This window comes from Citromicrobium bathyomarinum (assembly GCF_021021475.1).
Lineage (GTDB): Bacteria > Pseudomonadota > Alphaproteobacteria > Sphingomonadales > Sphingomonadaceae > Alteriqipengyuania > Alteriqipengyuania bathyomarina.
This window is the reverse complement of sequence record NZ_JAINWL010000003.1, coordinates 337,563-393,062: the sequence shown is the minus strand read 5'-3', so window position 1 is coordinate 393,062 and position 55,500 is coordinate 337,563. Positions and strand designations below refer to the sequence as shown.

Annotated in this window: 55 protein-coding genes and 1 tRNA gene (2 of these 56 running past the window's edge); 37 read left to right on the top strand and 19 right to left on the bottom strand. The window is 65.5% G+C overall.

Going from position 1 to position 55,500, the window contains the following annotated elements; genetic code table 11:
* Positions 1-946 carry the 5' portion of a cobaltochelatase subunit CobS gene (gene cobS, locus K7H93_RS13570; protein WP_230784062.1) on the bottom strand. It extends 38 nt beyond the left edge of the window, so only the first 946 of its 984 coding nucleotides appear in the window; it begins with the start codon at positions 944-946; its stop codon lies beyond the left edge, outside the window.
* Between the two features lie 94 nt (positions 947-1,040).
* On the opposite strand from cobS, the gene K7H93_RS13565 reads away from it, so the two are divergent.
* Both K7H93_RS13565 and K7H93_RS13560 read left to right on the top strand, forming a co-directional pair.
* Positions 1,041-1,889 (top strand): oxygenase MpaB family protein, encoded by an 849-nt coding sequence (locus K7H93_RS13565; RefSeq protein ID WP_230784061.1) that lies wholly within the window; start codon positions 1,041-1,043, stop codon positions 1,887-1,889.
* A 45-nt stretch (positions 1,890-1,934) separates the two neighbouring features.
* Entirely contained in the window at positions 1,935-2,579 is a 645-nt protein-coding gene (locus K7H93_RS13560; RefSeq protein ID WP_230784060.1) for a glutathione S-transferase family protein, read from the top strand.
* Here K7H93_RS13560 and K7H93_RS13555 read toward each other — a convergent pair.
* On the bottom strand, positions 2,576-3,169 hold the full coding sequence (locus K7H93_RS13555) for a J domain-containing protein (RefSeq protein ID WP_010238526.1): 594 nt from the start codon (positions 3,167-3,169) through the stop codon (positions 2,576-2,578). The two genes, K7H93_RS13560 and K7H93_RS13555, sit on opposite strands and share 4 nt — an antisense overlap.
* 54 nt (positions 3,170-3,223) lie before the next feature.
* Here K7H93_RS13555 and K7H93_RS13550 point away from each other — a divergent pair, with 54 nt between their 5' ends.
* From K7H93_RS13550 to K7H93_RS13530, 5 genes are read left to right on the top strand one after another with little or no spacing between them, the layout of a single operon-like run.
* Positions 3,224-3,502: a BolA family protein gene (locus K7H93_RS13550; protein ID WP_054524691.1), complete on the top strand. Its 279-nt coding sequence runs from the start codon at positions 3,224-3,226 to the stop codon at positions 3,500-3,502.
* 5 nt (positions 3,503-3,507) lie between these two features.
* Positions 3,508-4,215: a glutathione S-transferase gene (locus K7H93_RS13545; RefSeq protein ID WP_230784059.1), complete on the top strand. Its 708-nt coding sequence runs from the start codon at positions 3,508-3,510 to the stop codon at positions 4,213-4,215.
* Complete coding sequence (locus K7H93_RS13540; protein WP_230784058.1) at positions 4,212-5,105, top strand: pirin family protein; 894 nt, start codon at positions 4,212-4,214, stop codon at positions 5,103-5,105. Before K7H93_RS13545 ends, K7H93_RS13540 begins: the two co-directional genes overlap by 4 nt.
* 10 nt (positions 5,106-5,115) lie before the next feature.
* Positions 5,116-5,937 (top strand): SDR family NAD(P)-dependent oxidoreductase, encoded by an 822-nt coding sequence (locus K7H93_RS13535; protein WP_230784057.1) that lies wholly within the window; start codon positions 5,116-5,118, stop codon positions 5,935-5,937.
* The gene (locus K7H93_RS13530; RefSeq protein ID WP_230784056.1) at positions 5,934-6,836 is read left to right on the top strand and encodes an alpha/beta fold hydrolase; all 903 of its coding nucleotides are present in this window, start codon (positions 5,934-5,936) and stop codon (positions 6,834-6,836) included. Before K7H93_RS13535 ends, K7H93_RS13530 begins: the two co-directional genes overlap by 4 nt.
* On the opposite strand, the gene K7H93_RS13525 is transcribed toward K7H93_RS13530, so the two are convergent.
* A complete protein-coding gene (locus K7H93_RS13525) occupies positions 6,833-7,939 on the bottom strand; it encodes a DUF2332 domain-containing protein (protein WP_230784055.1) in 1,107 nt (368 codons plus the stop codon). The genes K7H93_RS13530 and K7H93_RS13525 overlap by 4 nt on opposite strands.
* A gap of 49 nt (positions 7,940-7,988) precedes the next feature.
* Between K7H93_RS13525 and hisG the strand changes: the two genes are divergently transcribed.
* The 13 genes from hisG to K7H93_RS13460 all read left to right on the top strand — a co-directional run bounded on the left by hisG (position 7,989) and on the right by K7H93_RS13460 (position 23,380).
* Positions 7,989-8,657 carry an ATP phosphoribosyltransferase gene (gene hisG / locus K7H93_RS13520; protein ID WP_230784054.1) on the top strand — a complete coding sequence of 223 codons (669 nt, stop codon included), beginning with the start codon at positions 7,989-7,991 and terminating at the stop codon, positions 8,655-8,657.
* Positions 8,657-9,946, top strand: coding sequence for a histidinol dehydrogenase (gene hisD / locus K7H93_RS13515; protein WP_230784053.1), 1,290 nt, complete (start codon positions 8,657-8,659; stop codon positions 9,944-9,946). The genes hisG and hisD overlap by 1 nt, the downstream gene beginning before the upstream one ends.
* A complete protein-coding gene (gene nusB, locus K7H93_RS13510; RefSeq protein WP_230784052.1) occupies positions 9,946-10,407 on the top strand; it encodes a transcription antitermination factor NusB in 462 nt (153 codons plus the stop codon). The genes hisD and nusB overlap by 1 nt, the downstream gene beginning before the upstream one ends.
* A 55-nt stretch (positions 10,408-10,462) precedes the next feature.
* Positions 10,463-10,987 carry a tetratricopeptide repeat protein gene (locus tag K7H93_RS13505; RefSeq protein WP_230784051.1) on the top strand — a complete coding sequence of 175 codons (525 nt, stop codon included), beginning with the start codon at positions 10,463-10,465 and terminating at the stop codon, positions 10,985-10,987.
* A gap of 43 nt (positions 10,988-11,030) precedes the next feature.
* On the top strand, positions 11,031-11,906 hold the full coding sequence (gene thiL / locus K7H93_RS13500) for a thiamine-phosphate kinase (RefSeq protein WP_230784050.1): 876 nt from the start codon (positions 11,031-11,033) through the stop codon (positions 11,904-11,906).
* 150 nt (positions 11,907-12,056) lie between these two features.
* Positions 12,057-14,228: a sodium-translocating pyrophosphatase gene (locus K7H93_RS13495; protein ID WP_230784049.1), complete on the top strand. Its 2,172-nt coding sequence runs from the start codon at positions 12,057-12,059 to the stop codon at positions 14,226-14,228.
* A 253-nt stretch (positions 14,229-14,481) separates the two neighbouring features.
* The gene (locus K7H93_RS13490) at positions 14,482-16,566 is read left to right on the top strand and encodes an alpha/beta hydrolase family protein (RefSeq protein ID WP_230784048.1); all 2,085 of its coding nucleotides are present in this window, start codon (positions 14,482-14,484) and stop codon (positions 16,564-16,566) included.
* Between the two features lie 158 nt (positions 16,567-16,724).
* A complete protein-coding gene (locus tag K7H93_RS13485) occupies positions 16,725-17,876 on the top strand; it encodes a GNAT family N-acetyltransferase (RefSeq protein ID WP_230784047.1) in 1,152 nt (383 codons plus the stop codon).
* On the top strand, positions 17,873-18,775 hold the full coding sequence (locus K7H93_RS13480) for a cupin-like domain-containing protein (protein WP_230784046.1): 903 nt from the start codon (positions 17,873-17,875) through the stop codon (positions 18,773-18,775). Before K7H93_RS13485 ends, K7H93_RS13480 begins: the two co-directional genes overlap by 4 nt.
* A complete protein-coding gene (locus K7H93_RS13475) occupies positions 18,772-19,812 on the top strand; it encodes a GNAT family N-acetyltransferase (RefSeq protein ID WP_230784045.1) in 1,041 nt (346 codons plus the stop codon). The genes K7H93_RS13480 and K7H93_RS13475 overlap by 4 nt, the downstream gene beginning before the upstream one ends.
* 154 nt (positions 19,813-19,966) lie before the next feature.
* Positions 19,967-20,899, top strand: coding sequence for an acyl-CoA thioesterase (locus K7H93_RS13470; protein WP_230784044.1), 933 nt, complete (start codon positions 19,967-19,969; stop codon positions 20,897-20,899).
* 49 nt (positions 20,900-20,948) lie between these two features.
* A complete protein-coding gene (locus tag K7H93_RS13465) occupies positions 20,949-21,674 on the top strand; it encodes an EcsC family protein (protein WP_222823963.1) in 726 nt (241 codons plus the stop codon).
* A gap of 77 nt (positions 21,675-21,751) precedes the next feature.
* Positions 21,752-23,380 (top strand): serine hydrolase, encoded by a 1,629-nt coding sequence (locus K7H93_RS13460; protein WP_230784043.1) that lies wholly within the window; start codon positions 21,752-21,754, stop codon positions 23,378-23,380.
* A 12-nt stretch (positions 23,381-23,392) separates the two neighbouring features.
* On the opposite strand, the gene uvrC is transcribed toward K7H93_RS13460, so the two are convergent.
* From uvrC to K7H93_RS13445, 3 genes are all read right to left on the bottom strand, one after another.
* Positions 23,393-25,348: an excinuclease ABC subunit UvrC gene (uvrC, locus tag K7H93_RS13455; protein WP_230784042.1), complete on the bottom strand. Its 1,956-nt coding sequence runs from the start codon at positions 25,346-25,348 to the stop codon at positions 23,393-23,395.
* A 58-nt stretch (positions 25,349-25,406) separates the two neighbouring features.
* A complete protein-coding gene (locus K7H93_RS13450; RefSeq protein ID WP_230784041.1) occupies positions 25,407-26,474 on the bottom strand; it encodes a hypothetical protein in 1,068 nt (355 codons plus the stop codon).
* Positions 26,475-26,553: 79 nt separating this feature from the next.
* Positions 26,554-29,490, bottom strand: coding sequence for a TonB-dependent receptor (locus K7H93_RS13445; RefSeq protein WP_230784040.1), 2,937 nt, complete (start codon positions 29,488-29,490; stop codon positions 26,554-26,556).
* A gap of 195 nt (positions 29,491-29,685) precedes the next feature.
* On the opposite strand from K7H93_RS13445, the gene infA reads away from it, so the two are divergent.
* The 13 genes from infA to purQ all read left to right on the top strand — a co-directional run bounded on the left by infA (position 29,686) and on the right by purQ (position 37,629).
* On the top strand, positions 29,686-29,943 hold the full coding sequence (infA, locus tag K7H93_RS13440) for a translation initiation factor IF-1 (protein WP_010238572.1): 258 nt from the start codon (positions 29,686-29,688) through the stop codon (positions 29,941-29,943).
* Positions 29,944-29,965: 22 nt separating this feature from the next.
* Complete coding sequence (locus tag K7H93_RS13435) at positions 29,966-30,541, top strand: Maf family protein (protein WP_230784039.1); 576 nt, start codon at positions 29,966-29,968, stop codon at positions 30,539-30,541.
* Positions 30,534-31,496: an Rne/Rng family ribonuclease gene (locus K7H93_RS13430; RefSeq protein ID WP_230784038.1), complete on the top strand. Its 963-nt coding sequence runs from the start codon at positions 30,534-30,536 to the stop codon at positions 31,494-31,496. The genes K7H93_RS13435 and K7H93_RS13430 overlap by 8 nt, the downstream gene beginning before the upstream one ends.
* The gene (locus tag K7H93_RS13425) at positions 31,493-31,669 is read left to right on the top strand and encodes a DNA gyrase inhibitor YacG (RefSeq protein WP_010238579.1); all 177 of its coding nucleotides are present in this window, start codon (positions 31,493-31,495) and stop codon (positions 31,667-31,669) included. Before K7H93_RS13430 ends, K7H93_RS13425 begins: the two co-directional genes overlap by 4 nt.
* A gap of 93 nt (positions 31,670-31,762) precedes the next feature.
* Positions 31,763-31,837 (top strand) — tRNA-Phe (locus K7H93_RS13420).
* Between the two features lie 216 nt (positions 31,838-32,053).
* Positions 32,054-32,656 (top strand): NAD(P)H:quinone oxidoreductase, encoded by a 603-nt coding sequence (wrbA, locus tag K7H93_RS13415; protein WP_230784037.1) that lies wholly within the window; start codon positions 32,054-32,056, stop codon positions 32,654-32,656.
* Positions 32,657-32,935: 279 nt separating this feature from the next.
* Complete coding sequence (locus K7H93_RS13410; protein WP_010238582.1) at positions 32,936-33,370, top strand: DUF2141 domain-containing protein; 435 nt, start codon at positions 32,936-32,938, stop codon at positions 33,368-33,370.
* A complete protein-coding gene (locus tag K7H93_RS13405) occupies positions 33,367-34,020 on the top strand; it encodes a hypothetical protein (protein ID WP_230784036.1) in 654 nt (217 codons plus the stop codon). Before K7H93_RS13410 ends, K7H93_RS13405 begins: the two co-directional genes overlap by 4 nt.
* Entirely contained in the window at positions 34,013-34,327 is a 315-nt protein-coding gene (locus K7H93_RS13400; RefSeq protein WP_230784035.1) for a winged helix-turn-helix domain-containing protein, read from the top strand. Before K7H93_RS13405 ends, K7H93_RS13400 begins: the two co-directional genes overlap by 8 nt.
* A 53-nt stretch (positions 34,328-34,380) precedes the next feature.
* Positions 34,381-35,697, top strand: coding sequence for a cation:proton antiporter (locus K7H93_RS13395; RefSeq protein WP_230784034.1), 1,317 nt, complete (start codon positions 34,381-34,383; stop codon positions 35,695-35,697).
* A gap of 132 nt (positions 35,698-35,829) precedes the next feature.
* Positions 35,830-36,633: a phosphoribosylaminoimidazolesuccinocarboxamide synthase gene (gene purC, locus K7H93_RS13390; protein WP_010238586.1), complete on the top strand. Its 804-nt coding sequence runs from the start codon at positions 35,830-35,832 to the stop codon at positions 36,631-36,633.
* An 88-nt stretch (positions 36,634-36,721) separates the two neighbouring features.
* A complete protein-coding gene (gene purS, locus K7H93_RS13385; RefSeq protein WP_197636562.1) occupies positions 36,722-36,955 on the top strand; it encodes a phosphoribosylformylglycinamidine synthase subunit PurS in 234 nt (77 codons plus the stop codon).
* A complete protein-coding gene (purQ, locus tag K7H93_RS13380; protein ID WP_230784033.1) occupies positions 36,955-37,629 on the top strand; it encodes a phosphoribosylformylglycinamidine synthase subunit PurQ in 675 nt (224 codons plus the stop codon). Before purS ends, purQ begins: the two co-directional genes overlap by 1 nt.
* A 119-nt stretch (positions 37,630-37,748) precedes the next feature.
* On the opposite strand, the gene K7H93_RS13375 is transcribed toward purQ, so the two are convergent.
* From K7H93_RS13375 to K7H93_RS13365, 3 genes are all read right to left on the bottom strand, one after another.
* Positions 37,749-40,106 carry a putative bifunctional diguanylate cyclase/phosphodiesterase gene (locus tag K7H93_RS13375; RefSeq protein ID WP_230784032.1) on the bottom strand — a complete coding sequence of 786 codons (2,358 nt, stop codon included), beginning with the start codon at positions 40,104-40,106 and terminating at the stop codon, positions 37,749-37,751.
* A 77-nt stretch (positions 40,107-40,183) separates the two neighbouring features.
* Positions 40,184-42,019, bottom strand: a complete 1,836-nt coding sequence (gene glmS, locus K7H93_RS13370) for a glutamine--fructose-6-phosphate transaminase (isomerizing) (RefSeq protein ID WP_230784031.1) — start codon at positions 42,017-42,019, stop codon at positions 40,184-40,186.
* Positions 42,020-42,119: 100 nt separating this feature from the next.
* Positions 42,120-43,424: an O-antigen ligase family protein gene (locus K7H93_RS13365; protein WP_230784030.1), complete on the bottom strand. Its 1,305-nt coding sequence runs from the start codon at positions 43,422-43,424 to the stop codon at positions 42,120-42,122.
* 242 nt (positions 43,425-43,666) lie between these two features.
* Here K7H93_RS13365 and K7H93_RS13360 point away from each other — a divergent pair, with 242 nt between their 5' ends.
* Entirely contained in the window at positions 43,667-45,181 is a 1,515-nt protein-coding gene (locus tag K7H93_RS13360; RefSeq protein ID WP_010238598.1) for a TadA family conjugal transfer-associated ATPase, read from the top strand.
* A 201-nt stretch (positions 45,182-45,382) separates the two neighbouring features.
* On the opposite strand, the gene K7H93_RS13355 is transcribed toward K7H93_RS13360, so the two are convergent.
* Entirely contained in the window at positions 45,383-45,613 is a 231-nt protein-coding gene (locus tag K7H93_RS13355; protein ID WP_054524721.1) for a hypothetical protein, read from the bottom strand.
* Between the two features lie 84 nt (positions 45,614-45,697).
* On the opposite strand from K7H93_RS13355, the gene K7H93_RS13350 reads away from it, so the two are divergent.
* The 3 genes from K7H93_RS13350 to K7H93_RS13340 all read left to right on the top strand — a co-directional run bounded on the left by K7H93_RS13350 (position 45,698) and on the right by K7H93_RS13340 (position 48,160).
* Complete coding sequence (locus K7H93_RS13350) at positions 45,698-46,642, top strand: DMT family transporter (protein ID WP_230784029.1); 945 nt, start codon at positions 45,698-45,700, stop codon at positions 46,640-46,642.
* A 48-nt stretch (positions 46,643-46,690) separates the two neighbouring features.
* Complete coding sequence (locus tag K7H93_RS13345) at positions 46,691-46,822, top strand: entericidin A/B family lipoprotein (protein ID WP_010238604.1); 132 nt, start codon at positions 46,691-46,693, stop codon at positions 46,820-46,822.
* Between the two features lie 126 nt (positions 46,823-46,948).
* Positions 46,949-48,160, top strand: coding sequence for an energy transducer TonB (locus tag K7H93_RS13340; RefSeq protein WP_226664346.1), 1,212 nt, complete (start codon positions 46,949-46,951; stop codon positions 48,158-48,160).
* Positions 48,161-48,194: 34 nt separating this feature from the next.
* On the opposite strand, the gene K7H93_RS13335 is transcribed toward K7H93_RS13340, so the two are convergent.
* From K7H93_RS13335 to K7H93_RS13295, 9 genes are all read right to left on the bottom strand, one after another.
* Positions 48,195-48,797, bottom strand: a complete 603-nt coding sequence (locus K7H93_RS13335) for a DUF938 domain-containing protein (protein ID WP_230784028.1) — start codon at positions 48,795-48,797, stop codon at positions 48,195-48,197.
* The gene (locus K7H93_RS13330) at positions 48,794-49,264 is read right to left on the bottom strand and encodes a methyltransferase family protein (RefSeq protein WP_230784027.1); all 471 of its coding nucleotides are present in this window, start codon (positions 49,262-49,264) and stop codon (positions 48,794-48,796) included. The genes K7H93_RS13335 and K7H93_RS13330 overlap by 4 nt, the downstream gene beginning before the upstream one ends.
* On the bottom strand, positions 49,264-49,722 hold the full coding sequence (locus K7H93_RS13325; protein ID WP_054524725.1) for an abscisic acid-deficient protein Aba4 family protein: 459 nt from the start codon (positions 49,720-49,722) through the stop codon (positions 49,264-49,266). The genes K7H93_RS13330 and K7H93_RS13325 overlap by 1 nt, the downstream gene beginning before the upstream one ends.
* Before the next feature lie 5 nt (positions 49,723-49,727).
* The gene (locus K7H93_RS13320; protein ID WP_230784026.1) at positions 49,728-50,462 is read right to left on the bottom strand and encodes an NAD(P)H-binding protein; all 735 of its coding nucleotides are present in this window, start codon (positions 50,460-50,462) and stop codon (positions 49,728-49,730) included.
* A gap of 9 nt (positions 50,463-50,471) precedes the next feature.
* Complete coding sequence (locus K7H93_RS13315; RefSeq protein WP_230784025.1) at positions 50,472-51,662, bottom strand: deoxyguanosinetriphosphate triphosphohydrolase; 1,191 nt, start codon at positions 51,660-51,662, stop codon at positions 50,472-50,474.
* A 42-nt stretch (positions 51,663-51,704) separates the two neighbouring features.
* Positions 51,705-52,397, bottom strand: coding sequence for an aspartate/glutamate racemase family protein (locus tag K7H93_RS13310; RefSeq protein ID WP_269060290.1), 693 nt, complete (start codon positions 52,395-52,397; stop codon positions 51,705-51,707).
* Between the two features lie 89 nt (positions 52,398-52,486).
* Positions 52,487-53,476, bottom strand: a complete 990-nt coding sequence (locus K7H93_RS13305; RefSeq protein WP_230784023.1) for an alpha/beta fold hydrolase — start codon at positions 53,474-53,476, stop codon at positions 52,487-52,489.
* Positions 53,473-54,474 carry an SO2930 family diheme c-type cytochrome gene (locus tag K7H93_RS13300; protein WP_230784022.1) on the bottom strand — a complete coding sequence of 334 codons (1,002 nt, stop codon included), beginning with the start codon at positions 54,472-54,474 and terminating at the stop codon, positions 53,473-53,475. The genes K7H93_RS13305 and K7H93_RS13300 overlap by 4 nt, the downstream gene beginning before the upstream one ends.
* On the bottom strand, positions 54,471-55,500 hold the 3' portion of the coding sequence (locus tag K7H93_RS13295; protein WP_230784021.1) for a parallel beta-helix domain-containing protein. 176 nt of this gene lie beyond the right edge of the window; the window shows 1,030 of its 1,206 coding nt (coding positions 177-1,206); the start codon falls outside the window, past its right edge; its stop codon occupies positions 54,471-54,473. Before K7H93_RS13295 ends, K7H93_RS13300 begins: the two co-directional genes overlap by 4 nt.

Here is a 55,500-nt window from a genome sequence, read left to right as displayed (position 1 = left end):
ACACGCGCTGGTAATATTCGGCCACCAGCATCCGCTCAGCCTCGTCGCACTTGTTGAGGAAGCTCACCCGGAAGGCGAAGCCGATATCCTTGAAGATCGCCGTGTTCTGCGCCCAGGTGATGACCGTACGCGGGCTCATCACGGTGGAGATATCGCCGTTCATGAAGCCCTGACGGCTCAGATCCGCGACCTTGACCATGTCGGCGATGGTTTTCTTCTCCATCTCCGGCACCTTGGCAGAGACGATCGTCTGCTCGGTCTCGGCGGGCAGGTAGTTGAGGCCCACGACCACGTTCCAGCGGTCCATCTGGCCCTGGTTGATCTGCTGCGTGCCGTGATACAGCCCGCTGGTATCGCCGAGGCCGACCGTATTCGCGGTCGCGAACAGGCGGAAACCGGGGTTCGGACGGATCACGCGGTTCTGGTCGAGCAGGGTCAGCTTGCCCTCCGCCTCCAGCACGCGCTGGATCACGAACATCACGTCGGGGCGGCCCGCGTCATATTCGTCGAACACCAGCGCGACCGGGTGCTGCAGCGCCCAGGGCAACAGGCCTTCGCGAAATTCGGTGACCTGAAGGCCGTCCCGCAGCACGATCGCGTCGCGTCCAACCAGGTCGATACGGCTGATATGCGCATCGAGGTTGATCCGTACGCACGGCCAGTTCAGCCGCGCGGCGACCTGTTCGATATGGGTCGATTTGCCGGTGCCGTGATAGCCCTGCACCATCACGCGGCGGTTGAACGCGAAGCCTGCGAGGATCGCCATTGTCGTGTCCGGATCGAAGACATAGGTCTCGTCCAGATCGGGCACGCGGTCGTCCGCCTTGCTGAAGGCAGGCACCTGCCAGTCAATGTCGATCCCGAAGGTCTCGCGCACGTCGACCGTGGTGTCGGTCGCGGCGAGGATGGTGCTTTCGGTCGGATTGAAGGTCTTGTCGTCGCTCATCACCCGCGGACCTAGAGGTGTTGCGCGGGCCTAGCAAGCGGGCTTTGCGCGATGGATTTCCAATCCCCGGTCACGCGGTATAGTCTGCGACGAGATGGCAACACCCCGCCCCGATCCGCTCGATCCGCTTCGCAATGCGATTGTCCAGCAGGTGCGCGCGGCGTTCAACCAGGGCAAGGTGCCAGAAACCCGCGATCCGCCGTCGGACGATGCGCTGTTCGCGAAAGATTCGCCGATCCGGATGGTCCACGCGGATGTGATGGGGATGATGATCGGCGGCATTCGCGGGCTGTTCCTGCAGATGCTGCACCCCGCCGCGTTGCAAGGCGTGCTCGACTATTCGAACTTCCGCGAGGATGCGCAGGGGCGATTCCACCGCACCGCGCAGTTCATCTCCGTGACGACCTTCGGCCATCGCGACCGCGCGCAAGAGGCGATTGCCCGGGTCAACCAGATCCATCGCAAGATCACCGGCACGCTGCCCGATGGCACGCCCTATTCCGCAGGCGACCCGCGCACGCTGGCCTGGGTCCACATCGCGGAAGCCTCCAGCTTCCTGCAAGGATACCTGCGCCATGCCCGGCCCGACATGCCGCGTGCCGATCAGGACGAGTATTACGCGCAGATGGCGGTAATCGGCCGCGCGCTCCACGCCGATCCTGTGCCAACCAGTGTGGCCGAGGCGGAGGCGATCATGCTCGAGTTCCGGCAGGAACTGACCACCTCGAAGGAAGCGCGCGAGATCGCGCAGTTCGTCCTCGCGATTCGCCCGCAGGGCTTTCCGGCGGCGTTGCAGCAGGCGATTGCAGCGGAGGCGGTGATGCTGCTGCCGCCCTTCGCCCGTTCGATGCTGGGGCTGCACCGCCCCGGCCTCACCGCCCTGCCCGCGCGTGCGACCACCCGCGCATTGGGCAGAACCCTGCGCTGGGCGATGCGGCAGTAGCTGGTATAGCCGTCTTCGAAAGCGACCGACCTACGGAGAGATTTCGTGGCTGATTACACGCTCTACACCAATCCGATGAGCCGGGGGCGGATTGCCCGCTGGGCGCTGCACGAGGTGGATGCGCGCTACGATCAGGTGATTGTCGAATACGGCCCGCGCGAGAGCAAGCCTGCGGCATTCCTGAAAGCCAATCCGATGGCCAAGGTGCCCACGCTGGTTCACCACTATGCTGGCCACGACCACGTGGTCACCGAGTGCGCCGCGATCTGCCACTATCTGGCCGAGATGCACCCGGAGGCCGGGCTGCTGCCCGAAGCCCACGAGAAAGCGGACTATTTCCGTTACCTGTTTTTCGTCGCCGGGCCGCTGGAGCAGGCGAGCATCTCCCAGCGGATGGGATGGTCCAGTGATGATCCGCAAGCCCGGCGCATGCTCGGGTTCGGCAGCTTCGAGCTTGCGGTCGATGCGCTGGAAGCAATGCTGGCAGGCCGCGACTATGTGTGCGGCGAGCGGTTCACCGCAGCGGATATCTATGTCGGCGCGCAGGTCGTCTGGGGCGTCGATTTCGACACGCTGCCCAGACGCGACACCTTCGTGGCCTATGCAGAGCGCGTCAAACAACGCGTCGCGTACCGAATAGCGGACACGATCGACGAAGAGCTGATCGCCGAACGCGGCCCCCAGGGCTAGGCGATCGCTGCGCTTTTTCTCAGCAGCTGGTAAGCCTCCACCACCCGCCTCAGGCGCGTTTCGTGGGTCCGGTCGCCGCCGTTGCGATCGGGGTGATAGCGGCGGACGAGTTCGGAATAGCGCTGGCGCAACCGCTTGCGATCGGCCTCTATGCCCAGCCCCAGAACCTCCAGCGCTTTCGCTTCCTCCTTCGAGAAGCGCCCATCCATCGCCATTTCCGCCTCTCGACGCGCGCGGCTCTTGATCCCGCCTGCGCGGGCGGAAATCGCATCGAGCGGATCGTCGAACTCGCCCCAGCGCGGCATACCGTCGACCGGCCCGCTTGCCCGAAAGGCAGGCGTCTCGGTCTGCCAGCCGGCGGACGGGGATTGCGCGCGCAGGATTTCTTCCGCGCTCATCCCTTCGAACCAGTCGTACCCGGCATTGAACTCGCGTATGTGATCGAGGCAGAACCAGCGCCACTGGCCCGGCCCGTCGAAGCTGTTGCCATAGGCGCCGGGCGCGCGAAACTCGCCCGGCTCTTCGCATGTCGGGTGGGCACAAAGCCTGCCTTGCGCCTCGTGGCGGCCATGGAACCGGGTCTGTCGCATAGCGCTTTAGGATGGGCAGCGCAGAGCAAAATTGCAAAGGGATCGAACGACAAAATGGCACAATCCGTAGCTGAAGAGATGGAACAGCTGCTGCGCGAGGCGTTCTCGCCCACCCAGCTGGAGATTCTCAACGACAGCGCCAAGCACCGCGGTCACACGGGCGACGACGGCACCGGTGAATCGCATTTCACGATTGTGATCGAGGCACCGGCTTTCGTCGACAAGTCGCGGCTCGAACGCCAGCGGATGGTCAACGCCGCGCTGGGCGATATTCCCGGCGACCGGGTCCACGCGCTGGCGATCAAGGCCACCGCGCCGAGCCATCCGGGCTGATCGCGATGACCTATGATCTTTGGTACTGGACCGGTGCCCCGGGGCGCGGCGAATTCGTGCGTGTTGCGCTGGAGGCAGCAAGAGTGGCCTATCGTGACAGGGCTCGGGAGGACGGGGTCGATGCTCTGGTCGAGGATATGGACCAGCGCAGTGGCATCCGCCCCTTTGCCCCGCCCTATCTCGTCCACGACGATGTCTGCATCGCCCAAGTCGCGCATATCGTGACCTGGCTGGCCGAGCGGCATGGTTTCAACGCACAGGACGAACGCGGGAATCTGGAGCTGATCATGCTCCAGCTGACCGTCACCGACATCACCGCCGAAGCGCACGACGTGCACCACCCGATTGCAGATGCGCTCTATTACGAAGACCAGAAGGATGCGGCCGGCCGCGTGGCGGAGGATTTCCGTGAAAAGCGGATGCCGAAGTTCTTCCGCTATTTCGAAGACGCGCTCGGCGCCCACAAAGGCCCCTTCGTGCTCGGCGACAGGTGGAGCCATGTCGATACCTCGCTGTTCCAGCTGATCGAGGGCCTGCGCTATGCGTTTCCCAAGCGCATGAAGGCGATCGAGGGCGATTATCCGAAACTGATCGCCTGCCGCGACGCGGTGGCCGAGCTTGATGGCATCAAGGACTATCTTGCATCCGAGCGCCGGCTGGCGTTCAATGAAGACGGCATCTTCCGCCACTATCCGGAGCTCGACGCAGCATGATCGGCGGCCCCATCGAAGCGACCATCACCCCGACCAATCACGACCTCGGCGATTTCGAGGTGCGGCGCGCGCTGCCATCGAAGCAGCGCCGGATGGTCGGCCCGTTCATCTTCGTCGACGAGTTCGGCCCGGCGCATCTGCCGCCGGGCGGCGGGATGGACGTGCGCCCGCATCCGCATATCAACCTCGCCACGGTGACCTGGCTGTTCGAGGGCGCGATCGACCATCGCGACAGCATCGGCACTTTCTCCACCATCCGTCCCGGCACGGTCAACCTGATGACCGCAGGCAGCGGGATCGTCCATTCGGAACGTTCGCCGCCGAGCGAGCGCAAGGGCGGCCCACGCATGTTCGGAATGCAGACCTGGCTCGCCCTGCCCGACGGCCGCGAGGAGATCGACCCCGCATTCGAGGCGGTCGAGGACCTGCCGGTGATCGAGGATGCGGGCGCGCGCGCGATCGTCATCATGGGCGACCTCTGGGGCGAACGCGCCTCCACCACGACCTATGCCGACACGATCTATGCCGAGATCGTGCTCGCTCCCGGAGGCCAAATTCCGATCGAAACCCCGGCGGACGAGCGCGCGCTGATGGTGGTCGATGGTGAGGCGAGCATCGATGGCGAAGAACTGCCACTCTACACGCTGGTCGTGCTTAAACCGGGCGATGCGCCGCTCCTCAGGTCGGAGAAAGGCGCGCGGGTGATGCTGCTGGGAGGGGAGAGCTTTGCGACCAAGCGGCACGTGTTCTGGAACTTCGTCAGTTCGGATCGCGAGCGGATCAACCAGGCCAAGGAAGACTGGCGCGAAGGCCGCTTCGCCAAGGTGCCCGGCGACGATCAGGAGTGGATTCCCCTGCCGGACAAGCCCAAGACCGTGACCTATCCCTGAAGGAAAAATCATGAGCGACGTTTACGCCGACAAGGTCGGCTGGATCACCGGTGCATCCTCCGGTATCGGCGCGGCGCTGGCGCGGGCCTTGTCGGGCGAAGGGATGCACGTGATCCTGTCGGGCCGTGACGAAGCGCGGCTGGCCGAGGTGGCGCAGGATTGCGAGACCGAGACGCTGGTCCTGCCCTTCGACGTGCGTGACGAGGATGCGATGCACGCCGCCACCGCCAAAGCGATCGGCTGGCGCGGCGGGGTCGACCTGTTCGTAGCCAATGCGGGCATCTCGCAGCGCAGCCGCGCGACGCAGACCGCGATGCAGGTCTATCGCGACATCATAGATATCGATCTGACCGCGCAGATCGCCGCCACGCAGGCACTGCTGCCGCACTTTGCCGATCGCGGGAGCGGGCATCTGGTGTTCGTGTCGTCCGTCGCGGGGAAGATCGGGATTCCGTTGCGGACCGCCTATTGCGCGGCCAAGCATGGCCTGGTCGGCTATGCCGACGCGCTGCGGGCCGAGCTTTCGCAGACGGGCGTTGCAGTGCACGTCATCTGCCCCGGATCGGTAGCGACCAATGTCAGCCGCAACGCGCTGAGTGCCGACGGATCGGCGCGTGGGCGCAGCGACAGCGTTATCGACAACGGCATGCCGCCAGAAGAGGCGGCCCGGCGGATCGTCGAGGGCGTCGCCTCGGGCAAGCGTGAAATCATTGTTGCGCGCGGCGGGGAAGATAGCTGGGGCGAACAGCGCCGGACGCCAGACGCGCTGTTCGATCAGGTCGCGGCGATGGTCGCCAATGGTTACATGGACAAGATCGAGGGTGAAGGATGACGATGGAACAGACACGGGTAAGGCTCGCCAGCGGAATCGAGCTGGATGTGGTCGATGAAGGACCCAAGGACGCGCCCGCGCTCATCTTCCTTCACGGCTTTCCCGAAAGCCACCGGACCTGGCGCCACCAGATCCCCCATTTCTCCGACCGGTTCCGTTGCATCGCCCCAGACCAGCGCGGCTACTGCGGATCGTCCAAGCCGCAGGATGTGGATGCCTACAGCCCGGACAAGCTGATCGGCGATATTTTCCAGCTGGCCGATGCGCTGGGCGTGGAGATATTCACCATTGTCGGCCACGACTGGGGCGGCGCGATCGCCTGGGGGGTTGCGCTGGGCGGGCAGATGAATGGCCGTGTCACGCGCTGCGTCATCGCCAATGCGCCGCACCCCGCGATCTTCCAGAAGCTGCTGTTCACCGATCCGAACCAGCGCGAGAGCAGCCAGTATATCCGCGGCTTCCGCGACACCGCGAACGACGATCTGGTGCGCGAGCACGGGCTCGTCGGCATTCTGATGAAAGAGGTACGGTGGGACCGGCCCGATGCGATGGAGGCAGAGGAGCGTGAGGCGCTGCTGAAGGACTGGCAGGACCGCGACGCCGCCTTCGGCATGCTCAACTGGTACCGCGCGAGCCCGATGATCGTGCCGCCGATGGATGCGCCGTTCGAGGTTCCCGCAGACTACCAGCCGCCACAGCTGCCCAATCTTTCAATCCCCACGCTGGTGATCTGGGCGATGGACGACCTCGCGCTGCCACCGGGCAACATGGTCGGCATGGACGAGATCATCGACGATCTGACGATCGAGAAAGTGACCGGCTGTGGCCACTTCGTCCCTTGGGAATCGCCGGCCAAGGTCAACGCGGCGATGGATGCGTTTCTGGGGCGGACGGCCTAGGCCGCCTCCCACTCGACCCAGGCACCGTGAGGATGCGCAACGCCGAGGCGCTGCCATTCCTCACCGCCCCCTTCACTATCGGGCCAGTAGCGCACCGACAGTTCGTGGCGGTGGGTGTCGCGGTTGGCCTCCAGCGAAATCCACGCGAGCGGTGCGTCCTGCGTGGCCTTTGCGCCGGCTGCCTCGATTGCCTCGATCACCTTCTCGCGCTGATACTCGGGCACATATTGCCATACGACCGAGTGCATGATGACGCGCGTCATGCCCGCCTCGGCAGGCTCGGCCAGCACCTTCTCCACGAAGACATCCGCGCTCTCCCGCGCGATCTCCGGCGGCATCGTATTGGCCGCCGCGATGGCCGCATCCATCCGCGCGAATCGCTCGGTAAATTCAGGCCAGATATAAGCCTTGAGCCGCAACGCCTGCGCCGGATCGGTCAGGTCGACCGGCGCGATGTCGCATCCGCGCGCACCGACGATGTCGTACGCCGTGTCGGGAGGCGGAGAGCCAAGCCACTCGGGCACCAGCCGCATCTGCGCGCCGCCTGGCCCGGCGGTCACCCCGCCCAGATTGAAGAAATAGCGCCGCATCATCAGGTTGATCCCGGCGCTCGACCCGATCTCGTTCAGCGCGAATTGCGCCGGAAGCCCCTTGTCGGATAGCCACAGCATCGCAGCGGCATAGGCCCAGCTACGCCCCGCCTCGTTGGTCTGCGGGGGCCCGTCGAGCCATGGCATCAGGAACGCCTCATGCCGCTCGATCGCGTCCGCGACGACGTCCTGCGGATTGCTGACCCGCTGGCGGAGATAGATTGCCGACAGCGCAGCATCCTGGTCGCCCAGATGCAGCGCGTGCAGCCCGCCCGCGATTCTGAGCGGCAGCGCATCGGCCAGCGGCGCGCCCGCCCATTTGCGCACCCGGCGCATCACCGCCCCGCCCCGCTCCGTATCGAGCAGGCCCAGCAGCGCGTCGCATATTTCCGCCGTCACCGGCGCGCCATTGTCGCGGCAATAGGCGACCTGGTTGGCGAAGGCGCGCTTCACCGCCTCGAAGCCTTTTGCCTGTGGATCGACCGTTTCGTATTTCGCTTCGCCGCCTGACATAACTCGCGCGCAATTGCCCTTTCGTCTCGCTGGCCCTATCTGGCGCTCCATGCCGCAAAGCGACCTCACTTTCGCCGTGCCCAAGGGCCGACTGCTCGACGATGCCCTGCCCGTGATGGAGCGCGCGGGCGTGGTGCCCGAGGCGGGCTTTCACGACAAGGCCAACCGTGCACTGTGCTTCGCCACGACACGCGATGACCTGCGCCTGATCCGCGTGCGCGCGTTCGACGTGGCGACCTTCGTCGCGCATGGCGCGGCGCAGATCGGGATCGTCGGATCGGACGTGATCGAGGAGTTCGACTATTCGGACCTCTACGCGCCGGTCGACCTCGACATCGGCCATTGCCACCTCGCGGTGGCGCAGGCGGTCGATGGCACGGATACCAATGGCGCGAGCCATGTGCGCGTTGCGACCAAATACCCCAACATCACCCGCCGTTTCTACGAGCGCGCGGGCGTGCAGGCCGAATGCGTAAAACTGAACGGCGCGATGGAGCTTGCCCCCTCGCTGGGCCTTGCGGGGCGGATCGTCGATCTTGTCTCCACCGGGCGCACGCTCAAGCAGAACGGGCTGGTGGAAACGCAGCGCATTCTCGACATTACCGCACGCCTGATCGTCAACCGTGCCGCGCTCAAGACCGATGCCCGCGTGGCCGAGCTGGTCGAGACCTTCCGCCGCGAGGCAGAGGCGCGCGCCGATGAGAAGGCAGCCGCGTAATGGAGATCCTCAACGCCAGCGCGCCTGATTTTGCCGACCGGTTCGACCGGGTGGTCAATTCGCGCCGCGAGAGCGCCGATGACGTCAGCCGCGATGTCGCGGAAATCATCGCCAAGGTGCGCGCGCACGGCGACCGCGCGCTGTCCGACCTGACCATCCGGCTCGACGGGCATACGCTCTCGTCCGAAGACGACTGGCGCATCCCCTCGTGGAAGTGCGAGCAGGCCTATCAGGCACTGGCCGCAGAGCTTCGCGATGCGCTCAACCTCGCAGCCGATCGCATCCGTGCCTATCACGAGGCGCAAAAGCCCAATCCGCGCGACTACACCGACGATGTCGGTATGCGGCTGGGTCATCGCTGGACCGCGGTCGATGCTGCGGGAATCTACGTCCCCGGCGGGCGGGCGGCCTACCCCTCATCGCTGCTGATGAACGCGATCCCCGCGCGGGTCGCGGGGGTCGAGCGGCTGGTAGCGGTCACGCCCACGCCCAAGGGCGAAGCCAATCCGCTGGTACTCGCCGCCGCGCATATCGCCGGGCTGGACGAGATCTGGCGCGTCGGCGGGGCTCAGGCGATCGCCGCGCTCGCCTATGGCACCGATCGGATTGCGCCGGTCGACGTGGTCACCGGGCCCGGCAATGCCTGGGTCGCGGAAGCCAAGCGGCAGGTCTTCGGCACGGTCGGCATCGACATGATCGCCGGGCCGAGCGAGATTCTGGTAATTGCGGACGATCGGAACGATCCCGCATGGATCGCCGCGGACCTGCTCAGCCAGGCCGAGCATGATCCCAGCTCGCAGAGCATCCTCATTACCGACAGCGCCGATTTCGCCGCGCAGGTGGAAGACCAGGTCGATGTGCAGGCCGCCATGCTCGCCACCGGCAAGACCGCGCGCGCTGCGTGGGATGCGCACGGCGCGATCATCGTCGTGCCCACGCTCGACGATGCCATGCCGCTCGCCAATCGGATCGCCGCCGAGCATGTCGAGCTGGCGGTCGACGATCCCGAAGCGCTGTTTGCAAAGCTGCGCCACGCGGGCAGCGTGTTCCTGGGGCGGATGGTGCCCGAGGCGGTCGGCGATTATGTCGCCGGGCCCAACCACGTCCTGCCGACCGGTCGCCGCGCGCGCTTCGCCAGCGGGCTCTCGGTGCTCGACTTCATGAAGCGCACCAGCTTTATCGAGGCGAATGCCGATGCGCTTGGCGCAGTCGGCCCCGCCGCCATCGCCCTTGCCGAGGCCGAAGGCCTGCCGGCCCATGCCCAGTCCATCAGATTGCGATTGAAATAATGTCCGGAAACAACACCCGTTCGACCGCGCGCTCCGCCGCGCGCCTCGCTGCCGTCCAGGCGCTCTACCAGCAGGACATGGAGGGCACGAAGCTGCCCAAGCTGCTGGACGAATTTCATCAGCACCGGCTGGGCCGCGAAATCGAAGGCGACACCTACGCCGACGCCGAAGTGCCCTTCTTCGACGATATCGTACGCGGGGTGGATGCCCGGCGCGAGGAAATCGATGTACAGCTGAGCGAGAAGCTGGCGCAAGGGTGGAGCCTCAAGCGGCTCGACAAGACCATGCTCCAGGTGCTGCGCTGCGGCACCTACGAATTGATTGCCCGCGCGGACATTCCGACCGGCGCGGTGATCAGCGAATATGTCGACGTGGCCAAGGCCTTCTTCGACGACCGCGAGGCGAAGTTCGCCAATGGCGTGCTCGATGCGGTGGCGAAGGCGGTAAGGCCCTCGACTTGACTGTTTGGTGATTTCGGGCGATCCTCTTGAAATTCCATCGCACTGGAGGTTCGTCATGTTGAAATTTTCTGTCGCATCGGCATTGGCTGCATCACTGCTTGCCTCATCTGCCTCGGCCCAGAGCCAGCAGAACGTAACCTATTCGGCAAACGCGACCGAAGCGCCGCAGCGCAATCTGGTGCAACCGATCCGGCCCGGCGACTCGACGCAGCCCAGAGGGGCCCAGGACAGCGCCCTGTCGGACGCTCTCAGGTTGCTGGCCAAGCGTGACTACTCCGCCGCTTACGAGGGTCTGATCACGCTCGCCCAGCAGGGTGACGGGCGCGCGATGCGCGAGATCGGATGGATGTACGCCAATGGTCGCGGCCTCACGGCAGATCCCGCGGCTGCGCTCGGCTGGTTCCAGGAAGCGGCGATCGCGGGAGACGAGCGTGCCATGCTCATTTTGGGCACCGCGCTGGCGCGGGGCCTGAATATCGAGAAGCAGCCCGAAGCGGCACGGTACTGGCTCCAGCGGGCCCGTGCGTCTGACGAGCGGAGAATCGCCGGCTCCGCAGCGGACGAATTGCGCAAGCTCTGATCGGTCCTTGGCTTGAAGCCTCACCTTCGCCTATCGGCGGAGGATGAGTTCGGGCGAAATCGCTTTCATCGACGGTCTCCGCGAGTTGGCGGCCCATCCCGCCGCGCGCGGGCTGACAGACGATGCCGCAGTGCTCGAGATCGGCGGTGAAACGCTGGTCCTGACCAAGGACGTGATGGTCGAGGGCGTTCACTGGCCGCCGCAGCAATCGCTCGCGGATGTCGCGTGGAAGCTGGTCGCGGTAAACCTGTCGGACCTCGCGGCAAAGGGTGCAGAGCCGGTTGGCGTCATGCTCGGCTATGCGCTCGGGGCGGACGACTCCGCCTTTCTGGACGGTTTGAGAGAGGCGCTTGACGCCTTCGACGTCCCATTGCTCGGCGGCGACACCGTGTGTGGAGGCAACCGCCGCACATTCAGCCTTACCGCCATTGGCCGCGCAACGCACACCCCGGTACCCTCGCGCGCCGGTGCGACGCCGGGGGACGGCGTATACCTTTGCGGCAGCGTTGGCGGGGCAATGATGGGGTTCGAGGCGCTAACCGGCACCGGTCGGGCGGACCGGACGCCGTTCACCCGCCCCACCCCGCTCTTGACCGAGGGATGCGCCCTCTCGCCCCATGCGACCGCTATGATGGACGTCTCGGACGGTCTGCTGCTCGATGCGTGGCGGATGGCACAGGCGAGCAAGGTCACGCTCTCCATCGACAGCGCTGCAGTGCCGATCGCCGCACCGGAGAGCCGCCGCGACGACGCATTGCGCTGGGGCGATGACTACGCCCTGCTTTTCACTGCCCCCACCGATGCCGCTCTGCCCGTGGATGCGAGTCTGGTTGGAATTGTTCATGAGGCGGGCGACACTCCGCTCACACTCGATGAGGAAGCTCTGGGCGATCCAGAAGGCCTCGGCTACCGACACTAAATTGCGCAGAAAGCGCAGGAAATGTGCAGAAACGACGCGAGGGCTTGCGCCTCGCGAAACGCGCCTATAGCCATAGTCTTGTTAAATTACCCATCGATAAGGGTGAGCAACCGGATGCTATTCGGAAAAAACTTGGGGGAGAAATAAGACGTGGAACTCGTTCTCGTCGCTATCGTGCTCGGCCTGCTGGCCGTCGTGTACGGAATCATCACAAGCAGACAAGTTCTCGGAGCCGGGGCCGGGAACGAGAAGATGCAGGAGATCGCAGGTGCCATTCAGGAAGGCGCGCGCGCCTATCTGAACCGGCAATACACCACCATCGCCATTGTCGGCGTGGTGGTCGGCGTGCTGGTTCTGCTCCTCCTCAACTGGATCGCGGCGACAGGCTTCGTCATCGGCGCAGTGCTGTCGGGCGCGGCGGGCTATATCGGGATGAACATCTCGGTGAAGGCCAATGTGCGCACCGCCGCAGCCGCGCAGAGCGGGCTACAGCAGGGCCTCACCCTCGCCTTCCGCGCGGGTGCGATCACGGGGCTGCTGGTCGCTGGCCTCGCGCTGCTCGCGATCGCGGGCTTCTTCTACTTTCTCGCCGGAGCGCTAGGCTTCGAAGCGAACAGCCGCGAAGTGGTCGACGGGCTGGTCGGCCTCGCCTTCGGGGCCTCGCTGATCTCGATCTTCGCGCGTCTGGGTGGCGGTATCTTCACCAAGGCGGCGGATGTCGGCGCAGACCTCGTCGGCAAGGTCGAAGCGGGCATTCCCGAGGATGACCCCCGCAACCCGGCTGTGATCGCGGACAACGTGGGCGACAATGTCGGCGACTGCGCCGGGATGGCGGCCGACCTGTTCGAGACCTACGTCGTCACCGTAGGTGCGACCATGGTGCTGACCGCGCTGCTCTTGACCAGCCTCGGCGACCTGCTGCTACCGATGATGGCGCTGCCGCTGCTGATCGGCGGGGCGTGCATCGTCACCTCGATCATCGGCACCTACTTCGTGAAGCTGGGCCGCAAACAGAACATCATGGGCGCGATGTACAAGGGCTTCATCGTCACCGCCGTGCTCTCGATCCCTGCGATCTTCGGCGTGATGACCTGGGCCCTGGGCGACATGAATGCCCTGATCGGCGCCAGCGTCGTCAGCGAAACCGCCACAGTCGCGCTGGGTGACACTCTGGTGACCGAGGGTACTGCCGAAGTCGTCGGCGGGTTTACCGGCATGGATCTGTTCTGGTGCACGATGCTGGGCCTGGTCATCACCGGCCTGATCATCTGGATCACGGAGTATTACACCGGCACCGAATACCGCCCGGTTCGCTCGATCGCCAAAGCGTCCGAAACGGGCCACGGGACCAACGTGATCCAGGGCCTCGCCATCTCGCTCGAAGCGACCGCGCTGCCCACGCTGGTGATCGTCGCGGGCATCATCGTTGCCTACATGCTCGCAGGCCTGATCGGGATCGCCTACGCGGCGACTGCGATGCTGGCGCTGGCGGGCATGGTCGTGGCGCTCGACGCCTATGGCCCGGTGACGGACAATGCCGGCGGCATCGCGGAAATGGCCGGGCTGGACGACTCCGTTCGCGAGAAGACCGACGCGCTGGACGCGGTAGGCAACACCACCAAGGCCGTGACCAAGGGCTATGCGATCGGATCGGCAGGCCTCGCCGCACTGGTGCTTTTCGCTGCCTACACCACCGACCTGACCGAGTTCTTCCCCGGCGTGACGGTGGACTTCAGCCTAAAGAACCCGTTCGTGATCGTCGGCCTGCTGCTGGGCGCGCTGCTGCCCTACCTGTTCGGTGCGATGGGCATGACCGCAGTGGGCCGCGCAGCGGGCGACGTGGTGAAGGACGTGCGCGAGCAGTTCGCCGAAAAGCCGGGCATTATGGATTACTCCGAGAAGCCCGACTACGCACGCACGGTGGACCTGGTGACCCGCGCAGCGATCAAGGAAATGATCGTCCCCTCGCTGCTGCCGGTGCTGGCACCGGTGGTGGTGTACTTCGTCATCACGCTGATCGCGGGCCAGGCCAATGGCTTCGCCGCGCTCGGCGCGCTGCTGCTGGGCGTGATCGTCGGCGGGCTGTTCGTCGCGCTGTCCATGACCGCCGGTGGCGGCGCGTGGGACAATGCGAAGAAGTACATCGAAGACGGCCACCACGGCGGCAAGGGCTCCGAGGCACACAAGGCTGCGGTGACCGGCGATACCGTGGGCGACCCGTACAAGGATACGGCGGGCCCGGCGGTGAACCCGATGATCAAGATCACCAACATCGTCGCGCTGCTCCTGCTCGCCGCGCTGGCACAGGGTGTGGTCAGCTAACCCACCGCTTTAACAGCGAAATACATGCCCCCGCCCGGACCGATCCTCTGCCATCTCAGGGACGGCCCAGGCGGGGGTTTTTGCTTGCGATTGAAGCGATAACTCTTAAACCTGACATCACGGTCGGGGGGCCGTCTGGATCGCCTTGCGCCATCATGCCATTGATCGCGGTACGTTTTTACCAAGACCGGCTGAACGGATATGCCCTTCCTCCACAGAACAAATCCGAGTTTGGAAGGGACGCAATAAACTCATGATCAAGACCAGTCTTCTGCGCGGAGCCGCCTTCATGGCCGTGGCCGCTTTCTCAGCCGGTGCAATGCCCGCCGCGCTCGCGTCTCAGGCGCAGGCGCAGACCGCAGACACCCCGCCGCAGGTGCCCGCGACTGCCGAGGGCCGGATCCCGGCAGGCGAGTTCGTCAAGCAGGCCAACATGCGCACGGTACGAATTTCGCCCGATGGCACCCGCCTCGCCTATCTCGCCAACAGCGGCGGGAAGCAGGTGCTGGTAACGCTGAACCTGAACGACATCGCTGCGGGGCCGAAGCTGATCCTGGCGGCTGAGGAAGCCCGTGATTCGGGTGAGCGCACGCTTCGCGGATTCCGCTGGGTCGGCAACGAGCATATCGTGATGACCGTGATCAGCCGCGAAGACATGGCCGGGAACCTCGCCGACTTCCGCCGCCTGATCGCCTACGACGTGAAGGACGGCGAACTTATCCAGCTCGCATGGCGCGACGCCGGGTTCGATGCGGGAAACATACTGCACATCGACCACAAGAACGGCACGTTCCTTCTCCAGCGTGACAGCACGGCTGGCAGCACCGAACGCTATTTCCTGCCCGAAGTGGTCGAGGTCGATGTCGACACGGGCAAATACAAGTATGTCCAGCGGACCAACCCGGTCGTCACCAACTGGCAGGCCGACGGCATGGGCGTGGTGCGCGCGGGCTACAATTATGATCGCGACACCGGCCGTCAGCGGATCCTCTATCGCTCCGGCGAGAGCGATAACTTCAGCACCGTCTACAATCAGGCCGATGCAACCTTCACCGAATCGCTGCCGGCGCCGCAGGTGTTCATTCCCGGGACCGACGAAGCCTTTGTGACGAGCCGCGAATCTGGGTTCACGAAGGTCTACCGGATGAGCATGGAGACCATGAATCTTGGCGAACCGGTTTTCGAGGTTCCCGAGCGTGACGTCAGCGGAGTGATCCAAAGCGACGATGGCAACCGCGTGCTCGGTTACTACACCTTCGAAGACGGGCAGGAGCGCGCCGTCTACACCGACGAGACGCTTAAGGCGGTCAAGGCCGCGCTCGAGGGCGTGTTCGGCAAAGACGAGGCGCAGATCGTCGACTACTCGACCGACCTCGGCAAGGTCGTCGTCTTCGGTGGCGGCCTCCAACGGATCGGCGGATATTACATCTTCGACACCAAGACCGGACAGCTGGACCTGCTGGACTGGCAGTTCTCGGCGCTCAAGGATGCGCCGATCAATCCGATGCGGGCGGAAACCTACACCGCCAGCGACGGCACCAGGATCGAGGCGATCATCACCACTCCGCGTCATCGCGAGGGGCAGAAGAACCTGCCCGTCGTCGTGCTGCCGCATGGTGGTCCGTTCGGGGTCAAGGACACGATCAATTTCGGCTTCGCTGCATGGCACCAGGCTCTGGCGGAGCAGGGCTACGTCGTGATCCAGCCGAACTATCGCGGCTCGGGCGGCTACGGCAAGGAGTTCGAGAAGATGGGCCGCGAGCCGGGCGGCTATGGCAAGCGGATGCAGGACGACCTCAACGATGCGGTCACCTATTTCAGCCAGCAGGGCATGATCGACGCGGACCGTGCCTGCGTCATGGGCTGGTCCTACGGCGGCTTTGCAGCGGCGCGCGGGGCCCAGCGCGATGCCGACGTGTGGCAGTGCGCGATCGCGGGCGCAGGCGTGTACGACATGCCGCTGATGAATGCGTGGGATCGCAAGAACCTCGGCCGGTTCAGCGAAGGCTTCCAGGCAACCTCCGACGATGCCGAGGGTATCTCGCCCGCGCGCAACGCCGAAGGCAAGTGGGCACCGATCCTGATCGTCACCGCCAAGCGCGACGCCCGTATTCCGATGGAACAGGCTGAAACCCTCGTCTCGGCACTGCGCCGCGCAGGCAAGGTCGAAGGGCAGGATTTCCGTTACATCGTGCAGGAAAAGGGCACCCACAACCTGCCCTATGACGACGTGCACATGCAGTGGATCGACGAAGCCTATGCCTGGCTGCAGAAGTACAACCCGGCCTACATCCCCTCCGACGGGGACGCCGCTCCGGCCCTGATTTCGCTGAACTAAGCGACAGGTTGCCTGATTTTCGCAAGGCCGCGGTTCCTTCAGCAGGAGCCGCGGCCTTCGCTTTTGTGCGCCGGACTTAAGCAATTCTCAGCCTTTCCGCCCTAGGCTTAACGGCAGGGTAAGGCTCCGATCTGGTGCGAAAGGCGACGATAAGGGCGATGACGGCGGTGGACATGGTTGCTCCGGGTTACGACCGGGCCGGCGAGGTCGCGCCGCACTTCGCGGTAGCGCGCTGGCGAGACTGCATGCCTGTCGCTGACGAGTGGGATGCCCTCGCCGCAGCGGCGAGCGAACCCAACCCCTTCTTCGAACGTTGGTTTCTCACCCCCTCGCTCGCGTCCTTCGATCCAGAGGGGCGCGTGGTCCTCGCGCAGCTGCGGGCCGATGGGCGGCTCGTCGGCCTTGCGCCGCTGGGGCGTGCGGGCCACTATTACGGTCGCCCCCTGCCCCACCTTTCGCTGTGGCTGCACGCCAATGCGTTCTGCGGCGTGCCGCTGATCGCGGAAGGGTTCGAGACGGTGTTCTGGTCGTCACTGCTCGCCTGGTCAGACCGCCAGCCGGGCATGGCCGCCTTTCTCCATCTGCCCGGAATGCCCGAAGACTGTGCCCCGGTGCATGCCCTCACTGCCCTCGCCACGCAGACCCATCGCGGCCATTCGGTGGTCGAGCGTGAGGCACGCGCACTGCTCGCCTCGGATCTGAGCCCGGCGGACTATTTCACCCAGTCGCTATCCACCAAGAAGCGCAAGGAACTGCGCCGGCAGGAACGCCGCCTCGCCGAATACGGCACGCTCGAGGTCGTCCGCACCACCGATCCCGTACAAGTACCCGGCTGGGCCGGCGATTACCTCGCGCTCGAAGCCGCGAGCTGGAAAAGCCGTGCGGGCAGCGCACTGGCCGATTCCCCCGCTCACGCGCAGTTTTTCCGTGAAAGCCTGTCGGGTGCGGCGGCGCAGGATCGGTTCGAAGGGCTCGCGCTGCATCTCGATGGTCGCCCGATCGCGATGCTTGCGACCTTCCTCACCCCTCCCGGCGCGTTCAGCTTCAAGACCGTCTACGACGAGAGCTTCGCCCGCTATTCGCCCGGCGTGCTGCTGCAAAAAGAAAATCTCGACCTGCTGGCGCGCGAGGACATAGCCTGGTGCGACAGCTGCGCCGCGCCCGACCACCCCATGATCGACCATTTCTGGCGCGGGCAGCGCAGCATGGTCGCGCTCAATCTCGCCATCGGCGGCCAGGCCCGTCGAACGCTCGGGAAAAGCCTGATCGCGTTCGAGAGCCGCCGTTTTCATCGGAGCAGTGCTGAATGAACGCCGTGACCGACCTTACGCCCGACACCCCCGCCACCGACGCGGTGTTTCCGCAGTCCTCGCGCGAAGCCTTTGCCAGAGCCTACCCCGAAACCCCGCTGGTCCTGTCGCACAACCTGCGCGACCACCCGCTGCTGGGGCTCGACGCGCTGGCCGATCTGGCAGGGCGTCTGCCCGAGTCCTCGATCGAATATAACCGCGGCGACCTGCCGATCGGGATCGACCGAAAGCCGGGCCACACCGGGCTCTCGATCACCGAGACGATCCACAAGATCGCCGAGGCGAACAGCTGGGCGGCGGTCAAAAATATCGAGCAGGACGAAGGCTACCGCGCGCTGCTGCACGATTTGCTGGAAGAGCTGCGCCCCGCGATCGAGACGAAGACCGGCGCGATGCTGCACCCGCAGGGCTTCGTGTTCATCTCCAGCCCCGATGCAGTCACGCCCTACCATTTCGATCCGGAGCACAACATCCTGCTGCAGATCACCGGCAGCAAGGTGATGACCCAGTTCCCCGCAGGCGACGGCCGCTACGCGCCGGACTGGATGCATGAGAGCTATCACCTCGGCGGCCCGCGCGAGCTGACCTGGCGCGACGAGCTGGCCGATGGCGGCACCGAGTTCGCGATCGCTCCGGGAGAGGCGCTGTTCGTGCCGGTGATGGCACCGCATTATGTCCGCAACGGACCGGAGAGTTCGATCTCGCTCAGCATCACCTGGCGATCGGACTGGAGCTATGACGAGGCGGGCGCGCGGTGCTTCAACGCGATCCTGCGCAAGGCTGGCATGAACCCCGCCCCGCCCAAGCGCTGGCCTGGCTCCAACCGGGTCAAGTGCGTCGGCTTTCGCGCCTATCGCAAGGCGTTCGGCCCGCCGAAACCGCCCGCAGCACCAGCATGAATGCACTGAATTCGATCGCTCCGCCCGATCTGCGGGACGAGGTGAATGCGCTGGCCGAGGCAGACGACCCGCGCCGCGCATTCCTTCGCGCCTGCTGGTTCGAGGCGACCGACAATCCCGGCCTTCGCACCGCCATCGCGCGCGACCTCCAGGGCCGTCCGCTGCTCGCGCTTCCACTGGTCGCACAATCTGTCGGGCCGCTCAAAATCCCGCAGATCGCCGGTGCCTATTGGCCGTTCCGCGGCGCACCGATCGACCCGACCGCCAGCGTCGAAGAGCTCGCGAGTGCTCTTGCAGACCATACCGTCGCGCGTGAACTCGGTGCGGCATGGCGCCTCGGCCCGGTCATCGCCGACGATCCCTCGCTCGTGCTGCTGCGGGAAGCCGGAGCCCAAGCCGGATGGCACTGTCTCGAGCGGCAGATAAGCTCCCTGTTCTGCCTCGATCTGGTGGCCCTGCGCGCATCGGGCGCTTGGCCGTCGACCAAGGGGAAGCAGAAAGACCGCTGGCGGGTGCGCCAGCTGGAAAAGACAGGCCCGGTCCGGATCGAGACATTTACCGGGCTCGACTGGACCGCCCCGACCCGCGACGCGATCGCCGCCATCGAAGCGGCATCCTGGGTCGGGCAGCTCGATCGCGGCGGCGACACCAAGTTTCACGATCCCGAGCTGCGCCGCTATTGGGAGCGCGCGGCACAAGACCCAGTCATCGCCGCGATGATCCGCGGCCACATTCTGTGGGTCGGAGAGACCCCAGCCGCCTTCACCTTCGGGCTGGAAGCGGGCGATACGCGCTATTGCATCGCCAATAATTTCGATCAGCAGTTCAACAAGTTCAGCCCCGGACGCGTGCTCCTCTACCATGATTTCGAGGACGCGGCGGATCGCGGCTTTGCGCGGATCGACTGGGGCCTCGGCGATGGCGGCTACAAGGGGCCGATGGGTGCGCACGAGGATGCGTCGGTGATCGACCTGCTGTTCGTCCGCAACCCCGTGGTGGCACGGATCGCGGCCTACTTCTGGCAGCGCGGCGGTTAGCTTGGCTGGATGCCGGGAGAATGCGCGCGGGAGTGTTTTCCGGCGAATGCGATCTGCCTGACCCAGCAGTTTTCGCGGTAAAAGATCAGAATAGCGCACGCGATTACATCCGGCTTCGTTGATTTTGCCGGACGACATGCGCATTGCTTGACGTATGGATTCTGCTTCTCACGCATCGCCCAAAGAAGAAACCGCACAAGAGCTGGCCAACGGACTGGTCGAGCTGCTGAGCCTCGAGCGTTCCTCCGACGACAGATTTGTCGGGCAGGCGCAGCCGGGCGGCGTAGGCCGGGTGTTCGGCGGACAGGTCATCGCGCAGGCGCTTCAGGCCGCGCAGGCGACCATTGCGGATGGCAAGCAAGCCCATTCGCTACACGCCTATTTCCTGCGCGGGGGCGAGGAAGGGCCGCCGATCGACTACGCGACCGAGCGCGACTTCGATGGCCGCAGCTTCTCCAACCGCCGCGTCGTGGCGAGCCAGGGCGGCACGCCGATCCTCAACCTGACCGCCAGTTTCCAGCGCGCCGAGGAAGGCCTGTCGCATCAGGCCGCTCCGATGCCCGACGTGCCCGGCCCTGAAGACCTCCCCACGGACGATGAAGTGCGCGCGAAGGCGCTGGAGGCTTTCGGCGAAAAGATGTCCGATGCGCAGCGCGCATTGATGATGCGCCCGCGCCCGATCGAAATGCGCTCCAGCGGGCGGCAGCACTGGCTCAACCCCGAACCGCGCGAACCGCACAGTTTCAGCTGGTTCAGACTGGTCGCCCCCCTGCCCGACGATCAGGCGATCCACCGCGCGGTGATCGCCTATGCCAGCGACTACACGCTGCTGGGCACCGCGGTGCTGCCGCATGGCCTTTCGTGGATGCGCGGCGAGCTGGTCAGCGCCAGCCTCGACCATGCGATCTGGTTCCACGCCCATGCGCGGGCCGACGAATGGCTGCTGTACGAAACCGACAGCCCGTGGTCCGGCAGCGGGCGCGGCTATAATCGCGGGCGGATATTCACCCGCGACGGCGTGCTGGTCGCCAGCGTCGCGCAGGAAGGCATGATCCGCGAGGCCCGTCGGAAGAAGGGCTCCGACTAAGCCTTTGTCAGGTGCGGAACGAAGCGGGCGCACGCTCCGTTCGGCAGTCATGGATTTTGAAAAACAGCAGCAGGCCTTCCGCAACGCCAAGCCCTCCCTGATCGGGCGCGGGTTTGAAAAGATCACCAGCCCGGTAGGCGGCGCAGTCGCAGGATTCGTGCCCAACGGGCTCGTGCGCGGTGTACTCAAGGGGATCGACCAGGCGATCGGTACGCCGCAACTGGTCAAGTTCGACCACGACCTTACGGACCTCAAGGCGTGTCATGACGCCGCAGAGCGGGTTGCCATCGCAGTGCGCGCGATCAGCGGCACGACCGGCGCGGCCTCGGGTATCGGTGGCATCCTCACCATGGGCCTCGACATCCCGGCGACCATCGCGCTGGCGCTGCGCTGCATCCGCGATACCGGCCGCGCCTATGGCTACGACGGCAAGGGCGCGCGCGAGCGGCTGTTCCGTCTCCAGATCCTCGAACTGGCGAGCATCAACGACAAGAAACAGCGGGCCGAACGGCTCGCAGCGCTCGAAGCCGGCATCGGCGCGGATGGCAGCCTGTCCGAGGTGCCGCCCGAAGAGATCGACCCGGTCATCGAACAGGCGGTGGAGCGCGTTTCCCGCGCGCTCGCGATCGCGCTGTTCCGTCGCCGCGTTGGTGCGGCGGTTCCGCTGGTCGGATCGGTGATCGGCGGCGCGGTGAACGTGTCGTTCCAAGGCGATATCGGCGAGGCGGCACGCTTCGCCTATCAGGAACGGCGGCTGCGTGCGGGCGAGGCGTAGTCACGCTCTGCCCACACGGCGTTTGATCCGTACCGGAATCGCTGCATAAGGGCCCCGCAATCGGGAGCCCGAACTCTATGAATTTTGCCAAGACCGGGGCACTGCTGCTTTTGCCCTGCGCCCTGTCCGCCTGCGCGCATCTCGCCACGGGCGAAGCACCGCCGCAGTCGGCCCCGGTTGCCGAAGTGTCGACGCCTGTCGCCCCGGCCCCCAAACCAATCGACTTCGACGACGCGCTGGCGCGGGCGACGAAGGCCTATGATTCGACAGGCATGGTCGCCGCCGTTTCGAAGGACGGCAAAACCATCTGGCGGGGCGCGCGCGGGCTGGCCGAGGAAGGCACCGACCGCCCTGTGACACGGGACATGCTGTTCCCGATCGCAAGCATATCCAAGGCTTTCACCACCACCGCGCTAGCCATTTTGGTAGAGCGCGGATCGGTAAAGTGGGACGAGCCCATTCGCACCTACATCCCCGGATTCGCGATGTCCGATCCGTGGGTCGGCGAGCATTTCACGGTGCGCGACGCCCTCACCCACCGGTCCGGGCTGCCGCTGGGTGCGGGCGATCTGCTGATCTGGCCCGATGGCAATGCCGAACCCGAGGACGTCATCAAGGCGCTGCCGCTGCTGCGCCCCAGCGCCGGTTTCCGCTCTGAATATGCCTACGACAATCTGCTGTACGTCGTCGCGGGCGAGATCGTGGAGCGGGTTTCCGGCAAAAGCTGGGCGGACTTTGTTACCGACGAGATTCTCAAGCCCGTCGGGATGGAGCGCTGCGTAGCGGAGAAAACGCGCATCCCGGCGGGCGCGCGCTTCGTCACCGGGCATGAGCGTGCGGCGGGCGCGGACGCGGGCGTCCCGATCGACGAGCGGCTGGCGTTTTCGGAAACCTGGAATGCTGCGGGCGGCATCTGGTGCGACACCGAAGGCATGATGAAATGGGGCAACTTCTGGCTCGATGGAGGCGTGACCGAAGACGGCAAGCGCCTGTTGAACGAGCAGCAGGTGCGCGAGGTGTGGCAGGGCGTCACGCCCACCGGCGTCAACGGCAGGCTGCGCGCGGCCGGCCTCTCCCACCTCTCTGCCTATGCGCTGGGCTGGGGAACGCAGGATTTCGCGGGCCGACTGCTGGTCAGCCATGGCGGCGGCGCGCCCGGCGTGGTCAGCAATTTCATGATCATCCCGGAAGAAAAGCTGGTCCTGTTCAGCGCGACCAATGATTATCGCGGCGCACCGTCCACTTTCAATTATCACATCGCCGCTGCGCTGCTCGGCCGCCCGGAGTTCGATTTCATCTCCGAGTGGGGCGGAGCCTTTACCGAGGCGGAGGCCGAAGGCACGCAGCTGATTGCCGACACCGCAGCAAGCGCGCCCGAAGATGCTGCGCCGCCCAGCCTGCCGCTATCCGCCTATGTCGGCACCTATCACGACCCGTGGTACGGCGATGTCACCATCCGCATGGATGGCCCGGATCGCCTGTTCATTGATATGGGCCGCAGCGAAATTCTCGACGGCGACCTGACGCATTACGATGGCGACCGGTTCGCAGCCTTCTGGCCCGACAAGTCGCTCAAGGCCGATGCCTTCGTCGATTTCACGGTCGAGAACGGCAAGGTGACGGGGATGAAAATGAAGGCGATTTCGGACCTGACCGACTTCTCCTACGACTTCCACGACCTCGACCTGAAGCGCGTGAAGGACTGATCCCCCCTCGGTTCAGTTCGCGTGGTAGAAATCGTAGATCTGCTGCGCCACTGCATCGCTGATCCCAGGCGCGCGCTTGAGATCGTCGAGCGCGGCGGCGCGGACCTTGCCCGCGGTGCCGAAGTGCAGCAGCAGCGCGCGTTTACGCGAAGGGCCGATGCCGGGGATCTCGTCCAGCGGTGAGGCGGTGATCGCGCGGCTGCGCTTCGCCCGGTGCGCGCCGATCACGTAGCGGTGGACCTCGTCGCGCAGGTTCTGGAGGTGGAACAGCAGCGGGGAATTGACCGGCAGCGTCTTCTCGCGCCCGTCGGGGAAGTGAAACACCTCGCGCCCCTCGCGCCCGTGGTCGGGCCCCTTGGCGATGGCGATCAGCGGCACGTTATCGATCCCCATCTCGGCCAGCGTATCGCGCACGGTCGACATCTGCCCCTTGCCGCCATCGAGCAGCACGAGATCGGGCCAGACGGTCTCGTGGCTGTTGCGCTTGCCCTCCTCGCCATCGGGATTCTCCGCGAGGTTGCGGAAGCGGCGCTGCATCACCTCGCGCATCATGCCGAAGTCGTCATTGGTCTGCGCAGACTTGATGTTGAACTTGCGGTACTGGCTCTTCTCGAACCCTTCCGGCCCTGCGACCACCATCGCGCCCACGGCCTTCGCGCCCTGGATATGCGAGTTGTCGTAAATTTCGATCCGCTGCGGCGGCTCTTCCAGTTCGAGGAATTCCGCCAGATCGCGGTTGAGCTTCGCTTGCGTACCCCTCTCGGCCAGCCGCCGGTCGAGCGCATCGACCGCATTGCGCTGCGCCTGTTCCATCAGCCGCCGCCGGTCGCCGCGCTGGGGCACCGAAATCTCGACCTTGTGCTCCGCCATCTCGCACAGCGCCTGCGCCAGCAGCTCGCTCTCGGGCAATTCCCGGTCGACCAGCAGGGTGCGCGGCGGGGGCACTTCCTCGTAGAACTGCATGATGACGCGGGCGAGCACCTCGTCCTTGTCGACATCCTGCGTATGCGTGGGGAAGAAGGCGCGGTGGCCCCAGTTCTGGCCGCCCCGGATGAAGAAGGCCTGCACCGCGATCTGGCCCCCCTTGGCAGCGAGCGCGAAGACATCCGCATCGCCCACCCCGCTTGCATTGACCGCCTGAGAGCCCTGGATGAAGGTCGCCGCACGCAGCCGGTCGCGCAGGATCGCGGCGGTTTCGAAGTCGAGCTTCTCCGCCGCCTCGGCCATTTGCTTTTCGAGATCCTGCTGCACCGAAGAGGATTTTCCACCGAGGAAATCCTTCGCCTGGCGGACCAGATCCTCGTACCCGTCCTCGTCGATCCGGCCCACGCACGGCGCCGAGCAGCGCTTGATCTGGTAGAGCAGGCAGGGCCGATCGCGATTGTTGAAAAAGCTGTCGGTACAAGACCTTAGCAGGAACAGCTTCTGTAGCGCATTAAGCGTCTTGTTGACGCTGCCCGCGCTTGCGAAGGGCCCGTAGTAGTTGCCCTTGGCACGCCGCGCGCCGCGATGCTTGTGGATGCGCGGGAAGGCATGATCGGCGCGCAGCAGGATGAAGGGGAAGCTCTTGTCGTCGCGCAGCAGCACGTTGAACGGCGGGCGGTAGCGCTTGATGAACTGCGCTTCGAGCAGCAGCGCGCCAGCCTCCGAATTGGTGGTGACGATCTCCATGCTGCGCGTCTGGCTGACCATCCGCTGGAGCCGGTTGGTAAGCGCGCCCACCTGCGTGTAATTCGCGACCCGCGCCTTCAGGCTGCGCGCCTTGCCCACGTAGAGCACATCGCCGCGCGCATCGAGCATGCGGTACACCCCGGGGCGCGGTGGTAGCGTGCGCACCGTCTCGCGGATCGCATTGACCCCGGCTTCCAGATCGGGCTGCGCGCTCGCGACCGTGTAGGCGGCGCGTTCCTCGTTGAAACGCTCCTTGCCACGCGGGTCGTGGGGACGGTTTGCCTTGCTGTCCGACATGGCCAGCTAGATAGGCGGCGCGCCCGCTGGTTGCCAGCCAGCGGGGCGGGTTATCCGCTCAGGCAGCTGCGTCTGCCAGCTTTGCCTTGGCCCACGCTTCGAATTCGGTTTCGAGCGCCTCCAGCGTTTCCGGCAGGCCATTCTCGCCACCCCACTGGGTCAGCCAGCCGCTCAGATCGCCGCCATCGCGATAGGCCTGAGCGATTGAATTGAGGATGCGCGGATCGCCGCTCGTCTCCATCAGGTAATCGATGAACATTCGGGTTTGCCGATAGAAGACCGCAGGGTTGCCGCCGCTTGCTTCGAGAAAAGCGTCAGCCTCGTCGCCCGACAGCATCACCGCCCCGGTCGAGCCGCGTTTCAGTGTCTTCAGCGCTTGCGCGGATTGCAGCAAAGGGTGCTCCATCGAAAGGTAGGTATCGAGGGGAAATGCCAGAACCGTGCCGTCCGCATCGTACGCTTCGCGCGCGGCAACATAGCGGCTGCGGGTCTGAGCGTCGTTTTCCAAGGCAACCGCCGCTGTTTCGTCGAGCCAGTCGGGCGCGCTCGAACCATAACGCGCGGTTCGATCGGCAGACCCCGTCTCGGGCCCGTCGAAATATCGATTGAACAGCAGGTGCCCGATTTCATGGGCGATTGCGCCGTCTTCCATCTCAGGGTCCGCATGGGCGGGAGCGGCCCCCTCAGCCTTCGCCAGCGCCTGCTGAACCACCGCAGCGCGCTGGGCTTCCGGCAGAGAGGCCGTCTGCGCTTCCACCTGAGCAACGATCCTGTCCCTAAGCATTGCGGCCTTCGTCTCGTTGTCGATCCAGGGCAGCGGCTTGTAGCCATCGGCGGCGAGCGCGGCCGTCAGCTCCGCAGAAACCTCCGGCTGCACCACCAGCGCAACCTTCTGCTCGCTTGGCGCGAAGTAATCCTCGAAAATTGCAAAGGCACGCGGGAACACCTGCGCATATTCGGTTGCACGCGCCGCGCCTCCAATAACCGCGCCCCCGTCTGTCGTCTGGCACTGCAGATCGCCGATCACACCGGCTTCACGCCATTCGTTGCATGGTCCGTCGTCCGCCTGAGCCGATCCGGCCATCGCCACGAACGCTGCTGCCACAGGGATAGCTTTCAAACGCATCTGGACATTCCTCCCGTCTACACTTGTAGTCCACACGGAACGTCTAAGGGCCGGTCAGCTTAACCGCTGATTTATGAGGTCAGAAAAGCTTGCGGAATTCGATCTCGAACGTCCGCCCCAGCGGGTCGATCAGCGCGGGCTGGTAGCGGATCGGGGTAGCGCCATTGCCATCGGTCACATTCTGGCGCGTGTCGAACAGGTTATCGACCCGGAAGGAAACCCGCGTGCCCTTGAAGAAGCCAGGGTTGTCGCCGGTGAGCCACTTCTGCTGTTCAAGGTCCATGAAGAAGCGCAGGTCGAACTTGACCAGATCGCCGAAGGTCAGGTCGCTCGCCCCGGTCGGATCGCTGCCAGCGATGGTGTAACCGCTGGTGTAGCGGCCACTCAGGCGGGTCCCCATGCCCTTGTAGAACACCCCGCCCTCCAGCTCGACCGAATGGCGCGCCTGGCCGAGGTCGAAATAGTCGATCACGGGAATTCCGGGCGCAATCAGCGCCTCGTTCTCCAATTCGACCGTGTGATAGGCGGACAGGAACCAGCGGCCCTGCCCGTCGCCACCGCCGAAGGGGCCGCCGCCCCCGCCACGACGCCCACCGCCGCCGCGACGCTGGCCCTGCGAGCCCTCGCCCTGCTGCTGCGCGCCTTCTGCCTGGCACACCACCTGCCGCAGCCGCGCCAGCCGCTCCTGATTGATCGTGCCATCCTCGTTGGTCAGCCGCGCGCGCAGGCCTTCGGGCAGTGCGGAGAGATCGATCGGCTGGTCGCTCTCGCCGCTACACAGCGCGTTGCGGATCGCGGCGGCCTGTTCGGGATCGAACATGCCGGGGCCACCGGGTCCACCCGCGCCGGGCTGGCCATCGGCGCTGCAGAACCGCTCGCGCACCTGTGCCAGCCGTTCCTGATTGACGGTGCCATCTTCATTGGTCAGCCGGTCGCGGATGAAGGGGGGCAGCTTGGAGAGATCGGGCACGGTGCCCGGCTCGCTGGCGCAGAACTGATCGCGCATCTGCTGGAACTGTTGCGGGTTCATCCGCATCTGACCGCCGCCCGCGCCCGCAGCCGGAGGTCCGCCGCGCCCTTCGCTGCCACCACCGGGAGCGCCGCCGCCGGGCTGTTCCTCGCGCGCCGTGCCGACGCGACCGAACAGGTTGAAGCCGTAGCGGATCCGCTCGCCCTTGCGCTCCGCATAGGTGATCGGTCGCTGGTCCAGCGCAGTCAGCCGCCCCGCCCCGTCGCGCGTCACGCGATCGGGGAACGCCGCCTCGATCTCGGCGGTCAACAGCGGAAAGCTCTCGGTCGTGTTGGTCGAACTGTTGCGGTTGTATTCGAACAGGATGTTCGCCCGTTCGAACAGGTCGAGCTCGTAATTCGCGCTCAGCTTCAGGTCGTTCTGGCTTGACGCGGGGAGCAGCGGATTGCCCCCGGTGGTCAGCGTGGCGAGCACGTTCTGACCGGTGGCGAAATCGAACAGCGGCACGTTGAACGTCTCGACCACCGGTGCGCCCAGCTCGGTCAGGCTGGGAGCTGCGTCGCGATTGATGACGGTCGCGGCAAGGGTCAGCCGATCGGTAAGGTTCCAGGTGAGCCCCACCGTCAGGTCGGTCAGCGTGCCGAAGTCGGACAGGTAGTCGAGCCCCGCGCTGGCGTTGAGCGTGAAATCGCCCAGCGCGTCGAGGAAGCCTTCGCGCCGGCTGGTCAGCGGCACCGCGAGGTTGACCCCGCCATTGATCCGCCCTCGCGTCAGCTCCGTTACGCCGAGCGCCGTTCGGGTATCCTCGCTCTCGATCCGGTTCCACTTGTAACCGCCGTCCACGGTTAGGTTGACATCCCCTGCGGGCAGGGTGAGCGGAACCCCGCGAATGGTGGCCAGTGAATCGAGCGTATAGGTCTTGCTCGACGCGCGATCGAAACCGTCGGTCGCGACCGGCGGCAGTGCCCCGTCGATCGTCAGCGATCCGGCATCGACCAGATCCTGCAGCACCGAGAGATCGCGCTGCCGGTCGATATCGGTCTCGCTGAGACCATGGGCGGCATCCAGCGTCACGTTCAGCTCGAAATCGCCCAGGGGCTGGCGATAGCCTGCTGCGGCGGAAAGCGAGGTGGTGCGCGTGTCGCGGATCAGCGGATCGGCATCGATCGAGCGGACCGCGCTGTCGCCGCCCGGTGCAGTCAGGGTGACGATGTCCAGCCCGGAGAGCGAGCGCGAATTGTTCTGCTCCGCCGATAGGTTGAGCGAGAGGGCCTTGGCCTTCGCACCTTCGCCGATCGCGGTGTTGAAAGATCCTTCCAGCTTGTAGCTTTCGGTATCGGGCCGCAGGCTGCGAAAAAGTGCGGGATCGGGATCGCCCGCGACCGTGGGCACCGTGCCCGGAGTCTGCGTAATGTCCCGCTCCGCCTCGGTCAGTAGCGACTGGGTTTCGAACTGGCCCGAGATGTTGAACCGGCGCGGTCCGGAAATCGCCACTTGGGAGACTTCGATTTCGCCTCCCGGTGCGCCGCCTTCGAACGAATCGCCGTATTCGAGCTCGATCTCGCGGCTCTTGAAATTGTCCTTCAGAATGAAATTGATGACCCGCTGATCGGCTGAGTAGCCATATTGCAGCGCGACCTCTTCGGGGAACACCTCCACCTTCTGGATCGCTTCGGGCGGATAGTTGCGCAGTTCGCGGAAGCTGGCGATCCGCTGGCCGTTGACCAGGATCACCGGCTGCCCGCTGCCACGTCCGCGGCCCGAACCGGTCTGCGGCGAAAGCTGCGCGATCAGGTCGGTCAGCGAATCCGCGCCATAGGCGGCGATATCCGCCTCGGTCAGCTCGACCACCGGCGGCACATCCGTATCGACCGACCCGCGCATGCGCTGCGCGGTGACCACAATCTCGTTGTCCGCCGAGGGTACGGGTTCCTCGCTCGCCGGGGGGGCATCCTGCGCATTGTCCTGCGCCGCGGCGGGCGCGCAGATCGCGCTGGCCAGCGCCAGGACGGAGATATTGCAGGCGCGCAGGCGGGACAGCTTCATCGGGGCAAGTTTCCTCATAGATTTTCGTTCGCCCCCGCCAAAGCCCTCGCAGCCGGGGCGGTCGGAAGCAAACCTCGGCGCGTAACGAATTGTCGCCCGATCCTTTCGCGTTGCTGACACACACTTCCATTTTCGAGCCATCGTCGCTAAATCGCCGCAGAATTCGACGAACTGCATAAGGACAAGACCAAATCCATGGCGAAAGAAGAGCTCCTCGAAATGCGCGGTCGGGTTGTCGAGCTGCTGCCCAACGCGATGTTCCGGGTCGAGCTTGAGAACGGCCACGAAATCCTCGGCCACACCGCCGGCAAGATGCGCAAGAACCGCATCCGCGTGCTGACCGGCGACGAAGTGCTGGTCGAGCTGACCCCCTACGACCTGACCAAGGGGCGGATCACCTACCGCTTCATGCCGGGTCGCGGCGGGCCCGGTCCGCAGAACAACCCGTCCTGATCCACAACACCCGGAGCGGATCGTGACGCCGCGCCTGATCCTCGCCAGTTCGAGCCCCCGCCGACGCGATCTGCTGGGGCAGATCGGTGTCTCGCCGGACGACATCCGTTCGCCCGATATCGACGAAAATCCGCGCAAGAATGAACTTCCCCGCCCCTATGCCGAGCGCATGGCGGCGGAGAAGGCGCTTGCCGTGCCCCGGGCCGAGCGCGAGGTTATCCTTGCCGGCGACACCACGGTCGCGGTCGGCCGACGAATCCTGCCGCAGGCCCAATCCGAAGCCGATGTCGCGCGTTTCCTGCAGCTGCTTTCGGGCAGGCGGCACCGGGTCCATTCGGCGATCTGCGTAATCGACGCGCAAGGCACTCAGCGGGTTCGCTGCGCGACTTCGCAGGTCCGGTTCAAGAGCCTCTCCGACGAAGAAATCGCCGCCTACGCCGCCAGTGGCGAAGGAATCGGCAAGGCGGGCGGCTACGCGATCCAGGGCCGCGCGGCTGGCCTGATCGACTTCCTTTCGGGCACCCATTCGGGCGTGGTCGGGCTGCCGCTGTTCGAGACCCGCGCCCTGCTGAAAGCCGCCGGAATCGCCATTGGCTGAGTGGTGGGTCGAGCGCGGGATCGGCGAGACCCGCTGGCTGCTGATCGAAGACGACCGCGTGCTCGCCGCCTGGCTCCACTGGCCCGAAGACATCGCGCTGGGCCCCGCGACCGCCACCCTGATCCGTCGGATCAAGGGCGCCAGCCGCGGGCTGGCGCGCACCGGCGACGGTGTTGAGATCAACGTCTCCGGCCTGCCGAAGGATGCGAGCGAGGGGAGCACGATCCCCGTCCTGCTCACCCGCACACCGATCGCCGAGCGGGGGCGTTTGAAGCGCGCTCAAGGCGTGTACCAGCGCGCACAAACGCAGCAAGGCGACACCAAGGCGCGCTCACCCCAACCCGAAGGCACACAGCGCCGTTTCCCGCCCGGACTGTGGGAAGACGTCTGGGCCGACGCGTGGGAGGGCGAGGTCGCATTCGCGGGCGGATCGCTGATCGTCAGCCCCGCCCCCGCGATGACCGTGATCGACATCGACGGCGACCTGCCCCCGCGCGATCTTGCACTGGCGGCTGTGCCCGCGCTGGCCGAGACGCTGCACCGATTCGATCTGGCCGGGTCGATCGGGATCGATTTCCCCACGCTTTCCGAGAAGGCGCAGCGCCGGGCGGTCGACGAGGCGCTGGAACAGGCCCTGTCCGGCTGGCCGCATGAGCGGACCGCGATGAACGGATTCGGCTTCGTCCAGCTGGTCGCCCGGCTGGAGCGGCCTTCGCTGCTGCATCGGCTGCACCTCAACCGCGCATCCGCCGCCGCGCGAATGCTGCTGCGCCGGGGCGAGCTGACAGATGGCATCGGCCCACGCCTGCTGCTGCGCGCGCATCCGGCGGTGGCGGACCGGCTGTCGCAGGAATGGCTCGCCGAACTGGCCCGCCGCAGCGGCCGCAAGGTCGAGGTCGAGCGTGACCCCGCGCTTGCACTGGAGGCGGGGCACGCCCAAATCCTCGCATCATGAGCGAGACCAAACGACCCTGCCCGATCTGCAAGTCCTCCGTGCAGACGCCCGAATACAAGCCATTCTGCTCCGCGCGCTGCCGCGACAAGGACCTCAACCGCTGGTTCAACGACGGCTATGCGCTGCCCGGAAGGCCGGCAGATCCCGAAGAGATTGCCCGCGAACAGGATTGAACACCAAACAGGGCTTGCCAAGCCTTCGCGCCTTCGCCATAGGCGCGCACTCATTCGCTCGCCGGGCCGTTCTGGTCCGCCGTCGCGGCGATTGCCCGGGTAGCTCAGTGGTAGAGCAGACGACTGAAAATCGTCGTGTCGGTGGTTCGACTCCGCCCCTGGGCACCACGCCCCCTCTCTTTAACAGATCTACCCGGTGCGGACCGCCTCAGGCGCGAGTGCATAACGCGTTGCCTCCGCGTGCGTGATCGACGCTGGGAAAGAGCGCCATCGGCCTAACGGGTCGTGAGCGAGTAGGAAAATCGGGCCGCAAGCTTTGCGAAACACCTGCGCCCCCCGCGCATTGATTGGTCACACACCGGACAGTCCAGCAAAGGGAAGCCCATGACCAAGATCCTCGTCCTCTACTATTCCTCCTACGGCCACACCTCGGCGATGGCCGAAGCGGTTGCCGAAGGCGTGCGCGAAGGCGGCGCCGAAGCGGTCATCCGCCACGTGCCCGAAACCGCGCCCGCAGAGGTCGCGAAGAACGCCGGTTTCACCGGGATGCCGGGCCACGAGGAGATCGAGGGGCCCGACACGCTGGCCGAGTACGACGGCATCGTGGTCGGCTCGCCCACCCGCTATGGCCGGATGACCAGCCAGATGGCGTCCTTCTGGGACCAGACCGGCGGGCTGTGGATGAAGGGCGCACTGATCGGAAAGGTCGGCGCGGCATTCACCTCCACCGCCAGCCAGCATGGCGGGCAGGAGACCACGCTGATGTCGATCCTGACCAACCTGCTGCACATGGGCTGCACGGTCGTGGGGCTCGATTACGGCTTCCAGGGCCAGATGGGCGTCGACGAGGTCAAGGGCGGCGCGCCCTATGGCGCGACCACCATTGCCGATGGCGACGGCAGCCGCCAGCCGAGCAAGACCGAGCTGGACGGCGCCCGCTACCTCGGCAAGCGAGTCGCGACGACCGCCGCCAAACTGCACGGCTGATGCCGCTTTCGGGGATTTGGCGCAGTTCGCATCCGCGCTTCCCGCCGCGCCCCTGACACACCTGACACACAGTCCAGGGCTGGAAACCCGGGCCGCCCCTTCCCCGCAGTTCACGGACTGCTGGAAGAGGTCGGCTCGGGTTTTCACTTTCTCGGCCTAGCGGCCCCTCACCCAAGTAGGAAAGCGGCGAATGGCGCGATGCGGTGCGGGTCTCGAACCACTCTTGTACAAACAAGTACTTTATGATTTAAAGTGCATATAGAAACAAAGGAGCCTGTCATGATTCGCATGTCCGTTCTCGCAGCCACGGCGCTTGCCGGGGCAGCCCTCGCCACCCCCGCCCTCGCAGGCGAGGTCACCGTCACCCTCACCAATGTGCGCGCAGATGCGGGCGATCTCTATGTCAGCCTGCAGAGCGAGGCGCAGTTCATGCAGGCCGCCGCGCTCGCCGGCAAAACGGTCGAGAACCCGAAGGACGGCACGGTCACCGTCACCTTCGACGACGTTCCCGACGGCCAGTACGCCCTGATGGTGTGGCACGACATCGACGGCGACGGCACGTTCAGCATGGGTCCGCAGGGCCCGACGGACGGCTGGTCGATGATCGGCGCGGATGCGCTGCGCGGCATGCCGACCTTCGCGGCGCAAAGCTTCACGCTCGACGGCAGTGCCACGGTTACCGAGCCGGTGCTCTATCCGCGAGACGGCGAATGAGCGCCGCGGCTCCCATCGATCCGGCCCCCAGCGCGCAGGACGACCTGCGCATGATGCGCGAACTGGCGGAGGAGGGGCGCACCCGCCCGCTCCTCTCCGGCCGCCACCTCGTGCTGTTCGGGGCGGCCATCGCGCTCGCCAGCCTGCTGCACGGGCTGGTCATGCTGAGCACACTCGACTGGTCGCCGAACGCCTTGCCGGTCATCTGGCTCGGGCTGATCGTGCCCGCCATGGTCGTCAGCAAGCTGTGGCGTTCGGGCGAGCGCGACTGGCGCCCCTCGCTAGGCCACAAGGTGGAAAAGGAAGTATGGCAGACGGGCGGTGCGTTTCTCGGCATCATCTCGATATCGACGCTGGCGCTCGCATACCTGCAGCTGGACCGGACGGGCGAAACGGTCACCTTCTACCTCATGAGCATGATCGCGCCGATCACCTTCGGCGTCTATGCGACCGCTCTAGCCGCAAGCGCGGCGGCGGGCCGGGTGGCGGCGCTGCGGCCGTTCGCCGCGCTCGCGATGGCATTCGTGGTGGCAACCGCAATGACGGCGGGCACCGCGATGCAGTTCGCGGTGATGGGCGTGGGCGTGCTGCTCGTCTCGGTCGTGCCCGGGGTGATGCTGATCCAGCGCGAGAACGCCGCTCGTGGCTGATCCCCCACTCGACTACCGCGCGATCGACGACACGATCCACGGGCGCGTTCGGCTGGCCACGATGGCCTATCTCTCCAGCGCCGAATGCGCCGATTTCGGAGAGCTGCGCGCCCGCACCGGGGTGAGCGACGGCAACCTTTCGGTCCACCTGCGCAAGCTGGAGGATGCGGGCTACGTCAGCATCGAGAAGCGCTTCGAGGGCAAGAAACCCGTCACCACAGCCTGCATGACCGATGTCGGGCGCGAGGCGTGGATCGCCTATCTCGACCGGATGAAGGCGATGCTGTTCGGGGAGGGCGGCGAATAGGGTTCGACCACGCGCCTCTTCCCGGCAGCACAAGGCGCGGCTAGGCAGGTGCAATGCACGATACCGCCGCAGCCGCGCTTTCGCCGTTCGACATTGCCGCGCTGCTGGTCGTGGCGGCGGCGGTGTTCGGCTATATCAACCATCACTACATCCGCCTGCCGCATGTGATCGGGCTGACGATTATGGGCGCGCTCGCCGCGATCGTGCTCACGGTGCTCAACGCGCTGGTGCCCAGCATCACGCTGGACGACAGCGTTTCCCGGCTGCTCGAACAGCTGAATTTTACCGATACGCTGTTGCAGGGAATGCTCAGCTTCCTGCTGTTCGCAGGCGCGCTCCACGTCGATCTCAAGCGGTTGAGCGCGGACTGGCTGCCGGTCCTGCTGCTGTCCACTGTCGGGGTCGTCACATCGACCGTCCTGGTCGGCGGCGCGACATGGGGGCTCGGATTGCTGCTGGGCGTGGAAATCGCGCCGATCTGGTATTTCGTGTTCGGCGCGCTGATTTCACCGACGGACCCGGTTTCTGTCCTCGGCGTGCTCAAGACCGAAGACGTGCCGCTCTCGCTCCAGAGCGCGGTCGCGGGAGAAAGCCTGTTCAACGACGGCGTCGGCATCGTGGTCTTCACGATCCTGCTCGGCGCGGCGGTCACGGGGGCCGATTTCAGCATCGCCGAAGGCGCTCGCCTGTTCGTGATCGAGGCGGGGGGCGGCCTTGCGGTGGGCGTCGCGATCGGCTGGCTCGGCTTTCGCGGCATGCGGTCGATGGACGAATACACGCTGGAAGTGCTGATCTCGCTGGCGGTGGTCATGGGCGGATATGCGCTGTGCAGTCAGCTCCATCTTTCCGGCCCGATCGCGATGGCCGTGGCGGGGCTGCTGATCGGCAATTTTGGCGCGCACTACGCGATGAGCGACGAGACGCTCGACTACGTGAACAAGTTCTGGGAGCTGGTCGACGAGCTGCTCAATTCGGTGCTGTTCCTGCTGATCGGGCTGGAACTGATCGCGCTGGTGCCGGGTGGGACGGAATTCATCTTTGGCCTCGCTGCTATTCCGATCGTCCTCGCCGCCCGCGGAATCTCGGTGTTCGGCGCGATCAAGGTGATGCCCTCTGCACGTCTGGACACGCCGGGCTCGGGCCGGGTGCTGTGGTGGGGCGGACTGCGCGGCGGCATCTCGGTCGCGCTTGCGCTCTCGCTGCCGGCCGGTGACACCCGCGACATCCTGCTCGCTGCGACATTCGGCGCGGTGCTGTTTTCCGTGCTGATCCAGCGCGCGACGCTGGGCAAGCTGATCGACGGCCTGCAGGCGGACGACTCGCCGTGCATGCAGGAGGAGCCGACGGCACGAACCTCCGGCGCAGATTGAAGCCACGCGGATTGAAGCATCCCGCGTTTGGCTGTACGGCCAGCCAAATCCGCCCCGGCAGGGCTGCACCGCGAATGGTGCGGTTCGCGATGCCGGGGCGCAGTCCTTTTTGAAACGCGCAAGGTAAGCCCCATGTCCCGTCGTCGCCAGATCTACGAAGGCAAGGCCAAAATCCTTTACGAGGGGCCCGAACCGGGCACGCTGATCCAGTATTTCAAGGATGACGCGACCGCCTTCAATGCCGAGAAAAAGGGCACGATCAACGGCAAGGGCGTGATCAACAATCGCATCAGCGAACACGTGTTCACGCGGCTGGCCAATATCGGCATCCCGACTCACTTCATTCGCCGCCTGAACATGCGCGAGCAGCTGATCCGGCAGGTCGAGATCATTCCCTTGGAAGTCGTCGTGCGCAACGTTGCCGCGGGATCGCTGTGCAAGCGGCTGGGGCTGGAAGAAGGCGAGCCCCTGCCCCACTCGCTGATCGAATATTACTACAAGGACGATGCGCTGGGCGATCCGCTGGTCGCCGAAGAACACATCGCCTGCTTCAACTGGGCGAGCCAGGAAGAGATGCAGGACATGTCCGCGATGGCGATCCGCATCAACGATTTCATCGCCGGGATGTTCGCCGCGGTTGACATCCGGCTGGTCGATTTCAAGCTGGAATTCGGGCGGCTGTGGGATGGCGACTATGCGCGCGTGATCCTCGCCGACGAGATCAGCCCCGACGGGTGCCGTCTGTGGGACATGAACTCGGGCGAAAAGCTCGACAAGGATCGCTTCCGCCGCGATCTGGGGGGCGAGGAAGAGGCCTATCAGGAAGTCGCGCGACGCCTCGGCGTGCTGCAGAACGACGGCAACACCCCGGGTGAGGTGTTCGACCTGTCCGCCCATCGCGGTCGCAAGCGCGGCAGCACGCCGAAGAAGAAGTGAGTATCGCCTAAGCGCTGCGTTGCGCGGGCGCGCAAGCGGCGCTAGGCGGCGAGGCCCGTAAGAGATTGTCAGGATCCCAGGCTCCAAGATGAAAAAGCGTGTGTTCGTAACCCTCAAGCCCGGCGTGCTCGACCCGCAGGGGCGTGCCGTGCACCATGCGCTGGACGGGCTCGGCTTCGACGGGGTCGAGGATGTGCGGATCGGCCGGCTGGTCGAGCTGGAGCTGGCCGATGGCGTCTCGGACGAAAAGGTCGCCGAGATGTGCGAGAAGCTGCTCGCCAACACCGTGATCGAGAATTACCGGATCGAGGACGCGGGATAATGAACACCGCCGTCGTCACCTTCCCGGGCTCCAACTGCGACCGCGACATGATGGTCGCGATTGCCGAGGTGTTCGGCAAGCAGCCGGTACAGGTCTGGCATCGCGACACCGCGCTGCCCGATCGCGTCGACTTCATCGCCCTGCCCGGCGGTTTTTCCTACGGCGACTACCTGCGCTCGGGCGCGATGGCGGCGAACAGCCCGATCATGCGCGAAGTGAAGGCTGCCGCCGCGCGCGGCGTGCCTGTGCTGGGCGTGTGCAACGGCTTCCAGGTACTCGCCGAAGCGGGCCTGCTGCCGGGCGCGCTGATGCGCAATGCCGGCCAGCGCTTCGTGTGCCGCGACGCGCAGCTCAAAGTAGAGAACACGCAGACCCGCTTCACCGCAGGCTATGAAGCGGGCGAGACGATCACCATCCCCGTGGCGCACCACGACGGCAACTACTTCGCCGACGATGCGACGCTGGATGCGCTGGAAGGCGATGGCCGCGTGGTGTTCCGCTATGCCCACGCAACCAACGGATCGCGCCGCGACATTGCGGGTATCGTGAACGAAAGCGGCACGGTGCTGGGCATGATGCCGCACCCCGAACGCGCGATCGAAGCCGCCCACGGCGGCACCGACGGTCGGCGACTGTTCGAATCGCTCGCCCGGAGCCTCGCCGAAGCGGCTTAGTTTTCTGGGGGCAGCCGTCCACCCACCTCCCCGCCCGGCCACCTTATCGTGGTTGTACCCTTGGTGGCCGGGCGGGGAGGTGGGTGGACGGTGCGGTTCGCGCTAGCGAACCCTTTTAATCACGCCCGCAGCTGGCTGTAATCATTGCTGAACAGCGCGCGGGCATCGGCGCTGCTCATCGGGCGGCCGAAATAGAAGCCCTGGATCCGGTCGCAGCCCATCCGGCAGACCAGACGGGCTTCATCCTCTGTCTCGACCCCTTCGGCGGTGGTCTTCATCTCCAGGCTCTTCGCCATGGCGACCACGGCGCGCACGATCGCCAGGCTTTCGCTGCTGCCTTGCGCCGCGCCCTGTACGAAGCTGCGATCGACCTTGATGGTCGAGAACTGGAGCTTGCGCAGATAGCCGAGCGAGGAATAGCCGGTCCCGAAATCGTCGAGCGCCACCTGGCAGCCCAGCGCCATCACCTTGGCCAGCGCCTGCCGCGCGATCTCCGCATCGCCAAGGAAGATGCTCTCCGTCACCTCGATTTCGAGCCGCTGCGGGTCGAGCCCGCTGCGCGTCAGGGCATCGACCACAGTATCGGCAAAATCGGGCTCCATCAGCTGTTCGGGCGAGACGTTGACGTTGACTTTGACCCCTCTCGGCCAAGCCATCGCCTCACGGCAGGCCTGTTGCATCACCCAGGTGCCGATCGGCACAATCAGGCGGGTATCTTCCGCCACCGGGATGAACTTGCCCGGGCTGACGAAGCCGTGGTCCTCGCTCTGCCAGCGGACAAGCGCTTCGAAGCTGACGACCCGTTCGCTGTTGGCATCGACCACCGGCTGGAAATTGAGCAGCAGCTCGTCCTTCTCCAGCGCCTTGCGGAGAGAGAATTCGAGCTGCCGGCGCTCTTCCGCATCGGCGTGGAGCGAGGGTTCGTAGGCAAAGTGCACCCCGCGCCCGCCGTCTTTCGCGCGGTACAACGCAAGGTCGGCGTTGCGCATCAGTTCCTCGACCGTCTTGCCGTCGCGCGGTGCCAGCGCGGAGCCGGCACTCGCCCCGACGAACAAAGTGTGCTGGTCGACCTCGTATGGTTGCGACAGGCGTTCGATCACCTTGCGGGCAAGCGCGTCGACCGCGCAGGAATCGGGGGCATCGCGCATCACGATGGCGAACTCGTCCCCGCCCAGCCGACCGCAGATCTCGTTCTCGCCCGTCAGCTCGCTTAACCGGCGGGAGACCTGTTCCAGCAGCCGATCGCCGATCTGGTGGCCCAGCGAGTCATTGACCGCCTTGAACCGGTCCAGATCGAGCATGATGAAGGCGCAGCGGCGCCGCCACTGGCGCGCTTCGTCCATCGCCTCGCCCAGCGACTCGTTCAGCATCAGGCGGTTGGGCAGGCCGGTCAGCGTGTCGTAGCGGGCGAGATAAGCGATCTTTTCGGAAGATTTGCGCTGTTCGGTAACGTCCGATCCCACCCCCCGAAAGCCGACTTCTTGCCCCCGCTCGTCCAGCATCGGGGTGCCAGAAAGCTCCCACCAGCGCCTATGTCCGCCAACCCAGACCTGAACGATCAGGTTGGAAAAGCTCTCGCGGGCCTTGATCCGGTCAGCCAGTACCCGAAGGCTCGGCGCGAAATTGCACACGTCCCAGCTATCGCCGGACAATACCTCGAAGAAGGGTTTGCCCTCGATCTGCTCGGGCCGTGAGCCCAGCGCGAAGGCAAAACGCGGGGAAACCGAGCGGATCAGCCGGGTTCTGTCGATCTGCCACAGCCAGTCGGCCTCGTTCTCCTCGAACTCGCGCAACAGCAAAGACACCGTCTCCGACTTCTGCTGCATCGCGGTTTCGGCGACGCCTGCGCGCAGGAAGCTCTCTGCCCGGCGCGATATCGTGAGCAAATTGGCAAAGAAGTACACGGCCGAAATACAGGTCATGACCACATCGCCGCGCAGTGCGAAGCACACGGTCGACGCAATGCATGCAGGGGCAATGAAGACCATTGCGCGCAGCGGCACGACCGCCAATGCGGTGCCAACCCCGACGACGATCACCGCGACCAGCGCAAAGCCGCGCAGCATCCCCGCCTCGCCTGCGTAGAAGAACAGCATTATCGGCAGCAGCATCCAGGTCAGGCCGAGCCATGCAGAGCCGACGAGGTGCCGATTGGCATCGCTATCGGTCACCTTGCGCAGGTCCGCAGCGACCATCGCGCTTTCCATTCGGGCGAAGTAGAATACCCCGCCTGTCAGCACCGCGATCCACCCGGCGATCAGCGGCAGCGGCACATAGGGCATCAGACAGGCCATGCCGACCAGCGCGCCAACCGCATGGCCGAACACGCGCAGCCGACTGCGCCCCGCGAGATGATCATATTGCAGGCTACGCAAAAACGCCCGGTCGAGCCCCGCAATGTCGCGCAGTCCGAGCAGGACAGGCAGCGGAAGCTGACCCGGCAGTTCCGGCGTGTTCTGAGCGACAAGCTTTTTCACAGCTCGCAGCTTAAACCGAAAAGGTTAGTGGGCTGTAAAACCTAGCCCGCATCACCTCCCGATCCCAATGACGTAAGTTACTCGACCGTCACGGATTTTGCGAGGTTGCGCGGCTGGTCGACATCGGTGCCCTTCACCAGCGCGACGTGATAGGCCAGTAGCTGGACCGGCACGGCATAGATCAGCGGCGCGATCAGCGGGTGGACCTTGGGCATCTCGATCGTCGCGAGGCACCCCTCGCCCGCCTCTTCCAGCCCTTCCGCGTCGGAGATCAGGACGACCTTGCCGCCGCGTGCGCGCACTTCCTGCATATTGGACACGGTCTTTTCGAACAGCGGCCCGCTGGGGGCGATCACCACCACCGGCACTTCTTCGTCGATCAGCGCGATGGGGCCGTGCTTCATCTCTCCGCTGGCATAGCCTTCTGCGTGGATGTAGCTGATTTCCTTCAGCTTCAGCGCGCCTTCCAGCGCCATCGGATAATCCGCGCCGCGCCCCAGATACAGCACGTCGCGCGCCGGGGCGATCAGGTGCGCCATGGCTGCGATATCGTCGTCATGGTCGAGCGCGGCGTTGAGGCCGGCGGGCGCTTCCAGCAGGTGGTGCACCACCTCCTGTTCCTCCGCCCGGTCCATCGTGTCTTTCACCACGGCAAGCTTGGCCGCAAGCGCGGCGAGCACGGCCAGCTGGCAGGTGAACGCCTTGGTCGAGGCGACGCCGATTTCCGGTCCCGCGTGGATCGGCAGCAGCAGGTCCGCCTCGCGCGCCATGGTGCTGGTGGGCACGTTGACGATCGCCGCGATGGTCTGCCCGTGCGCCTTGCAATAGCGCAGCGCGGCGAGCGTGTCGGCGGTTTCCCCGCTCTGCGAGATGAACAGCGCAAGGCCGCCCTTCTCCAGCGGCGGCTCGCGGTAACGGAACTCGCTGGCGACATCGATGTCCACCGGCACCCGCGCGAACTGCTCGATCCAGTATCGCCCGACCATCCCGGCGTAGAACGAGGTGCCGCAGGCGACGATGGTCATGCGTTCGATGCTGGAAAGATCGAAGTCCATCTGCGGCAGCGCCACGGTCTGGTCCGCCTGGCGGACATAGCTGGAGAGCGTCTGGGCGACCACGGTCGGCTGCTCGAAGATCTCCTTCTGCATGAAGTGGCGGTGATTGCCCTTCTCGACCGCCGCCGCGCTTGCACCCGAGGCGACGATCTCGCGGGTGACTTCGTTGCCCTCGCTATCGAAGATCTGCGCGCCTTCGCGGGTGACGACGGTCCAGTCGCCCTCTTCCAGATAGGTGATCCGCTGGGTCAGCGGGGCCAGTGCCAGCGCATCCGAGCCGACGAACATCTCACCCTCGCCATAGCCGAGCACCAGCGGCGAGCCGAGCCGCGCGCCGATGATCCGGTCGGGGTGGTCGGGAAACAGCATGGCCAGCGCAAAGGCACCGCGCAGGCGCGGCAGCACCGTGCGCACCGCGTCTTCGGGCGTGGCGCCGCGCTCCACTTCGCGGCTGACCAGCAGGGCGACGACTTCGCTGTCGGTCTCGCTCTCGACCGAATAGCCATCGGCCTGCAATTCGTCGCGCAGCGTGCGGAAATTCTCGATGATGCCGTTATGGACCAGCGCGGCGGCCTTGCCCGCGTGCGGGTGGGCATTGGCTGCGGTCGGCGCGCCGTGAGTCGCCCAGCGGGTGTGGGCGATGCCGATGGTACCCGGCGCAGGCTCCTGCGCCAGCACCTCGACCAGATTGCCCAGCTTGCCCTGCGCCCGGCGGCGGATCATCCGGGTGCCATCACCGCTATCGTCCAGCGTGCACACGCCGGAGGAATCATAGCCGCGATATTCCATGCGCCGGAGGCCATCGACCAGCCGGTCGACCACCGATTCACCGCTGACGATCCCGATAATGCCGCACATAGATCAGTTGCCCTTCACGCTTCTGCTTGCGGTGCCCTCTAGCGTGTCTGGCGGGCCTTGCAATGCGCGCGGCGGTTGCCGGGTCGCGCGGGGGCGGCAATCAATGTGTCGTGGCGGCGCCGGGCTGGTGCGCGCGCGCGATTACCAGTGCGAGCAGCACGATGATCGCTTCGATGAAACGCGGATAGTGCAGCATCCCTTCCAGCAGCGATTGCAGCAGCAGCGCATAGGCCATGCCGAGAAACGGCAGCATCTCGCGGTGGGCAAGCGCGCTTGTATGTGCAGAGCGGATCGCCCGCCCTAGCAGCCAGAAGGCCGGGATGGCGCCCATGATCCCCCAGGAGATCAGGAACTGGACGATCACGTTGTGCGGCTGCGTGTGGGGAAAGCCGGGATCGACCTCCCACAGGAAAGAACCGGTGCCCCAGCCGAACAGCGGCGAATCGGTCCACCTCTCGATCCCGAGCTTCCACGCCAGGAAACGGCCGGCATCAATGCTCTCGGTGAGCCGCCCCTCGTTCAGGTTCCATAGACGGAAGCTGTCGTCGGGCGGGATGGCGATCCATGCAAGGCACAGCGCAAACCCGGTGAGGATCGCGGCGTGACCAATATTGCGGGCCGGCGGGATGCGGCGCAGCGAGAGCATCGCGATGCCGACCACCACCATGAGTGCGAGCACGCCCGCGCGCGTCCCCGACCAGACCAGCGCGGCGGCCGTCAGGCAGTAGAACAGGTGATCCCACCCGATCCGTCCGTCCCGCTCGGCAAACAGGATGCGCAGCGCAAAGACTGAGGAAAGGCCCGCATACCACGCGCCGAAATGGCGCACGCTGATGAACCCCGGCAGCGCGGCGTGCCACTCGATCTTGCCATAGAGCTGCGTTTCGGGCGGCGGCGCGGTCAGCAGCCACCACGCGGTGTAGAGCACCAGAACGATCGCCCCCACCGCGATCAGCGGCGCGATCCGATCGGGCGCAGGGATGCTGCGCCGCGCCAGCAAGTGATAAACCGCCAGCGCGAAGACAAGGTGGATCAATACGATCAGACTGTGGGTGAGCGAATAGGCGAAATTGTTCGATATCAGGAGTGCAGAGACGCCGATCGCCAGCAGCAGCACGCCCGCCGCGATGCGAATGTCGCGCGGCAGTGCCCGCCATGCGCTCGACAAATCGAAACCCTGTCGCCCCGCCCACAGGACGACCGCGACTTCGCTGACCACGAAAGGCAGCTCTATCAGGCGCGAAAATTCGGCCTGCGGGCTCAGCATGTGATGAATATAGGTGGGATAGACCAGCGCCGATACGATCGGCATCACGATCGCAATCAGCGCGACCAGCACCAGCGCGGGTTCGCGCACAATGCTATGGGCCTGTCCGCCGCTATACGCGCCGCTGCGCAACTGCATGTCCATGCCCTTGCTGGTAAGCCAGCTTGGTTAAGGAGGCTTTAGCACCGGCCCCATTGGCAGCGCCGCCTTCGCGCAGAGGCGCGGTTTATCATTTAGGAAATTGCTAAGCTTTCCATTCTATTCACCAATTTCGAGAACGCGGTGTTGGCCATTCGCGCCGCACCCGCAGCCATTATCCGCCCGGACGGGCATGGGGGAATGAAATGAGCGCTTTCGGACGCAGGAACGGCCCCGGAGGCATGGGTTCCGGCAGCCGTCCGGCTTTCGGAAATGCCAAGCCGATGAGGGGTGGCAATCCGTCGCAGGAAAGCGGCCCCGAAGGCGGCGAGCAGTTTCCGCCGGTTCCCAATGACGGCGATGCATCTTCCCGACAGGATGCGCCCGCAGTTCCCTCTCCCGCCCCGTCTCCTTCCGCCAACCGCCACGCCAGCGCGATGAGCCGCCTGGACGAGCGTTCCAACGCGGTCCACGTGCGCGAAGAGGTCACCGGGTTCGAGGCGAGCGTCCACAAGATCAAGGAACAGGTGCTGCCGCGCCTGCTCGAGAGGATCGACCCCGAAGCCGCCTCCACCCTGACCAAGGACGAACTGGCCGAGGAATTCCGGCCGATCATCATGGAGGTGCTGGCCGAGCTCAAGATCACGCTCAACCGGCGTGAGCAGTTCGCGCTGGAAAAGGTGCTGATCGACGAGCTGCTGGGCTTCGGCCCGCTCGAAGAGCTTCTGACCGACCCCGACGTCAGCGACATCATGGTCAACGGCCCGGACCAGACCTACATCGAAAAGAAGGGCAAGCTGCAGATCGCGCCGATCCAGTTCCGCGACGAACAGCACCTGTTCCAGATCGCGCAACGGATCGTGAACCAGGTCGGCCGCCGGGTCGACCAGACCACCCCGCTGGCCGACGCGCGCCTCAAGGATGGCAGCCGCGTCAACGTTATCGTCCCGCCGCTATCCCTGCGCGGCACGGCGATCTCGATTCGTAAATTCTCCGAAAAGCCGATCACCATCGACATGCTCAAGAACTGGGGCTCGATGGACGACAAGATGGCGACCGCGCTCAAGGTTGCAGGCGCCTGCCGGATGAACGTGGTGATCTCCGGCGGTACGGGCTCGGGTAAGACGACCATGCTCAACGCCCTGTCGAAGATGATCGACCCGGGCGAGCGTGTGCTGACCATCGAAGACGCCGCCGAACTTCGCCTGCAGCAGCCGCACTGGCTGCCGCTCGAAACCCGCCCGCCAAACCTGGAGGGGCAAGGCGCGATCACCATCGGCGACCTGGTCAAGAACGCGCTGCGTATGCGACCCGACCGGATCATCCTGGGCGAAATTCGTGGCGCGGAAGCCTTCGACCTGCTCGCCGCGATGAACACGGGCCACGACGGTTCGATGTGCACGCTGCACGCCAACTCCCCGCGCGAGGCGCTGGGGCGTATGGAAAACATGATCCTGATGGGCGACATCAAGATCCCCAAAGAAGCGATCAGCCGCCAGATCGCGGAGTCCGTCGACCTGATCGTTCAGGTCAAGCGCCTGCGCGACGGCAGCCGCCGCACGACCAACATCACCGAGGTGATCGGGATGGAGGGCGAGGTCATCGTCACCCAGGAACTGTTCAAGTTCGAATATCTGGAAGAAGGCGAAGACGGGAAGATCAAGGGCGAATTCCGCAGTTCGGGCCTGCGCCCCTACACGCTCGAAAAGGCCCGCCAGTTCGGTTTCGATCAGGCGTATTTGGAGGCATGTCTCTGACATGCCTGACGCACACCCATCCGGGTGTGCGATGTCCTCGCAAAAGCTCGGGCGGCCGTGCAGGTGGCCTTCGGCCGTCTGCGCCTTCGGCTCCGACTCCGGCCTTGCCCTCGCCTGCGGCTTGCGATTGCGGGATTTCTCTTAATTCCCCCCTTTCAAGGGAGGGCATCGGGGAGGGCATCGCGGCGTCCGCCGCGTTAGCTACCCTTGAAGAAGAGGCGGTATCGCTGACGCCAGCAAGCCGCCGCCAATCACGGCAGCGGCAAGAAAGATCGTCGTCCACGGCACCCAGCCAACCCGATCGATCCGCGCGCGTCTCGTACGCACCTTCTCCCCCACCAGTGCCACCAGCGCGAGCGCGATGAAGCCCGCGCCAAGCAGAGCGACGCGGCCCGCATCGCTGATGAAAAGAAGATCGTGCCACCACGTCATCGCGCGCAGGTGGGGCCTGACCGCGCCAAGCGCAATGATCCAATCATCGCTTGAACCGGCACCAGCAATCACTACCAGCAACGCATGGATGCATCGGTCGCCCAGTCCCGCCCACTGACCGCGATCGGCCTGCGCCTGCTCGCCGCGTTCTCGCTCACCACGCTGTCGATGCTGGTCAAGCTGGTCGGGGAAGACGGCGTCCACCTGCTCGAAATCATCTTCTGGCGTCAGGCGGTCACGCTGCTGGCGATGATCGCCTTTGCCGCCGCCACGGTCGGCTTCGCGACGCTCAAACCGGTCCGGTTCAAAAGCCACGCGATCCGTAGCGCCTACGGCATCGTCGGCATGGCGCTGGTCTATGGCGCGGTCATCATGCTGCCGCTGGCCGAAGCGACCACGATCAACTTCACTGCGCCGATCTGGGCCGTGATCCTGTCCATGCTGCTGATGAAGGAGCGGATCGGCCGCTATCGCTGGAGCGCGATCGCGATCGGTTTTGCCGGTATCCTGATCGTCGCCCAGCCCGGCGGCAATCCGGTCGACCCGCTGGGGATCGCCGTCGGGCTCGGCGGGGCCTTCATGGTCGCGCTGACATCGATCCAGATTCAGGATCTGAACAAGACCGAAAGCCCGACCAGCATCGTGTTCTGGTTCTGCCTGCTGACCGTGCCTTTGCTGGCGCTTGCCCTGCCCTTCGTCGCCAAGGCGCATTCGAGCGAGACCTGGCTGCTGCTGGGCGGCGTCGGGCTGAGCGGGGCGGCGGCGCAGCTGTTGCTGACCACATCGCTGCGCTTCGGATCGGCGGCGACGGTGATCGTGATGGATTACACCGCGCTGCTGTGGGCCACGCTGTACGGCTGGCAGGTGTTCGATGAGCTGCCGGTGCCCAATACCTGGATCGGTGCGCCGCTGATCATCCTTGCCGGGACCATCATTCTGGTGCGCGAGGGCCATCTTGCACGCAAGGCACGGCGCGCCCGGCTGCACGTTCCTGCGCCCGAGGAACCGCTCGCCCAGCAACAGCGTTGACATCGGCAAAGGCGCATGGAGCGCCTTTTTCTTGAAAGGACTTGACCCATGATCCGCAAGCTCGCCATCGCCGCCGGAATCGCAGCCCTCGGCCTCACCGCGACCGCCTGCAACACCGTGAAGGGTGCCGGCGAAGACATCCAGTCCGTCGGCCAGGCCGGGGAAGACGCCATCGACTGATATCCATTGCGGGGCGCGCGGCACGACTGCGCGCCCCGCTTTCCTCATCGCGCAAAGATATTAGGCGACTGCGGCAAAGCATGATATAAAACAATCTCCCTGGAGCTACAGTGAGGTAAATCTATCATGACCCGCAGTATTCTTCTTCCGCTCAGCGTATCCTTGCTGGCCCTCGGCTCTGGCGCATCTGCACAGCAACAATCGGACGACCAGTCTAACATCGTCGTCACCGCGAGGTCTCTTGAGAATACCTCGCGCGATCTCGCCGCCTGTCTCGAACGCGGGTGCCCTCCGGAAGAAGATATCGCGGCCTCGCTGGCCTACGCGGAAAATCTGTTCGTCGCAGGCGAATATCGCGACGCCAGCTCCATCCTGAGGAAGGCGATCGGTCGCAACAGCCGCTATGACGAGCGACTGCCCGAAGAGGTGTCGGGCCTGTACCGCGCCTATTCACGCGTCTCCGAACATCTGGGCGAAGCGAACAGCTTCAAGCTCGCCACGCTCGACGCGCGCGACGCGCTGGAGGCAGGCTTCGACGACAACGATCCGCGCGTCCTGCTCGCCGATCTCGATGTCGGCGACAGCCGCGCCAAGCTCGGCCATCCGGACGATGCGAGGGTCATCTACGAGCGGGTCGAAAAAGAAGCGCTGGCAGCAGGTCAGCCGCGCGTGGCGACCTATGCCCGGCTGCGGCAGGCATTGCTCGACGACAGCCGTTTCGTAACCACCAGAAACGATGTCTATCGCCGCCGTTTCGTCCAGCAATTGCAGGAAATTCGCCAGAAACCCCTTGAGGGTGCCGAGGATCTCGGCCTGATCGCTGACGTCATGCTGGCGCGAGTCGATCGTAGGGACGGCAAGGATGCTTCGACCGAAGATCTGATCCGCCGCTTTGCCGAACGTGGCGGCGTGAAACGGCCGATGCTGCTCTATTCCGCCCCGCTTTACACGGATGCGGATCTAGACCGCGAATCGGCGCGGCCCAACAGCGGGAACGCGCGTCTGACGTCGCTGTCGCGCAATCATCCGACATGGGCGGACGTCGCCTTCTGGGTCAATGCGGACGGCGTGGTCGAGGATTTCGAAGTCCTGCGCTCGCAAGGCGAAACCGGCTGGCTCGATCAGGTCAAACGGCACGTGAACAGCCGCCGCTACGCCCCCGTGGCCCGCGATGGCGAGATTCCGGGCTTCTACATCATCGAGCGCTACACGATCACCCAGCGCTTCGCCCAGACCACCGGCACCAGATTGCGCGTGCGCGAGCCCGTGCAACGGATCGAACGGCTGGATCTGACGCCGGAGAATTACGAGCAGCCCGCTCTCACGCAGACGTCCTGAGGCTCGGCATCCTGACGGTCGGCAATGCCGACCGTCAGGCCTTGCGGTAAACCACGATAAGATTGTTCGCGGGCATCGCCACGCGCAACGTGCGCGTGAACCCGTGGCGCTTCGCCAGTGCATCGACATCGGCAAGATCACGCAGGCCCCAGCGGGGATCGCGCGCCTTCAGGCTTTCATCGAAGGCGAGATTGGACGGCGCTGTCTCGACCTCACGCTCCAGATAAGGGCCGTAGAGAATCAGCGGGCCATCCATCGGCGGCAGCAGCCGCGCGGCGCCCGCAAACAGCCCCTCGGTCGCCTGCCACGGGCTGATATGGACCATGTTGATGCACACAATCGCGTCGGCCGCATCCAGCGGCCATTCGCTCGCCGCCGCATCGAGAGCGAGCGGTGGTATCACATTCGCGAGCCCAGCCTGCGCGACATGTGCGGCGATCGATGCACGCGCCCCTGCATCGGGATCGCTCGGACACCACTCTAGATGCGCAAAACGCTTCGCAAAATGGACGACATGCTCGCCCGTGCCGCTCGCTATTTCAAGCACGATGCCCCGTTCGGGCAGAACATCGGCCAGCACGTCCGCGATAGGTTCGCGGTTGCGCTGTGCGGCGGGGCTTTCGCGTTTCGCGCTCACAGCCAGCGCCGCACGCGTTTGGAGTAGTTCTCGTAATCCCGCCCGAAGGTCGCCCGCAGATGGGGTTCTTCCCGCGCGATCACGAACCGATCGACCAGCGCAATGGCGAGCGGAACCGAGAGCACGCCGCCAATGCTCTGGCAGAACAGCGCGATGCCCAGCTGGACCATCACCATGCCCAGATACATCGGATTGCGGCTGAAGCGGTAGAGGCCCGAGGTGACCAGCTGCGTATCCTTCTTCCACGGTTCGGGGTCATTGCCCGCCCTGAAGAAGCCGATCAGTCCCGAGCCGAGGATCGCCACGCCCAGCGCGCCGATCACCACGCCCACCGGGCGCAGCACCGCACTATCAAGCGCGGCGAGCCCCAGCACCCGGTCGAGCGCCAGCCCCGTGAGCAGGCATCCCAGCACCACCAGCGGCGGCGGGAAACGGACCTGCGCGCTGTCCTGATCGACCAGTGCCATCAGCGCGCAGCCTTGTCGCCGCCGATGAACTGGCGCGTCACCAGCCAGGCGAACACGCCCGCCGGCCCGGCCATGAAGGTCGCGAGGAGGTAGGGCACCTGCAGCAACCGCCCCGCCCCCAGCCTGTCCGCATCGCGGGCGATCCACAGCCCGGCGAGCAGGTCCAGCGCGAGGTAATGCGTCCAGCCGACCACGATCGCGCCCTGAGAGCGGAACATCGCCATCAGCCCTTCGACCGAATAGTCGAATCCCGGATCCGCCGCGGCTCCGGCGGCCGGCATCGGATCGACCAGATTGCCCACCAGCGCGACCAGCATCACCAGATAGGTCGCGCACAACAAGCCGATCGCGCCGTACAGAATGGTGTAGATCACGCTCTCGCGCCGGGGCAGCAGGATCAGCAGCGCCCAGCCGATCAGCGCGATCGCGTTGGTGATATCGAACAGGGCCTGCCACATTGCGTCTATTCCTGCTGCGCGCGCGGGTGGTCCGCGTCGCCGGTATCCTCACCCGTCGCGTCTGCCCCCGCGCTCGTCGCCTGCCTGCCCGTCGGAGCGCGCGAGAGCATCGCCGCAGCGCGCTCTATCCCGTCCTCCTCGTGGGTGAACTTGCCCGGGGTGCGCCGCAAGCTCAGCGTCATGATCGCTTCCGCCACGGTCTGCACATCGGTCCCGCGACCACGCAGCGCGCCCAGTCGAGTCAGCTTGCCCCCATCGGGCGAGGTCTTTTCGACCAGCGGGCCGGGGCGGATGATGTCGAGCCGCTTGAAGCCGAGCCGCGCCAGCTCGGCCTCCGCCTTGCCCTTGGCGCTCAGATGCCGGTCGCGCGCCCAGCGGTCCGCCCCTTCGGCGCTAATCGCGATCAGCCGCTCGACCCCTGCAAAGCGTGCGGTCTTGGCGATTTCGACCACCGCCTCCTCGTCCTCGATCGCGCGCAGCGGACTGTCGTCGCGCCCGGCGAGATTGAGCGCGGGGCCCAGGCCAACGATGAACACCTTCGGCCGCATCGCCTTCATCACGCGCGACCAGCGGTCCGCATCGGCGATGAACACTTCCATCCGGCTGCCCCAGGGCATCTCGATCTCGCCCAGAGTCAGCGCGACGAGGCGGATCTGCGGCTGATGCAACGCCTGATGGATCAGGCGCAGCCCCACGACCTCGCTCACTCCCCCCATAGCGACGCGAAATCGGCTGCTCATGTGCCCCCTTTACACATTGCTCAGATCGTCCGGCGCGTTTCCGGTGATCTCCCGGATGCGTTCTAGCGCGAATCGATCGGACATGCCCGCGATATAATCCGCGATATGCCTGCTGCGGTGCGGTTCTTGCGCAGGCAAGCCGTCCGCCCACTCCGATCCCATCCTCGCCGGATCTCCGCAATAGGCGTGCCAGAGCTGTTCTATAACGGCATGGGCCTTGTCCGCCGTGGCGGTCTGTTCGGGATGGTAATAGAGCTTGGCGTACATGAACGCCTTGAGCCTTCGTTCCGCCGCGTGGAGCGCGGGCGAGAACCCTGCCAGCTGCCGCCCCGCCTGAGCGATCTGTGTGGAATCGTCCAACCCTTCGGTCGAGGCGCGGGTGTGGGCGAGCACATCGTTGACCATCCACCCGATCTGCCCGCGCACCAGCTCGCGCAATTGCCGGTCGCGCGGGGCATGGGGAAAGCGGCGTTCGACCTCGCGCCACTGATCGGCGATGAAGTCGAGCGTCAGCAGATCGTCGAGTTCGAGGAAGCCTGCGCGCAGCCCGTCGTCGATATCGTGGTTATCGTAGGCAATATCGTCCGCGACCGCAGCGACCTGCGCTTCCAGGCTGGGCCATTGATGCAGGTCGAGCGGAAAGGCCTCGTCCAGCGCGGCGAGCGCCCAGTGCGGGTTCTCGACCGGGCCGTTATGCTTGGCCAGCCCTTCGAGCACTTCCCAGCTCAGGTTCAGCCCTTCGTGCGTACAATAGGGGCTTTCGAGCCGCATCAGCGTACGCAGCGTCTGCGCATTGTGGTCGAACCCGCCCGCATCCGCCAGTGCGGCGTCCAGCGCATCCTCGCCCGCATGGCCGAAGGGCGGATGGCCGATGTCGTGCGCAAGGCACAGCGCCTCGGTCAGATCCTCGTCCAACCCCAACGACCGTGCGATCACGCGGCCGATCTGCGCGACTTCGAGGCTGTGCGTCAGGCGGGTGCGGTAATGATCGCCCTCGGGCGCGACGAAGACCTGCGTCTTGCTGCGCAGCCGGCGGAACGCGATCGAGTGGATGATCCGGTCGCGGTCGCGCTGGAACGCGCTGCGCGGACCCCGGCTCTCGTCTGTCGTCCCGGGAAACTCCCGCCCGCGCGAGCGCGCGGGATCGGCCGCGAGGTGGGAGCGATCCGCTGGCCGCTCGATTACCGCGCTGTTCTCCACCCGACGATCACCTTTACTGAAACTGGAAGCTGTGGGTGCCCCTTACCGCTCCAGTATCCAATCGACCACCGCTTCGCTGTGGATGCGCGCGGAATCGAAGATCGGCAGGACATTGGCATCGACATCGATGACCATGTCGAGCTCGGTACAGGCGAGCACGATCGCCTTCGCCCCGGCCTGTTCCAGATTGGTGATCATGGTGCGGAAGAAACGCTCCGCATTACGGCTCGCCTTGCCGCGCATCAGCTCTTCGTAAATGATCTCGTTGGTGCGATCGACATTGCTCATGTCGGGCGGCAGCAGGTCGATCCCGTGGCTGACCAGCTTGCGGCGATAGAAGCTCTCGGTCATCACGTTGCGGGTGCCGATCAACGCAGCGTTGACCGCGCCCGCCGCCTTCATCTTCTCGCCCACCGCATCGGCAATATGCAGCACCGGAACATCGACCGCTTCGGCGACCTGATCGTAGAGGCGGTGCATGGAATTTGCGGCGATCGCCAGCGCCTCGGCCCCCGCCGCCTCCAGCCGCTTGGCCGAATTGACGAGGATTTCCGCCGCACGATCCCACTCGTCATCCTTGGTCAGACCGTAAAGCTCTGCGAAATCGAGGCTTTCGATCAGCAGCGGGGCGGACACCATCGGCCCGCAGTGCTTGGCGACGCCCTGATTGATCCACTCGTAATACATGCCGGTAGAGACCCAGCTCATACCGCCAATCAGGCCAACCTTGCGCAAAACCACGTCCTCGAATCCAGCTGCGGGGGATTGACAGCCTTACCGAGGAAGCGGGCGCAACGTCCATAGCAGCGCGACAGGTATGCCCGTCATTGCGCAGGCGACGGGCTTGCGGGGGCAGCGAAGACCTGCCGCGAGAGCCATTGCGCGACATAATCGGCGCTGCGCTGCGCCTCTTCCTCCTGCGGCAGATGGCCGATCCCGTCATAGACCACCAGCGTGCTGCCCGGCAGATAGCGGTCGTACCACAGCCCTGCCTCGACCGGGATCAACCCGTCCTCCTCGCCCCAGATGATCAGCGCGGGCGCATCGATTGTCGCCACCTCGTCTTGCGAAAAGCTGTTCCATTCGCCGGAGAAACGGATGCGCGTCGCATCGCGGTTGCCGGGATAGCGCAGCAATTCCCAATAGCGGTCGACCATCGCATCGCTGACGATGGCCTGATTGCTGACCGTCTCGCGCAGCGATTGTTCGATCATGGCGCGCGGGGTGATGTGGTTCATGATCCGGTTGACCACCGGCGTGCGGGCGATGGTGAAACCGATATTGCCCTTGCCCTCCTTGCGGATCGGCGCGCCTGCGGCATCGACCAGGATCAGCCCCTCGACCCGGTCCGGATGGGCGAGCGCGTAGGCGACAGCATGCCCGCCACCCATAGAATTGCCGCCGATCACGAAGCGATCGAGCCCCAGCCTGTCCGCCACCTCGTCGATATCCGACACGAAATTGGGAATCGAATAGTCGCTGTCCGGGTCCGGCCCGGTCAGCCCGTGGCCGATCTGGTCGAAGCGGATCACGCGGTAACGGCCCTTCAGCGCATCGACCCATGGCTGCCAGGTGTGCAGATCCGCGTTGGAGCCGTGGAGCAGGATGATCGCGGGCGCATCGCGCCGTTCGTTTTGGGGCCCCTCGTCGCGAAGATGGACGGTCACCCCATCGCCGATTTCGACGAATTGCGAGGGCGCGCCGCCATACTTGGCGCGCATTTCCGCCGGGTCGGTGTCGGGCGTGCGGAAGATGAAGAACGCCGCGACCAGAAGGACGACCAGCAGCAGCAGGATGCGCCAGACCCACTTCATGGCGCGGACATCCCTGCAATCCACCGCTCGACCAGCGCGAGGCCTTCCTCATGCACCGTCGCCTTGCCCAGCTCGGGCATGGCAACGCCCGGCTCCGCGCTCGCCATGCGATAGACCAGGATCGATGCTTCGGGGTCGCCGGGCACGATGTCGAATTCCAGCCCGCCCGATCCGCGCCCCGCAGCGACCGGGCGCTTGGCAACACCGATCGAGTAGGGATCGTCGGTCTCCCACCGCAGGTCGAGCCCGGAATTGGACGCGGTTGCCGCCGGGCGGTGGCAATGCGCGCAGTTGACGTCGAGATAGGCGCGCGCGGCAGCTTCCGGCTGAGCGCTCGCGCGATCCTCCCAGCGCGGCATGGTATCCGCGCCTTCGGGGACGGAGCCGAGGAAGGCCTGCAGCCACTCGGCGGAAAGGTTGCGCGCCTTGGGCCCGATCGGCGTGACCGCGCCCTGCAGCCCGTGGCATTCCTTGCACTGGTTCTTGTTGGGCACGCGGTAATTGATCTGCTCGCCATAGGGCGTGGTGACGGGCACACGCATACCCGCCAGCGCCAGCGTCGCCTCGGTCTGCGCCTCGTTCCACACATAGGGCAGCGCAATCCATCCGTCCGCCCGGTGGAGCAGCACCCGCGTCTCGATCAGGCGGCGATCCGCGCCCTCGCCGAAAGCGAAGGTCTTGATCAGCGCGCTGCCGACGGGGAGATCCAGCAGCGTCTGATCACCAATGCCGACCTCAGCCCCGTCGGGCACGTAGACGAAGCGCAGCTTCTCCGCCCCGTCCGAAAACAGCGGCATGTTGAGGCGGTAGGGCGTCACGCCCTCGGCCGGGGACTGCGCGGCGGGATCGCGGAAGAAGCCGTATTCGCTCAGCGTTCTTGGCAAGGCCGCACCGGTGATCGCGCCGTCGCGGTCGATCGCCGGTGCGGTGGCATTGGCACCGATGCCGACGCTCAGCGCCAGCGCGGCGCAGGCCAGCAGGAGAGCGGGCGTCCTCACGGCAGGCGCGCTTCCAGCGCCTCGGGTGCACCCCAGCCTTCGATGCTGATCGGCTGGCCGATCGCCGGCGCTTCGAGCGGGCCGGGCCGCGCAGCTTCGATGCCCGCACCCTGCTTGGGCAGGTTGACCGACCACCCGGCAAGGTCGGGATGGACCATCAGCGTGGTCATCTCGGGATCTTCCAGCCCGTCCCACATCACCGGCGGCAAGGCGCCGCCAAACGCGGCGAGCAGCTGCTCCGCTCCTTCGAACTGCGGATCGGTGCCGCCTTCATCGACGATGTTCCAGTCCACGCTGATCTCACGCGGGTACGGGTTGTATTCCGGGTCATCGAAGGCGAGCGGATAGGCGATGACCATGATCGGCGCGGTCGGGTTGTCGTAGAGCATGTTCTGCCCCACCCACACGGTATCGTTCGCCATCACCATGATGCCCGTGCCGCGCCGCACGCTGGCGACGATATTGCCCTCGGGCGCGAAGTTGGCGGTGGTGTTGTTCGCGACCAGATTGTTGCGGACCAGCACCTCGCCGCCGTTCTTCACCGGCAGGCCGGGCAGGTCGAACACCAGGATGCCGCCGGTATTGCCGGTCACGTAATTACGCTCGACGATCGCCTTGCGGCTGTTCTCGATCTCGATCCCGGCGACGTTGTAGCTGGCGAGCGAATTGCGCACGGTGATCCGGCTCGACTGGCCGACATAGATGCCCGCGTCCGACGCGCCCGACACCTCGCACCCGTCGATCAGCACGCCCGTGCTTTCGACCGGGTAGAGGCCGTATGCGCCGTTGGTGCTCGCCGGGCCATTGGTCCACGTCACGCGGACGCGGGAATAGATGATGTCGTCCGCGCCCTTGGACTTGATCCCGTCGCCCTTGGGGTTCTCGACCCCGAAATCGACCAGCGTCACACCGTCGCTGGTGACCAGCAGTCCCTCGCCCGAACCCTCCTGCGCGGTGAAATCGAGCACGCTGGCGTGCATCCCCGCGCCGCGCAGGGTCACGCCGTCGACATCGAGGCTGAGGCCG

What these genes read in the sequence shown, in the direction of transcription:
- K7H93_RS13480 (WP_230784046.1), top strand. Translation starts at nt 17,873, where the DNA reads ATGAACGCCGTGACCGACCTTACGCCCGACACCCCCGCCACCGACGCG.
- nusB (WP_230784052.1), top strand. Translation starts at nt 9,946, where the DNA reads ATGTCCGGAAACAACACCCGTTCGACCGCGCGCTCCGCCGCGCGCCTC.
- K7H93_RS13470 (WP_230784044.1), top strand. Translation starts at nt 19,967, where the DNA reads ATGGATTCTGCTTCTCACGCATCGCCCAAAGAAGAAACCGCACAAGAG.
- K7H93_RS13530 (WP_230784056.1), top strand. Translation starts at nt 5,934, where the DNA reads ATGACGATGGAACAGACACGGGTAAGGCTCGCCAGCGGAATCGAGCTG.
- K7H93_RS13445 (WP_230784040.1), bottom strand. Translation starts at nt 29,490, where the DNA reads ATGAAGCTGTCCCGCCTGCGCGCCTGCAATATCTCCGTCCTGGCGCTG.
- K7H93_RS13490 (WP_230784048.1), top strand. Translation starts at nt 14,482, where the DNA reads ATGATCAAGACCAGTCTTCTGCGCGGAGCCGCCTTCATGGCCGTGGCC.
- K7H93_RS13535 (WP_230784057.1), top strand. Translation starts at nt 5,116, where the DNA reads ATGAGCGACGTTTACGCCGACAAGGTCGGCTGGATCACCGGTGCATCC.
- K7H93_RS13485 (WP_230784047.1), top strand. Translation starts at nt 16,725, where the DNA reads ATGACGGCGGTGGACATGGTTGCTCCGGGTTACGACCGGGCCGGCGAG.
- K7H93_RS13340 (WP_226664346.1), top strand. Translation starts at nt 46,949, where the DNA reads ATGACCCGCAGTATTCTTCTTCCGCTCAGCGTATCCTTGCTGGCCCTC.
- K7H93_RS13450 (WP_230784041.1), bottom strand. Translation starts at nt 26,474, where the DNA reads ATGCGTTTGAAAGCTATCCCTGTGGCAGCAGCGTTCGTGGCGATGGCC.
- hisD (WP_230784053.1), top strand. Translation starts at nt 8,657, where the DNA reads ATGGAGATCCTCAACGCCAGCGCGCCTGATTTTGCCGACCGGTTCGAC.
- purC (WP_010238586.1), top strand. Translation starts at nt 35,830, where the DNA reads ATGTCCCGTCGTCGCCAGATCTACGAAGGCAAGGCCAAAATCCTTTAC.
- K7H93_RS13325 (WP_054524725.1), bottom strand. Translation starts at nt 49,722, where the DNA reads ATGTGGCAGGCCCTGTTCGATATCACCAACGCGATCGCGCTGATCGGC.
- K7H93_RS13460 (WP_230784043.1), top strand. Translation starts at nt 21,752, where the DNA reads ATGAATTTTGCCAAGACCGGGGCACTGCTGCTTTTGCCCTGCGCCCTG.
- K7H93_RS13345 (WP_010238604.1), top strand. Translation starts at nt 46,691, where the DNA reads ATGATCCGCAAGCTCGCCATCGCCGCCGGAATCGCAGCCCTCGGCCTC.
- K7H93_RS13540 (WP_230784058.1), top strand. Translation starts at nt 4,212, where the DNA reads ATGATCGGCGGCCCCATCGAAGCGACCATCACCCCGACCAATCACGAC.
- purS (WP_197636562.1), top strand. Translation starts at nt 36,722, where the DNA reads ATGAAAAAGCGTGTGTTCGTAACCCTCAAGCCCGGCGTGCTCGACCCG.
- glmS (WP_230784031.1), bottom strand. Translation starts at nt 42,019, where the DNA reads ATGTGCGGCATTATCGGGATCGTCAGCGGTGAATCGGTGGTCGACCGG.
- K7H93_RS13565 (WP_230784061.1), top strand. Translation starts at nt 1,041, where the DNA reads ATGGCAACACCCCGCCCCGATCCGCTCGATCCGCTTCGCAATGCGATT.
- K7H93_RS13305 (WP_230784023.1), bottom strand. Translation starts at nt 53,476, where the DNA reads ATGAAGTGGGTCTGGCGCATCCTGCTGCTGCTGGTCGTCCTTCTGGTC.
- K7H93_RS13405 (WP_230784036.1), top strand. Translation starts at nt 33,367, where the DNA reads ATGAGCGCCGCGGCTCCCATCGATCCGGCCCCCAGCGCGCAGGACGAC.
- K7H93_RS13355 (WP_054524721.1), bottom strand. Translation starts at nt 45,613, where the DNA reads ATGACGTGGTGGCACGATCTTCTTTTCATCAGCGATGCGGGCCGCGTC.
- K7H93_RS13395 (WP_230784034.1), top strand. Translation starts at nt 34,381, where the DNA reads ATGCACGATACCGCCGCAGCCGCGCTTTCGCCGTTCGACATTGCCGCG.
- K7H93_RS13555 (WP_010238526.1), bottom strand. Translation starts at nt 3,169, where the DNA reads ATGCGACAGACCCGGTTCCATGGCCGCCACGAGGCGCAAGGCAGGCTT.
- hisG (WP_230784054.1), top strand. Translation starts at nt 7,989, where the DNA reads ATGCCGCAAAGCGACCTCACTTTCGCCGTGCCCAAGGGCCGACTGCTC.
- wrbA (WP_230784037.1), top strand. Translation starts at nt 32,054, where the DNA reads ATGACCAAGATCCTCGTCCTCTACTATTCCTCCTACGGCCACACCTCG.
- K7H93_RS13425 (WP_010238579.1), top strand. Translation starts at nt 31,493, where the DNA reads ATGAGCGAGACCAAACGACCCTGCCCGATCTGCAAGTCCTCCGTGCAG.
- K7H93_RS13350 (WP_230784029.1), top strand. Translation starts at nt 45,698, where the DNA reads ATGGATGCATCGGTCGCCCAGTCCCGCCCACTGACCGCGATCGGCCTG.
- K7H93_RS13545 (WP_230784059.1), top strand. Translation starts at nt 3,508, where the DNA reads ATGACCTATGATCTTTGGTACTGGACCGGTGCCCCGGGGCGCGGCGAA.
- K7H93_RS13330 (WP_230784027.1), bottom strand. Translation starts at nt 49,264, where the DNA reads ATGGCACTGGTCGATCAGGACAGCGCGCAGGTCCGTTTCCCGCCGCCG.
- K7H93_RS13320 (WP_230784026.1), bottom strand. Translation starts at nt 50,462, where the DNA reads ATGAGCAGCCGATTTCGCGTCGCTATGGGGGGAGTGAGCGAGGTCGTG.
- purQ (WP_230784033.1), top strand. Translation starts at nt 36,955, where the DNA reads ATGAACACCGCCGTCGTCACCTTCCCGGGCTCCAACTGCGACCGCGAC.
- K7H93_RS13360 (WP_010238598.1), top strand. Translation starts at nt 43,667, where the DNA reads ATGGGTTCCGGCAGCCGTCCGGCTTTCGGAAATGCCAAGCCGATGAGG.
- thiL (WP_230784050.1), top strand. Translation starts at nt 11,031, where the DNA reads ATGAGTTCGGGCGAAATCGCTTTCATCGACGGTCTCCGCGAGTTGGCG.
- K7H93_RS13410 (WP_010238582.1), top strand. Translation starts at nt 32,936, where the DNA reads ATGATTCGCATGTCCGTTCTCGCAGCCACGGCGCTTGCCGGGGCAGCC.
- infA (WP_010238572.1), top strand. Translation starts at nt 29,686, where the DNA reads ATGGCGAAAGAAGAGCTCCTCGAAATGCGCGGTCGGGTTGTCGAGCTG.
- K7H93_RS13505 (WP_230784051.1), top strand. Translation starts at nt 10,463, where the DNA reads ATGTTGAAATTTTCTGTCGCATCGGCATTGGCTGCATCACTGCTTGCC.
- uvrC (WP_230784042.1), bottom strand. Translation starts at nt 25,348, where the DNA reads ATGTCGGACAGCAAGGCAAACCGTCCCCACGACCCGCGTGGCAAGGAG.
- K7H93_RS13365 (WP_230784030.1), bottom strand. Translation starts at nt 43,424, where the DNA reads ATGCAGTTGCGCAGCGGCGCGTATAGCGGCGGACAGGCCCATAGCATT.
- K7H93_RS13475 (WP_230784045.1), top strand. Translation starts at nt 18,772, where the DNA reads ATGAATGCACTGAATTCGATCGCTCCGCCCGATCTGCGGGACGAGGTG.
- K7H93_RS13550 (WP_054524691.1), top strand. Translation starts at nt 3,224, where the DNA reads ATGGCACAATCCGTAGCTGAAGAGATGGAACAGCTGCTGCGCGAGGCG.
- K7H93_RS13525 (WP_230784055.1), bottom strand. Translation starts at nt 7,939, where the DNA reads ATGTCAGGCGGCGAAGCGAAATACGAAACGGTCGATCCACAGGCAAAA.
- K7H93_RS13465 (WP_222823963.1), top strand. Translation starts at nt 20,949, where the DNA reads ATGGATTTTGAAAAACAGCAGCAGGCCTTCCGCAACGCCAAGCCCTCC.